Genomic DNA, 57,671 nt, shown 5'->3' with positions numbered 1-57,671 from the left:
ATGAAAATCTAAATTATGATCTTTGACAGCCTGATAGGCATCGGCTAAGGATAATTTAATATCACCATCGGCCGAGGGGCTGCCGACTAAAACAATATCGCGCACTGAAAACTGGTGCCATGCATCGGACAACCAGCGAGAAAAATCAGCCCCGTCACGTTGAGAAACGCTTTTATAGGTGATCACCGGCTTAGCCGATTTATCATGTAAAATTTTTGAATATAAACGCGAATCATGGGTATATTTAAAGGGGAATGGACGTGGTTTCTCAATACGCGAGGTTTCATCCTGAATGTCATAAACAATTAAACCGTCATAAGCAATCGAATCAAGTCGGTCTAATAATTTATCTGCAATGCCCGACACTAATTCTATTGCGGTATCCTGCTTGGGTGGTGTTGTACCAATAAAATAAACCCCTTGTTTGGGATCGCTGGATTTATTTCTTAAAGACGTCAAACTCATAAGTTTTTCCTAAACATTCGAGATAGCATAATTATGTTAAATTGTCGCATATTGACCATAGCCAGACAACTAAGAAATACAATGATAAACGTAATGATCCCAGAGCCGCGGGCAGCTTACGTCCATTTTAAGAGGCACGTAAGCATACCGGAGCAAGGCCTTTCGAACGATTAACGGGGTTAATACTCTAGCGGCAGATGTAAATGCACCCCTTTACACCTTAAATGGTTGTTCCCTTTTTAAGTATTACAACGCAGTGCTCGCTTTGAGCGACACTCACTCAGAACACAGGACTGTCGTTGTTAGAAGGCTTTGATTTAGAATAACGAGATCATCGACCTTCTGCCTGAATTATCAGCATTTATCATCTTGCTGATGCCTGCATTTTAAGCTGCTTTGCCGCTTACTGAAACGCTACCTCACAGTCATAGTTATTTTTTATGCCTGAAAACAGGCTAGCGGTAATCGATACAATCAATTTTATTTACTGTCAATCTTCCCCCCTCTTCCTTAGGGTGTTTATGCAAAGGCTATGCATATTTTTATCGGATTTGATTTTGTTACATTGGGGCCTGTTTATCTTTCGTGGTTAATTTTTGTTCGTGATAAAAGCGTTTTAATCGCGGCGCGAGGTATACAGCTTAGTCATTCTAAGTAAATACCTTGCAACAAAGAGTAAAACGCTTTGAGCCGAACCCTTCGGGCAGCATTTGTAACTCCTTTCTACGGCGTTATCGCTTATTTATGGTGAATAACGACACTGCATAAGCTCTGCCTTGTAGAAAGAACCTACAAACTGCTGCAAAAAAAATCCCGAAAGATAAACACGCCCTAGATAAAACAATTTTTAGCATAGTTTTATCGCCTCTTTTCACGTTATACTTGGCACTATTTTCCGCTACTTAAACATAATAATTATGCGTATTCCTCGTTTTTATGATCCACAAACATTAACCGTTGCCACTGAAGTCAATCTTTCAAAAGATGCGATCCAACATATCCATGTTTTACGCTTAAGGCCTGGCGCACAAATAATTCTGTTTAATGGCCTTGGAGGCGAGGTTCAGGCAACCTTGACTAACGCGCTGAAACGCAGTTGCACGGCATTGATCAATTCATTTAATCAAACGGATAATGAAAGCCCATTAGATCTCCACTTAGGGCAAGTCATTTCACGTGGCGATCGCATGGAGTTTGTGATTCAAAAGGCCGTAGAATTAGGCGTTAATGAAATAACACCATTATTAAGCGAGCGTTGTGGTGTTAAACTCGATGATCAGCGCATGGCTAAAAAACAGCAGCAGTGGCAAAAAATAGCGGTGGCTGCCTGCGAGCAATCAGGTCGTAATATCATTCCGGTTATCCATGAAACCCAAGAATTAACTACCTGGTGCGAAAGTTCCGAGCAGGCCACCAAACTAACACTGCATCCACGTGCTAAATATTCGATTAATACTTTACCGCCGGAAATCAAACGTATTCGTTTACTGATCGGTCCTGAAGGTGGTTTAAGCGATCAAGAAATAACCTTGACTGAAACATTAAATTTCACAGAAACATTATTAGGCCCGCGTATTCTACGCACAGAAACCGCTGCACTCAGTGCAATTACTGCATTGCAATGTCGTTTTGGCGACCTTGCATAGAATGCTCAGCAAGACTGACAAATAGGAAATAAAATGACCATTAAAATCGGGATCGTAATGGATCCAATCAAAGATATTAAAATTCATAAAGACTCTAGTTTTGCGATGTTATTGGAAGCACAATCCCGTGGTTGGGAACTGTATTATTTAGAAATGCAGGATCTGTCTTTAGAAGACGGTCGCTGTTTTGCAAGCAGCAGAAAACTAACGGTGCAGCGCGATCCCAATAATTTTTATCAACTTGAAGATAGCGTAGATCATCCGCTTTCTGATCTTGATGCGGTATTAATGCGCAAAGATCCTCCCTTTGACACTGAATATATTTATGCAACTTACCTGTTGGAACGCGCGGAACAAGAAGGCTGCTTAATTGTTAATAAGCCGCAAAGTTTGCGTGATGCGAATGAAAAACTCTTTACCGCATGGTTCAGTGAGTTCACTCCCACCACCTTAGTCACTCGCAGCAGTCTAAAAATTCGGGAATTTCATAAAAAACATAAAGACGTCATTCTAAAACCGCTTGATGGTATGGGCGGCGCTTCAATATTTCGAATTAAAGAAGATGATGTCAATGTTGGCGTGATCATCGAAACATTAACCGAGCATCAAACACGTTACTGCATGGCGCAAGTCTTTATGCCGGAAATAACTGCGGGTGATAAACGTATATTAATCATTGATGGCGAGCCTATGCCCTATGCACTTGCACGTATTCCAGCGTTAGGTGAAACGCGTGGTAACTTAGCAGCCGGCGGTCGCGGTGTGGCACAGCCACTTTCTGAAAGCGACTGGCATATCGCCAATACTATTGGTCCTACACTAAAAGAAAAAGGCCTGATTTTTGTTGGACTGGATGTTATCGGTAACAAAGTAACTGAAATAAATGTGACCAGCCCGACCTGTATACAGGAAATAGATAATGCCTATGGCACCAATATCAGTGCTAAGTTAATGGATGCAATCGAAAAACGCATCACAAAAAAACAGTAATCTTTGTCATTTTTGCCATACTCAAAGTGTGGCAATCATCAGGAGCCGTCATATGGAAAGCGTAAAAATTGATAATTCGCCGGAAGTGCTCAACACACTTAAGGATCATTTCTTAATTGCGATGCCCTCTTTGAAGGATCCTTATTTCAAACATTCCGTTGTTTATATCTGTGAACATGACGAAAAAGGGGCAATGGGTTTTATTATTAATTTTCCCGTAAAATTAACCCTGCAGGAATTATTAAACAATGTAGATAGTATTGACCATTATCCCGAACCTCCCTTGCTGAATCCTGTTTTTTTAGGCGGACCACTGGAGCTTGAAAGAGGATTTGTATTACACTCTCCCGTTGCAGATAATTCACAAAGTACCAAACTTAATGACCAGCTGATGGTATCCAATTCTAATGCGATTTTATCAACACTGGGCACTAAAAATGAGCCCGAAAAATACATAGTGACGCTCGGTTATGCAAGCTGGAGCTCTGGACAATTAGAGCAAGAAATCAATGACAACCATTGGATTAGCATGGAAAGTCAAAATGACATAATATTCAGCACGCCCGTTGAACAACGTTGGATTGAGTCTTTGCAACGGCTGGGCATAAATCCCGAACAATTATCAACTGAGATAGGCCACGCATAACCCATCAAATCCCTTACAGCTGTTTTTATAAAACCGGGTAATAACCACCATACTATTTAAACCAGGACACACATGACTGAACCATTAAAATCACCATCAAGCCTATTAGGTTTTGATTTCGGTACAAAAAGTATCGGTGTCGCAACCGGTCAAATGATCACCGCGACCGCCCAGCCCTTAGCAGCCATTAAAGCCAATGACGGTATTCCGAACTGGAATATTGTAGAAAAAGTGATCAGCGACTGGATGCCCGACTTGATTGTTGTAGGCTTACCCCTGAACATGGACGGCAGTGAACAACCTATTACACAACGCGCCAAAAAATTTGCCAACCGTTTAAATGGCCGCTTTGGTGTTAAGGTTGCTTTACAGGATGAGCGTTTAACCACGGCCAGTGCAAAAGAATTTATCTTTACACATGGTGGCTATAAAGCCCTTGAAAAAGGAAAAATTGACAGCGTATCAGCCGCCCTTATTCTTGAGAGCTGGATGGAAAGTTTTTATCAATAAGCCTATCGGTAAAAGCGCCCCCCCTGAATCCAAAGTGTAAATTACTCTAACAGAAAGTCTTTTCAGCGCGTGAGGATATCCTCGCTCCTCATCGATTGAGAAATCAATAAACGGTATTGACCACGAAGTTATATCGGCTTTTTTACGTCAGCTATTGTGACTGCACCGATCCATAATAAAAGGGGAAAAATGGACAAGGTCGCTTATAAATAAGTATAACAGCACGGAATTAGATACTGCAGGATAATAGAAGAAGAAGATTGTCATACGCTCTATTGTATGACAATTTAAATCATTCAAAACTACCCTAATAGCGAGTAAGAATAGTTTTTATCGGTTTACGATGTTGTATTTTAAGGATTAACCTTGCTTAATACGCTCAGATAATTTCTTATACTCATCAGCAACTTTATCACCAAATAAGGGATCAATGTGCCCCTCATGCTGCCACTGCTGTCCAAGAATTTTCCAGTCTTCTTCTGTTAAACTTGCTTCAATTTTAGGCAATATTTCTTGTTCTTCGTAGGCCATATGCGCCATCTGTAATTTTATAAAGTTTTTTAACTTTTCAATGCACTGTTCTTTAGGCACAACGGCATCAAGTAAAATCATATCTAACAATTGATCTAGTTCGATAGTAATTTCTTTTACTAATTTATGCTCTAGAGCTAAACGATTGGCAACTTCATCGGAAACAATACGATATTTCAAATAATATTCATAGATCATATCTTCCATCGGGTGATGGTATTTATCAGAATAATTTCGTAAATATGTGATTATCGCTTTCATTAAGCGATAATCTACCCCTTGATCATTTTCTAAAAGTTTAACTTTTTCCCTTAACAATCTTAACAGGTTGCTAATATTAACATGATCTTTATGGATAGTAGACAGCATAATAAATACTCACAAATTTATAAAATAATACTCATGATTATATCAGATCAAAGAAAAAAACTGCAGAACTATGTCACATTACCAGATAATTAATTTTTTCTGCCGTTCAGCCAATATTTTATTTACTTGACTAAAATGCTTACAACCTAAAAATCCTCGATATGCAGACAAAGGCGAGGGGTGTGCTGATGTTAAAACGGTGTGCTTGTTTTTATCTATTAAACTTCCCTTTTTATGGGCGTAACTTCCCCATAATAAAAATATCACACCACTACAAGTCTTATTTATTTCGCCAATCGCATTGTCAGTGAAGGTTTCCCATCCTTTTTTTGCATGACAACCAGGCACAGCCTGTTCAACCGTCAACACCGAATTTAACAGTAAAACACCTTGCTTTGCCCAATGTTCCAAATTCCCTGATTCAGGTATTTTGTAGCCTTCGATAGAAGTGGATAATTCTTTATAAATATTACGCAGGGAAGGTGGTATTTTTATACCTTCCGGTACTGAAAAACTAAGACCATGGGCCTGCCCTTCTCGGTGATAAGGATCTTGTCCTAAAATAACCACTTTAACATTGTCTAATGCAGTTAAATTAAATGCATTAAAAACAAGATGCTCAGGCGGATAAATATTTTTCTCTAAATTTTTTTGAGATTTTAAAAATTCCTGAAGAACATTGTAATATTCCATCGATTCTTGCTGTGTAATAAATTTCTTCCAGCTCATCTTTCCCTCTTTATTTTATAAATATAAATATAAAAATTATTATGAATGAAAATTTGGTTATTTAACAACAAAAAAATCAACAAGAAAAATAAAACACGACCACAACGAAAATTAATCCAATACTATATTTTACTAACAGAACAGCAAACTGTGAACTCTGCAATGATTTGAGTCAAATATACCACAATTAAAATAGGGATATATTGATTTACAGCAATCAATGCAACCCATATAATTAACTCAGGTTTATTCAATAACACTTTAAATCTTCAACAAAAATTGTAATTTTATTACTCCACATTAAGGGGCTTCAGATACCTTTGGGAATCCAAATCACTCAATCTGAAAACACATCTTTACTTAACTCTTTGTGGTTATTAGACGAAGCGAACGCACAGGCAGGTTTTTTAGATATTAAAGACAATGCTTATACTGAAGTTCAGATTGTATCTCTTGCTGAGTGGGGTGAAATAGAAGACAAAGTATTCAGGATCCCCCCCACAAGAAGGCGGGTAATATTGGACAGCATGACTACCAAAAAGCATGATTTATGACACCAAAGCCCATACATTCATTTCAAGGCTTTCTTAGTCATAAAACCATAGAGTAAGCAGGTGTTTTTTGTTAGTCATCTTTTTCAAGATCTAAGTACTTAAGAAGCATTTTAAATCATCAAAAATAGGAGAAGTAAATCATGATCCAAGGTATTCAAATTACAAAATCAGCTAACCAGAATTTATTAAACTCTATCTGGCTGCTAGACAATGAAAAAAACGAAGCGCGCTGTTTAGTAGCACCAGCTCAATACACAGAAGATCAGGTTGTTCCTGCGTCTGAACTGGGTGAATATGAGTCTCGTGAAGTGGCTGTCGAAGCACCTAAAGCACAGGAAGGCGGTCAACATTTAAATGTAAACGTCCTTCGCAGAGAAACGTTAGAAGATGCTATCAAACACCCGGAAAACTACCCGCAACTAACAATTCGTGTTTCAGGTTACGCAGTGCGTTTTAACTCATTAACCCCAGAGCAGCAGCAAGACGTATTAACACGTACCTTTACAGAAAGCCTATAATAGGTTACTTAAGTTAATATCGATAAAAAAGCCTAACATTTGCTTAGGCTTTTTTAATGAGAAAATGACTTACTTCTAAAATCACTTATCAGTGAAACCTCCCCACCTCTAGCTTAAATCTTCCCACCACTAGCATGATTGTTTACAGCCTTGAACAGTTCGATTGGAACCTTATAGAATATCGCAGTTACTAATTGATGTTGAGCTGCGATCTCACCTGCCTACCTTGAGTCTTTTCGTGACTTCAGAGAAAAACTGAGGGAAGCATTTGCTGAGGTATAGTTGATAATGAATCAACCCTTGATGCCACTGCCCTGCTTTTGTGTTGAAAAAATATTGCTTTAAATTGCTTTCTGCTTATAATTAAACTGTATATTTAAACAGTGGTTTTATTATGAAATTTATCCCTATTTACGCAAGTGCAGGGATTACCGGCTTTGAAAGTCCTGCCAGTGATTATTTACAACTGCCCTTAAGTCTAGATGCCTTATTAATCGAGCATCCCAGTGCCACCTTTATCGGCAGAGCGGATGGTCACTCGATGCAGGGTATTGGCATTTTTAATGGTGATATCTTAATTGTTGATAGGCAAGTTCAAGTCAAGAATCATGATGTTATCGTGGCCAACCTTAATGGGGAATTTATCTGCAAGATATTGGACACACAGCGACGTTTATTGCTCTCTGCTAATAAAAATAATCAGGATGTGCAGATCACCCAAGATGATCAGTTTACGATCGAAGGAGTGGTGATCCGATCTATTCGCTGTCACCGTCAAAGTCATTTACTGGCGTCCACCCTTTAATGTTTGCGCTGATCGATGCCAATTCATTTTATTGCAGTGCTGAGCAGGTATTTCGTCCGCAATGGCGTGGCAGGCCTATTATCGTTTTATCCAATAACGATGGCTGTATTGTGGCGGCCAACAAACAAGCTATTGCACTGGGCATTAAAAAATTCCAGCCCTACTTTAAAGCAAAATTACTATGCGAAAAAATGGGCATCATTGTCTGCTCATCAAACTATGAGCTGTATGCCGATCTTTCCAGTAAAATGATGCAAGTAATTGGTCGCTTTGCACCATTGCAGCATGTCTACTCTATCGATGAGTCATTTCTTACCTTTGACCGTTGCAGCTCCATACATTGCCTTGTCCAGCATGCACAAAAAATACGTAAAGCCGTTTGGAAAGAAACTCGCTTACCCGTTTGTGTCGGCTTAGGCCCAACACTGACCTTAGCAAAGCTTGCTAATCATATTGCTAAAAAATGGCCTGATTATCAGGGTGTCTGCCTGTTGGATAACCCGCAAATAAGGGAGCAGCTCTTTAAGCAGTTAGCGCCTGCTGATGTCTGGGGAATAGGCCGTAGAACATCTAAAAAGCTATCCACGCTAGGAATTAATAACGTCTCTAAATTAATGCGCCTTAACACCCATGAAATTCGCCAGAATTTTAATGTTGAGCTAATGCGAACCATTAAGGAGCTTAATGGTGAAGTATGCAAAGGCTGGGATCAAACGCGTGCGGATAAACAGCAAATATTTTCAACAAGAAGTGTTGGTCAACGAATTATTGAAATCACGACTTTACAACAAGCACTCGCTAAACACACCGCGATTGCAGCTGTAAAAGCTCGTCAACAAGGCTCACTTTGCGGCACATTAATGGCCTTTGCTGCAAGTAGCCCTTTTGATAAACAGCCACGTAGTTTTAAAATAATCAAGCACTTTACCCAAGCGACGAATAACACCTTGGATTTACTTATGGCAATCAATAATAATATTGATTCACTTTTTCAACCGGGTATCCAATATTACAAAGTGGGTATCGGTTTATTTAATTTGAGCAGTGAAAAGCATCAACAATTTGAACTGTTTAGCGAGCCTAAAAGTGATGATAGAGTAATGAAAGTGCTGGATAATATTAATCAAAAATACGGTACTGATAGCGTGTTACTCGCCAGTCAAGGAATAGATGAAAAGTGGGCCATGCGCCGACAATTTCTAACTCCGCAATACACAACCAAGTGGCACGATATACCTAAGATACATTGTTGAACGGTAGAACTACTTCATAATAGATATAGAAAACTAAGTTGGCCTGATTACTCCTTACAAAACAAAAAAGATGACCAAATTCACCTTAGCCACTACTGTGTACGCAATCGGGTAAAGCGAGCCGGGTAATAAATTGCGGGAATAATAAGTTGCGGGCATCCATTAAATATAACAACTACAATTTAAACCCGATTAATATTTAGTCAATTAGATGGCTGTCCAGCTATTCTGATTCTGTCCCGCTATTACAGTGTGCAAAAACTAAATCACCGAATTTTGCCGTTTTGTATTGAAAAACCGACGACTAAATGGGGAAAGTATTTTTTGTTATTAAGCATATCCGAACGATGCATTACCACCAATATACCAACGCGCCTCTTTCGGAATATCAAGCGTAGCCACCTCGTGTTGCTCAATAAATTGGAGCATATACCGAGTTCTGGAACGTGCAGTAGATTTTCCGGAGTTGCGGCCACCCTCGTCTAAAAATTTAAAAGTTTCCCAGATGTAACCATGCTCATAAATATATTCTGTAAATGCTTCAACCAATGCCTCTTTAGAGCTGTATTTTGGTATTTCTGAATTGATACTATTATCTCCTTTTGTTGGTATTACGTTTACTCCATTTTAGATTAATAAAAAAAATGGCAAACCCGCAAAGGTTTACCATTTTTTAAAATTAAATTTGCTCTGTGACGGAGCTAAAATATCGCAGTAAATTAAAGCGCTACGATACTGTCTGCTTGCAGGCCTTTTTGACCTTGGCTTACAGTGAATTCTACTTTTTGGCCTTCAGCTAAGGTTTTAAAACCTTCGCTTGCAATAGCACTAAAGTGAACGAATACATCTGGACCAGATGCTTGTTCGATAAAACCAAAACCTTTCGCTTCGTTGAACCATTTAACGGTTCCTTGTTCTTTATTAGACATAATAATATCCTGTCGTTTTAATGTAAGGTTGCCTTCAAAAGGCTTGAATAGCGTAAAAATAGACTAGAACTTAAAAACTACAGAGCGAGGTATTATTAATAAAACAACGTAACGGAGAATGTAAAAAAGGCTTTCTTTCTTGCTGAGTGATATTTTATATACTCTCAAGTAAAAGTCAATGACTGACCGATAAATAGGCTGAATTGGCTTGAAAAACGCACAGAAAAAGCGAGCGTAAGTGGAATGATCTAGTGCAGAGATCATTGACATGCTTCGACTTTTACCAGAAAGCTAAGCACTGCAATAAAAAAAACAGAAATTAGTAAAGGTATTTCGGCATTCTTTTGCCACGGGCATGTTACAAAATGGCTCTGATATTCGTACGCTTCCGGAATGATTAGACCACTCTTATTTACGTACCACCGAAATTGAGACATCTATTATTGGAGCAGAGATATAAGTCCAATAAATTCTCTTATTTCTAATAGATAAAAACAAATGATCTGTCAGAGTATAAATCACTTTTATAATAATTTTCTAAGATGCTCTATTGGTCAAAGCCTCAGCTAATAAAAATGCTCATACACGCTTAATCCCATGAACTGATAAAGATGTAGACTGACCTTAAGTTAGACCCTTTGTTAAAAACTGATAAAAAGGCTTCCTTTTTTATTTAGTTAATGGTCTCACCTTTCTTTGACGAATCAAGCCTTCCTGAATCGTTGAAGCAACTAATTTCCCTGCCCTTGTGTAAAAGTGTCCCTTAACCAGAGCGCACCCATCGGATGCCGCGGGACTTTCAACAACATATAATAACCAGTCATCTAAACGAAAATCATGATGAAACCACATAGAATGATCAATAGTAACAACCTGCATACCAGGGGATAAAAACGACACACCATGGGGTTGTAGTGCGGTTGGCAGGAAGTTGAAATCAGAAGCGTATGCTAATAAATAACGATGTATACGTAAATCATTGGGCATCTTTCCATTGGCTCTGCACCAGATAAATCGTTTCGCAGACTCAACCTCCGGATTACTCGGATTGACAAAGGTGACAGGCCGCATCTCTATCGGCTTTTCAGAAATAAGTTTATCTCGTATCGATTCCGGTAATGTATCCGTGTGCAGCAATGACATCTCTTGCTCTGAAATTAAATCTTCAGGCGGCGGCACATCAGGCATCTCTAATTGATGTTCAAAGCCATGCTCTCTATTTTTAAAAGAGGCGGTCATAAAAAAAATAGCTTTGCCATTTTGAATGGCTTTAACGCGCCTTGTGGACAGGCTTTTACCATCACGAATGCGCTCAACATCATAGACAATTGGCTTATTAGTTTCTCCTTCAAGCAGAAAATAGGAGTGAAAAGAATGAACATTTCTATTTTCACTGACGGTTTCTTTGGCAGCTGAAATAGCTTGCCCCATAACTTGTCCGCCAAAAACACGGCCAGTACCAAGATCTTGGTTATTACCACGGAATAGGTTTTCTTCTAATTTTTCTAAATTCAACTGACTTAGAAGATCTTTTAATACTTTACTCATTTTAGCTTCCCAAAAAAAAGGGCGTCAATAAACGCCCTTTTTTATTTACAAATATGATTTTTATTTACAAATATTATTACAAAGACATCAATAGCGCTCTAACCATTGCAAAATCAGCAGGAAATTCTTTTGACAATAAATCTAAATTCGCACGAGAAGCGAGCTCTTCCGGAATAAAAATATCACGCCCTAAAATATCTTCTACGCTTTCTTTAAATTTAGCTGGATGCGCTGTACACAAGAATAAACCTGTTTCATCTTCTTTCAACTGCTTTGTAAGTTCACTGTAAGCAATTGCACCATGAGGTTCACATAAATAACCTAAATTATCCAATTCAAGCAAACCGTCACGCGTTTGTGCATCGTTTAATTTGCCGTAACCCAATTCAGATAGAGACCAACCTTGTATTTTAAATAATTCTTCAATACGTGGCCAATTATTGGGTTGACTCACATCCATCGCATTTGAAAGCGTGGCAATAGTCGCTTTAGGCGTCCAGGTTCCTTCCTCCAGATAACGGGGAACGGTATCGTTTTCATTGGTAGCCGCGATAAAACGTTTGATCGGCAAGCCTAAAGATTTAGCAAGCAAACCGGCAGTCAAATCGCCAAAATTACCACTGGGGACAGAAACAACTAAGTTATTGCGCTGCGCGGCAGACAGCTGCGCAAAGGCTTCAAAGTAGTAACAAATTTGCGCCAGCAGGCGGCTAATGTTGATTGAATTTGCGGAGTTCAGGCCAATGGCCTGCTTTAATTCCTGATCATCAAAAGCCTGCTTAACCATGGTCTGGCAATCATCAAAGGTGCCTTCAATGGCGACGGTGGTAATATTCCCACCTAATGTACAGAACAGTTTTTCTTGCAGCGGGCTAATTTTTCCTTTCGGATAAAGGATAACAACGTTAATGTTTTCCATATTGAAAAAGGCATGGGCAACAGCAGCACCAGTATCGCCAGAGGTTGCCGTTAAAATAGTAATTTTATCGTCGCCCTTAAATTCGGCTAAACACTGCGCCATAAAACGACCGCCAAAATCTTTAAACGCCAGGGTTGGCCCATGAAAAAGTTCCAGCGCGTTAATGTTATCTGTCACTTTTTTTACCGGCGCATCAAAAGTAAAAGCTTTCGAAACAATATTATGAACCGTTTCTTTACTTAACTCATCACCAATTAAGTGCGATAAAATGGCAGTTGAACGATCAACTAAATTCATTTTCAAAAGCGCATCAATATTATCAAGCGGCGTGATTTCTTTTGGAAAGAAAAGTCCCTGACCACGTCCTAAACCTTGTTTAACGGCTTGTTGAAAGTTAACTTGTTCGCTGTTGTCTTTGATATTGTATAATTTCATAGTTCTGTTCCTAGCACGCGTGCGCCTTGTTCATCGAGACGGCAAATATGACAAAATCCGTCATCATTTTGAAGAAAATTTTCGGTTAACCAATGTTGTAATGATTGCGCTTGGATAAGATCAGTCATTACCGCAAATACTGTCGGACCTGAACCCGAAATCCCCATTCCTAATGCCCCGCTTTGCTCTGCAACCAGACGCGCTTCTTTAAAACCCGGGATAAGTTGTGAGCGATAGGGCTCAGCAATAACATCCTTAAGCATTTTGGCGGCAAGCTCAGGCTGATTAGAGTGACAGGCATGGACAAAGGCACCTAAACGCCGGCCATAGGTTAAGGCTTCGCTGAGACGATATTGCGCAGGTAAAATGTTGCGGGCAGCCGACGTTGAAATACTTATTCCGGGGTAGGCTACAACCCAGTACCATTCTTTAAAGGAAGGCAGCGTTTGGCTGATAACCCCGCCTTCATTTATCATTAACTGCATTCCGCCAAGGTAACAGGGAGCAACATTATCATAATGTATACTGCCGCTGATTTGCCCTTCCATCTCGCCCATTAATAGCAGCATACTGTTTTCATCAAGCGCGTAGTCATGCCACGCATTTAATGCTTCTAATGCGGCAACAATTGAACTGGAGCTCGAGCCTAAGCCGCTGCCAACGGGTAAATTTTTCTCAAGCGTCATTTTAACCGGCAATGTTTCTTTATTCAGTTTTTTTAATGCCTTCTCAAAAACTAAATAACACTGATAGACAATATTTTCTTTAAAATCTGCGGGTAATTTATGAGCGTAACGGCCAATACAGTCCAGTGAAAAAGCAATATCACTGCTTGATATTTTTACTCGGTCACCAAACAAATCACCATTAATAGGGGTAAGTGCCCCTCCCAATACATCAAAACCTACGCTAACATTTGCAGTCGACGCCGGAGCATATGCAACAACACTCATTCTAAAACTCCTGTTTCCAATTTAAAGTACGTAATATATCTGCAAAAACACCCGCAGCAGTCACTTCTGATCCAGCACCATAACCACGTAAAACCAATGGAATAGGTTGATAATACTGACTGTAAAATGCCAATGCATTTTCACCGTCTTTTACCTTATTAAGCGGATCATCTGCATCAACCGCTTTAATACTGCATTTACACTTACCGTTCTCAATACCGCCAATATAGCGTAACACTTGACCGTTTTCGTCAGCTTTAGCCTGCAGTTCAGAAAAATAAGCATCCGCTTCCGGTAAGCGCGTCATGAATTCATCAACGCTCCCTGTCTCGTCAAAGCCAGGTGGTAATGCCGGTTCAATTTCAACATCATCAAGGGATAATTCCATGCCCGCCTCACGGGCTAAAATAAGCAGTTTTCGTGCGACATCGGTGCCACTTAAGTCTTCACGAGGATCAGGCTCAGTAAAACCAAGCTTACGCGCTTCTGCAGTTACCTCGGAAAATTTCTGACCATCGTCCAGTTTACCGAAAATAAACGACAATGAACCCGATAATATACCGTTAAACTTGACCAACTGATCACCCGCATTAAACAGGTTTTGCATATTTTCGATGACCGGTAAACCAGCACCAACATTGGTATCATACAAGAATTTACGACGTTTCATTAACGCGGTTAAACGCAATTGGTGGTAATAATCCATACTGAAGGTGTTAGCTTTTTTGTTGGCAGCAACAACGTGGAAACCCGCGCCCAAAAAGTCAACATAACGTGCGGCAATTGCATCGTTACTGGTACAGTCAACAATAACAGGGTTAATAATATGCGAGTCATCAACCATAGATTGCATACGGGACAAGGATAACTCTTCTGTTGCAGTGGATAATAACTCACGCCAGTTACTTAATTGAATGCCTTGATCGTCCATTAACATTTTACGACTGTCGGCAATGCCGCAGACGCGAATTTCAATATTTCTTTCTGATAAATAAGCCTGTTGACGATGTACTTGATCAACCAGTGCAGCCCCTACTCCGCCACAGCCGATCAGGAACATATCTATATATTGCACACTGCCAAAAAAGTTTTGATGACAAGCGATGACCGCTTCTTTTGCTTTTTCCTCTGATACAACCGCTGATATAGAACGCTCAGATGAACCCTGCGCAATCGCAGTAATATTAATAGAAGCTTCCGTTAAAGCGGTGAGAAAACGCGCTGCCACTCCGCGCGCTTTTTTCATGCCATCACCAACCAGTGATATGATCGCCTGCTTTTCAATCACGTCAATAGGCTCTAATAAATGATTTTTAAATTCTAAAGCAAACTCTTCATTTAATGCATGCAAGGCTTTTTGGGTCTCACTAGAATGAATACAAAAGCTTAAACTGTATTCAGACGATGATTGCGTAATCAAAATAATCGACACGCCTGAACGTGATACTGTTGTGAATATACGCCCCGCCATGCCAACGATACCTTTCATTCCGGGTCCTGAGATACTCAGCATGGAGAGTCCCTTAAGATCAGATATACCCTTCACTTGTAATGCCTCATCGCCATGTTCTACTCCAATTAAAGTACCATTTGCTTGCGGGTTATAGGTGTTTTTGATTAAACAGGGTATATGGTGCTGCGCTATCGGGGTGATCGTTTTAGGGTGTAAGACTTTAGCACCAAAATATGAGAGCTCCATTGCTTCAGCGTAACTTAACGAATCTAATAATTTGGCATCTTTTACCAACCGTGGATCGCAACTGTAGACCCCGTCTACATCGGTCCAGATTTCACAACATTCAGCTTTTAAACAAGCGGCTAAAACAGCCGCCGAGTAATCTGAGCCGTTACGACCTAATACTAATGTTTCACCCTGCTCATTGCCTGCGGTAAAACCAGGCATTAAGTAGATAGCATTTTTGACTATGGTCTCTTTTTCAAACAAGGCACGGGAGACATCAATATCGATTTGCGCTTCAAGATAGCCACCTTTGTAAGAGATAAGCTTTTCCTGTGGTTTAATAACTTCTACTTGATGACCCTTAGCGATTAACAATTGCTTCATGCAGGCCACGCTGAGTAATTCACCTTTACTTAATATTTGCGCTTCGATACTGGCAGGGCATTGTGCTAGCAAACGCACACCTTCAAGCAAATCACTTAAATGTGATAATTCACGCTCAAAAATAGTTTGCAGTAATTCATCTGCAAATTCTGCATAATTTCCCTTCAGTGTTTTGATAAGATCAGCAAAAATATGTTGAATATCAATTAAATGGTTTTCTGAAGATATACCCATACTGGTTTTTTCAACAACAGCGACTAGATTGTTGGTGACACCCGCTGGTGCAGATAAAACTAAAGCAATTTGAGATTGCTGATGATTATTAATAACAATATCAGCAACCTGATTAAAACGTTCGGCATTTGCTAATGATGAGCCGCCAAATTTAAGTACGCGCATTGATACTCCCTGTTATGATACGAAAAACCCGCAGAAATGCGGGTTTAGTAAAAACGATAATTTATTTAATAAATAGAACAAAAGCAGAGGCGTTATTTAAGCACTCTGCAAAAAAGAAGTTAAATTGATAAAATAAGGTACAAAACATAGTATTATTGCTGCTGCTTTAATAAATATTAAAGAATCCAATGGTACTATCATAACAAAGCTTTATCTTGACGGAAACAATTGACTGTTTGGTAATGCTGTTTTTATACAAAGCGAATAAACCCGGCCTGACTTTTGAATAGGCTCTTTTCCATTTTACTATGCCCTCCTGTTTAAAATTTGCTGAGAATTAAGCGTTGAGTCATTTTCTCTAAACCAGACTAGTGTCTTCGGACTTAGGTTTGCACTATATATTAATGACCTAATTTCATCATCCTCTTCAATAGAAAGGGATCGATAATTATATTGTGTGCCCGGACGTTATAGAAGAGTCATGACTCTGTGTCGCATGCAGCGCCTCTAGGCCCTCTGTGGTATTTCCTACAAAAAATCATCACGCACACTTAATCATAATCATAAAAATGAATGTTCATTTTTAAGTCCTAAAGCTCTAGTGGTGACCGAGATAAATTCGAAGACCCTCGATAATGCGCTAAATACTTTGTCGCAACGACTCATGTTTTCACATCAATACAAGCTTTACAGTGAACAATCGCTCCATTGACCGTTTGAACTATAATTAATTTTATCTATTAGTCTATTTATATCTATTAGCCTCTTTATATCTATTAGTCTATTTTTATCACTTATCAATCTATTAAATCTATATAGCAGGGATAAACAGTGAAAAGTAAATTAATAACGCGTGCTGGTTATAAAAAACGACAAGAAGAACATGATTATTTATGGAAAGATAAAAGCGTTTTAATCGCGGCGCGAGGTGGTCAGCTTAGTCATTCTAAGTAAATACCTTGCAACAAAAAGTAAAACGCTTTTAGCCGAACCCTTCGGGCAGCGTTTGTCGCTCCTTTCTACTGCGTTGTCACTTATTTATGTAGAATAACTACACGGCATAGGTTCTGCCTTGTATAAATAATCTACAAACTGCTGCAAAAACAATCCCGAAAGATAAACAGGCCCTAATAACAAACGTATATTAAGGCAAATCGATCGCCGGGTTCGTTACCTTAGAAAACGATGAGAAGAATTTAACGTGATTGATTATTCCTCCCAGCAACACGGAAAAGTTTTCTTTGCTGCAACGGTTGAAATTGAAAATGACAGTGGAGAACGGCTTAGTTTTAGAATAGTCGGCCCCGATAAAATTTTTGAGACCAAAAACTGTATTTCTATCGATTCCCCTATGGCACGTGCAATGCTAAAAAAAGAAGTTGATGATGAGTTTATCGTTCAAACGCCAAAGGGTGAAAAACAGTGGGTTATTAATAAAATTGATTATGAACTGCATTAGTTCAGATTAGATTCGATACAAAAGCGGGTAAGGAGGAAACATTTACTTTTGCAACGTGCCTTTCCAAATGAAGTAACACTCGATGGTGCTAGCTCCGGGAAATAAATTAAAAAGCGGTGCGCACAGAAATCATCTGTTCTTATAAAAGAGATGGGCGTAACTTCATTAAAATATCATTTACCCCCAACACTCGCACCGTATTAACAATCTGTTCTGTTATACATCGAAATCTGAAGGATTAATGCCAACTGCAAGACAGGCATCTTTAACGGCCTTTTTTTCATCCGCATCAAAATCGCCATCAGCACCACCAATCACGATACCAAGCTGGATACAGGCACGTGCTTGATCATCCTTACCTTTTAATTTACTTATCGCTTGTATTGCATCAATACGTCCGAAGTCAAAATCAGCGGTTAATTTGTCACAATAGAAGTCAAATTTAACTTTCAAATCGCTAGCATTAAATACTTGTAAACTTTCATTACTCATAATAAACGCAGCTGTTTTTTTGCGTTCTGAAGCATCTATATCGCCATCAGCTGCAGCAACTAAAGCGCACATTGCCATTGAAGCATCGGAGAATTTTTGGTTTTTAAACTTACCAATATTTTTTTGTAAGCCTTCATTCATTTCTTCTGCTTTGCCTTTAAAATTGTCCCATAATCCCATGTTAGTATCCTCTCTTTGCTAAGTAATATTATAAAATTTATCATTTTGTATTGTAGTCAAAGACAAATTGCAATGACTAACGTTTTGTTCTGCAACCTGTTATATTCAAAAAATAAAAGGCTGCCCTGCCAAAACAATACAGGGTAAGTTATCATAAATAGAATGATAACCGTATCAGTAACCTACTCCACATTAAATGGTTTCACAACCTCGTTCAACACGTAAAAGCTATTATTAGCCATTTTTAACATGGGAATATCGACCGGTAAATTGCCAAATGCTTGAACAATGTCATAACGCTCGTCATTGCCCCTGAAAACGCTGTTTAATCGTACAACTTTCTCTTGTTCCTGGCATTCACTTTCAATTTCACCCGTTAGCAACCCATTCTGCTCTATTATAGTAGTACCGATCACGCGTTTAACGGGCCAACCTAGCTGCTCCACAATACCGGCTATATAAGATTCTGGTGATGCAGTCACAATCCATATTTCAATGCCCGCATCATTTAATTTTTTCATCATATCAACCACTTCAATAATTGGAGTGACCTTATCAAATAACGCGACACCGGCCGCAAACAGCTCCTCGTGCATTTTCCCCTTTAACGATTTTTTGTATAAATAGGTTTTTATTGATACCTTAATCCCCTGCTGATAGGTCGAAGCTTTACACAACAAGGGTAATAATTGTATGGCTAATGGTCTGTTACCTAAAAAATGTTTAAACAAAAAATTTAAGGAATTTTCTTCAATTAAGGTTTCGTCAAAATCAAACAGTGCTATTTTCATTTCTATCTTCTTTTTGCGGGCATAAAACTTATTTAACGTCTTTAATTAATGCACATGCACCAAATGGCATATCATTCATTTCAACAACATCAATATTTTTTTCTATGGCCAGTTTTAATAAGTGGACTGTACTGGGATTAAGTTTATCCTGCACAATTAATAAATCAGGCACTCTGCGCAGCATGACTCTTGTCGCTTCTGCAATGCCGGGCTTAATCCTGTTTTTATTAGAAACATGATGCTGCTGCATCATTTCTTTCAAAAAAAATCGCGTCATCGACTGCCGTTTTTGTGCAGAAAGTGATTCATTTTGTAATGGGTTTTGAAAATCGCTTAACGTAAAACAATCCGTTATCTGATTAACAAACCAGTTTGAACGATCGTGGTTTTCTAAGTGAGAATATGAAATACAGCCATGAAAATCATCCGCTTGTATTTGATCATTCAATACTGAGCGGCTGATTAATCCGCTCACGGTCGAATTCATTAGCGCACTGGGTATAGCATAGTCATCATAAGTAGCTGAAAAGTCTGCTGTTCCGCCGATATCTGAAATAACAAATAATTGTTCGAATAGATTGAGCTTACGCCGCGTATTGTAATCCTGAACCGCTTTTTTTAATTCTTCAGTCATCACCCCTTTTGCAGTCCAACCGTCCACAAAAACAATGCTTTCAGGGTTGATTTTTTGATCAAAAATAAGGTAATCCAGCGCATTTTGATCAATGCCTTTATCGCGCACAATACTGATTGAATAATGCTGTGAATTGACCTCTGCATATTCATTGATCGCGCGATTTAATAACACCCCAATGGGGGTCCCTGCACGTACCAAAGAAATAATGCAGATATCACCATCACGATTTTCAACCATCTTTTTGGCTAATTGTAAGACTTCAACCGCCAGACGTTTTTTGTACTGCTCAGTCAGGCTTAAAAACAGCTCTAAATACTCTTCCGTTGGTGCACTTTCCTGATTCACCATTTCTGAATAATGCATCACACCGCTTTGAATCAGGCGCTCTTTGTCTTCAATAGTATAAAATTTAGGTTTGATGTTTTTTAACAGAAATAAACAATCTTCTGCGCAATAGCTACCCAACAAAGGGCTTTTCTTCGTGTGTAAATTATTAAACATGGGATATAGCTTTCATTATTTGGCTGGATTTAGGGAAGATAGCAAAATCTAAATTTCGAATAAAGGGGAGATCAGAGACACTATCACCGATTCCGAAAAGCACATCTTTATCAGAAATATTTAGTTTTTTTACCAAGTAGTTAACCGCTAACTCTTTACTTGCATAGGGTGGCAATACGGCGAAGTTACCTGCATTGCCATGAATGCTAAAGTCCAGTTGCTGCAGATATGCATTAATCTTAAGCAACAAAGTTTCCTGAAGCTCATGAGCAGGAATTTTTATGCAGATATAAGTACAAATATCATGATCGATAATCAAACGCACACGGGCTTCACAATTTATAGCGCTAAAATAATCGAGCAGCTGACAATGCGTTCGAGTCAGTTTCTCCTGCCAATATTTCATATCATAAGTGTTATTTAAATACTTAATCCAGCAGGGTAACAATGCAGATTGTTCATTCAATATCAGTGCGCCATGAGAAACAATGGCATAGTCACTGTTGGTCACTTGATCAATAATACAATGCTTATATGAACTGCTTCTGCGGCCTGTTACCGCAATAAACGAGGCGTTCAAAGCCGCTAACATCTGCACTAATTTTTGCTGCTGCAGTGTGGCATAGGATTCTATTTCCCCCCGTTTGTTAACGGAGGTTACCTGACTATCGGACGTTTTTGTATGTTTTCTCTTGCTGCTAAACAAACTATCATCTAAATCTGTAAATACAAATACGCGAGATGACTGTGTCATTTAAGACACCTCACATTTTGTTAAGGGGTATCGACTGGCAAACTCATGCGTCTCTCTGCTACTTTCATTTTCCAGCAATACATAAACGTCTCTATTACCCTGTTCAAAATTATAAAGATAATGTTCAACCTTACTGCTGTCAAAAGAAAAAGATAGCTTCTGTTCAATCGATTCCCCCAGCAGTAAAGGAGAGCGATTAATGGATTGATACAGTACATCACAGCCTGCTTGCTCATGTTTTTCAGCAATCAGGAAGGGAATATATTGATGCTCACCATTAGCGATAATAGTCATCTCTTTTGATGAAATAATATTTGGCAAATGACCTGAATAGGGCATTAACATAGCGCAGCGCCCCAATTCATCCGATGACAGTGCTTCACATAACCCTGTATCTGCATTTTTCGGTAATTCAGGCTTAAAACTTTCTTTTTTCACCATTGATATTTGCGCTTCCATTAATGACACATAACGAATGGGAATATTAAAATCTGTGATCGATAAATTCTGTTTTCTATCGACTAAATTAACTAATGAAATAATCACAATTTCATCGATATTCATCAAATATTTTAATAATCCGCTGATAAGCAATTTAATGGTGCGACCTGTGGTTATCTCGTCATCCACAATCACTAAACGTTTACTTTGAGTGATTCCTTCAAGCAGCTCTGTTTTAGGTGCATAAAACATATGATTCACCGCATGACTATGTGCTTCATCAACAGAAAACCACAAAGGTCGATTCAATTTATGACGCGTCGTATGTTGAAAATAGACATTTTCTTGTTGCGCTCGCGCTAAACTATCTGCAACCCCTGCCCCGAGTCCCGTTGCGGCTTCAGCGAGGCTCGCAACATACGTTAATTTATCATTGCCCAGAGATTCTGATAATGAATCATAAACCTCTCTCATCACCTTAGGCTTGGTGGGAACATAACGACCAAGTACTTTGCTGACAAGCATAAAACTGCGCTTCGGATTCTGCCTGCAGGCAAAGGTTAATAGTTCTTCAACGGGTTTTTGTGTCTTTAGTACATCAAGCGAAATAAGCCCCGCTTGAGTTTCAAAATTGTAATTCATAGTGTATTTACTTCATTTTATTTTTTTAAATAAGCCTTTTCCTGCTTAAAGTGTTTTGCGCTGAAATTTGAACTGGATTGACATTATTTCATGGAAGAAAATAATCCTGTCATTAAAATCCCATCAACTCATTACCCATAGGCTAAACGAGTCCGCATCTGATCGTAAATTGTATGAAGGAAATTAACTTTATAATCTAAATCATTTTAAGTCACTGCTAATAAGAATAAAGCTCCATCAATCATGCTTAAAAGTGATCATAACCACAAAAAAGCTGAATGTTGGAGCTTCAATATCAAGCGTTATTAATTAAATTAATTTAGCCAATCATTGCATACATAACGCCAGCCCAAACAACAAACATGGTTAACAAGAAGTAAGCAACATTTTTAGTTACTTTTTTATAGTTAAAAATCAAGCTTGCTGCGACACCGCCGGTAATACCGACAATAGACCAACGTAACAGGGTTAAACTATCATCTTGAACTAAAGGCAATGAATCAACACCATTAATCAGGAACCAGGCCAGCAAAGGTAATGCAAAAGCGATAGTCGTATCAAAAGTATTTGATGCGAGCGGATTAGCAACCGCATCTTCATATTCTCCTTTTTGAGCGTCTTTGAGTGACAACATTAAATCAGGAACAGAAGATGCCGCAGATCCAAAGATTAATCCGGCAAAAAACTCAGGTACACCGAGCACGGTTGCACTGCCTAATACACCTTCAACTAACAGATACGAAGAGCCGGAAATAATAGCAATCGCTAACACAATAACAACCAGAGACGATACCAGTGTAAAGGGTCTGTTTGAGAAGAATAACGTATTGAAGTTAAAGGTAATTAAGTTTAAAAATACGCCGCGATCATCAATCTCTTCATACTCATATTTTTCTTCTTCATCACCTTCCTGATCACGTTTTGAATCAATATATAAGTGCACGGCATAAAAGAAATAGATAACGTTTAATACAACTGCCATCCAGAGTGTAAAATTATTAAAACCGAGAAAGATGATCAATGCAATTTCTGCGGTTAACACCCAAAATACATCTCTGATTAACACTCGTTTGGTTAATTTAATTGATTTAACAGCTGTTCCATCTTCATCTTTTGCCATAATAATAGAAAGCGCCGGTATAACACAGCCGTTAAATATTGCCGATCCTGCTGTCACACCTAATGCAACCATCACTAATGACGGGTCGTCAAACCAGAACAAAGTAGCAATTACTACACACATTTCAGGCATACTTGATCCGACTGCATTAACAGTCGCACCCTTCACGCCGGGCGGAAATTTCCTTCCTAAATAAGAGGCGCTTTGCTCAAAAGTATCACATGCGTATTTTAATAAATAACATGAAAAAATAATTAATAAAAAGGGCCATAAATTTTGCATTGTGTTCATCTCAATCTCTAATTATATTCAGTACGTTTTACATAAAATCAAAAAATATTATGTAATATTAATTCCATAGTTGACTGCCATTGCGTGCAGTCCACCTGAGTAACCTTGACCAATTGCCTTAAATTTCCACTCTCCTTTATGACGGTATAATTCACCAAAAATTAATGCGGTTTCTGTGGAATAATCCTCAGATAAATCATAACGCACCACTTCTTGATTATTGCTTTCATCTATTAAACGCATAAATGCATTCGAAACTTGTCCAAAATTTTGACGGCGTTTCTCTGCTTCATGAATAGTGACGCCAACAGCGATTTTAGCAACCTCGGCAGGCACTGCACCTAAGTCCACTTTAATCGATTCGTCATCTCCGTCACCCTCACCGGTTAAATTATCACCGGTGTGTTCAATAGATCGGCAGGGAGATAACAATTGACCATAAAAAATAAAATGAGCATCAGAAATAATTTTATTTTCTGAATTAAGCATAAATGCAGATGCGTCTAGATCAAAATCATGACCATTCATTGAATTTGCATCCCAGCCTAAACCAAGCAAGCAATTCTGCATGGAGGGCGCTATTTTTTCTAAAGAGACGTTACCGCCTTTTTGCAAAGATATTGCCATTTTATGTCCTATAATAGTTTAGTGTCATTTAATGTAAAGAGAAAAGTGGATAACTTACTGCTCACAACAAAAGGTGTCAGGTTACAACGTGGATATTAAGACCGATTCATATTCAAAGAAAATTATAAATAATGTTTTTTAACCGTCTCGATCATACCAGGCAATTTACTGTCTTTAGTCGGCTCACCAAGCGCAGAGAATTTCCAATTTTTATTATGTAAGTAGAATTTACCTAAGACCATCGAAAGCGCGCCTGAAAATTGCGGGTCATTAGTCACATCATAAGTGGCATAGACACTGTTTACATGCGTTGGGGTGCCTTCATACAGACGGATAGAAGCAAAAGGAATGGTTTTAAAATCATGACCGCTGTAGGAGTTTAAAACAAAGACTATTTGATGCGCATTGCTGTCTAACTGATTTAAATTTAAAGTGATGATTTCATTATCTAGCCCATCATCGCCATCAAGATCACCTGTTCGGTCATCACCGGAGTGTTTGATGCCTTGGGTCGCTAATTTGCCAAAGTAGACAGTGTCTATTACTTCATTCTTAGCATCAAAAACAATACAACTTGCATCTAAATCAACAGCAACTTTTTTTTTGCCGCCAAATAACCCTTTCTTTTCGATAGCGCCCCAGTTCACACCAACACAAATTTGGTCCAAGTTCGAACCATTGCTTTTTTCAAGGCTAATTTTTTGCCCTTTTGCTAATGAAATTGCCATTACTATTTCCTTAATCTAAACATGTAAAAAAGGGGGAAACAGATGCTCCCCCCGAATAAATATTTTTCGACTAACTGTACTTAAATTTAAAGTTAAACATTAACATTAAATTGTTGTGCCATTGCTTTTAAGCCACCAGCAAAACCTTGACCCACAGCTTTAAATTTCCATGCACCATTGTGGCGATACATTTCACCGAAAAGCAGTGCAGTTTCAGTAGAGTAATCTTCAGACAAGTCGTAACGGGCAACTTCTTCATTGTTTTCTTCATTAACAACTCGAATGAAAGCATTAGAAACTTGGCCAAAATTTTGCTTACGTGATTCAGCTTCGTGAATCGTCACACCAACAACAATTTTCATCACATCAGCAGGGACTTTACTTAAATCAATTTTAATCGCTTCGTCATCACCTTCGCCTTCGCCGGTTAAGTTATCACCCGTATGTTCAACAGAACTACACTCAGAAACTAAGTTACCGTAAAAAATAAAACCTTTGTCTGAAAGTACTTTACCTTCTGCATTAACCATAAAGCCAGATGCATCTAAGTCAAAATCAGTTCCATCAGTACTTCTTGAATCCCAACCTAAACCGAGTAGGCATTTAGTCATACCTGGAGCAACTTTTTCTAGTGAAACATTTCCGCCTTTTTGTAGAGAAACAGCCATTCTGATACCACCTTTTTAGTTATTGAAAATAAAATATTAAATCGAGTCTAACATGAAGCCGAGTTAAAACTCCACGTGTAAAAGATCAACATATACTAGCCTATTATTCAGGATCATATCGACCAGAATAAAGAATAAAAATCCGACGATGAAAGTTAACTTACCTCCCGCAGAGTCGCTGGTTTATTTGATTATGCTCTCAAAGAGCCAAAATAAACGCACCGGGCGTAGCACATTGAAATGTTTAGACTATTGGTTTCTTAGATAGTTCAACAGCAATCGCAACTTGAGTAATAAAATGCAGATATAATCCTTTAACACAAGGCTCTATTACATTTATATGATGCTTATTCCTGTCACCCCATCCTGTACGCGGACATCCTGTTTATCATTCCAATAAATACTTTATAATCAACACGGTGTAAAGCTGAAATTATCTTAACAGCGACCGAACTTCCTTTATTGCAACATTAGCCCCCCTTTTAAAATTAAAAACCGCGGAATAGATCTAAATAAAAAAAATGAGCCTTGTTAGCAGAAAATAGAGCAGCCAGCTTGCTTAGTGATCAATGTCATTAAATCATCATAGTCATTTTTGATACTGAGGTGAAGATAATAAAAAGCACTAATACATTTAAAGAGGCAAAAAATGACGAGAAAAATCTGCTTGGCAAGTTTGGTTTCCGTGGACGTTATAACGGGCTGTGCGGGCAACGTACAGACGACAGAGACTAAGGGCTTTTTGGAGAGCTTTTCAAAACAAGGTAGTGAGTTGCCTTATTCTGTATTGCGTGATGATTTAGTCGATGCGAATCCCAATCAAGCGAATCAGTTTTACGCGCTAACCGACCGCGGTCCGAACGCTAACCATACAGGGGATTATGGCAAAGGGAAAAGCTTTCCCGTCGCCTCTTATACACCGCGTATTGGCTTGTTCGAAGTGGCGCCGGGTGGCAATATTACTATGCTGAAAGATATATTACTTAAACGTCCCAAAGGCAGCCTGATATCAGGTTAGATACAAAAAAGGCTACCATTTTAGCAGGTAGCCTTCAGATGTTACGTAAAACAGGTGTTATGATACAGGTTGTAACGAGTCATATATTGCGATACAAGTTAGCTCTTGTCAAAAGAACGATTATCTCCGAATACGCTCTTCTAATACGGTGTGAGTGATAATTCGAGTCAGTTTAGGTAATTGTTCAAGGTGGTTTCGCAGATTGTTCAATTCGGCTATTCCCTCTGCTTCAGCAAATATCATCATATCCACCTCACCAGAGGTACTATGACAGCTTCGAATCTCCCGATAAGGCCGTATAAGAGCTTCGATCTCATCGCAGCAACTCTGATCAAAGGACAATTGAAAATAAGCTGCAACCTTGCTTTCTGGTAATTTAAGCTCAGCGCGATACCCTAATATCATCTGCTGATCTTCCATCTTGTGAATACGCTCTGATACGGCACTCCGTGACAGCCCTACCTTTCGTGCTATCTCCGCATTGGATTGGCGAGCGTCATCACTGAGGCAAGCTAGAATTTTTTGATTAAAGTTATCCATAGAATCACTTAGCACTAAACATGTATTCCACTACGGGAAATAGATAGTATGACATATCTGTCGGGTTCTGTGTCGATTCGACAGCATAAACGACGAATCGCGGGTTAATGCTGGCGACTTGCCTATCTGTATTACCGGCTCAATACATTACACTTGTGCATTGCTTCTTTATCACAAGAAGTTTATCTAGCCTGATCAAAGCATCTAAATTTGGAGAGTAATAGGATGAAAATTACTTACATTGAATCACCTGAAGGATTGTTGCATGAAGGAACGAAATGGGAAGAATTGAAACAACAAATCATTTCAGAAAAACCAGAGGTTTTAGTTACCAACGAGATGCCTTTTGGAAGTTGGCTTGCTGTAGAAAACGAATTTAATACAGCAGATGCAGAAGCATCTATTTCAGCGCACAATTATGGTGTAGATGCATTGAAAAAGCTTAATATTCCTATTGTTCTTTCCTCTCGGCCGGTTCCAGTTGACGAGAAATTGGCTAATGAAGCATTTGCTCTAGTAAATGGCGAATATAGATTCGCACACCAAAAACATTACTTTCCCGAAGAATCGGGGTTTTATGAGACGGCTTGGTTCCGTACTGGACGAACAGGCTTTGATGTAATCAAAATCGATAAACTAAATGTTGGTTTTCTTTTGTGTACAGAGTTGATGTTCAATGAATGGGCAAGATCTTATCGATGCCAAGGTGCTCATCTTCTTGTTATCCCAAGGGCTTCAGAGCAAGGCTTTGAGCGTTGGAAAACAGCAGTTGCAATGGCCGCAATTGTTTCTGGCTGCTATGTTGTCAGCGCAAATCGCGTAGGAAAGTGCGGCGATGAATTAACCTTTGGTGGCAAAGGGTTTGCTTTTTCGCCAGATGGTTCACTTATATCTGAAACTTCATCTGATAATCCTGTAGTTTCATTTGATTTAGATTTTGGTTTTGTTGAGAATCAGCAAAAACAATATCCCTGTTATGTACATGAAATAGGGCTTAAATGCCAATAGTACCAATAGGGGCGAGTTTTGTTTTTTTGTTAACCACACCACGTATACCCACAACAAAAAAACTGGCATATAAGCTAATATCGGTTGTTCAAATTGATATTAAAGAATACCAAACTAAGCCGCTTTGTGTGCGCCTTTACGACTTAGAAAATTACAATTTTTTAATTTCTTAAGTGACTATCAAACTCATTTACAAAATACCTATTATGTTAAGTAGTTCTTTTTTCTTATGTAAATAACGGTTTCATTACAAAATCAATGGTCAATTTATCTATATCAACCTAAAAACAGCCGATTAAAAATAAACCCATCAATGATTTTTTGAGTATGAAAACATGTTTTTCACTTAGTGGTATTCTCGAACCCAAACAACTAAATTAGGAAATGTCGTTTTTGTACTATTTGGGGAGAAAACGAACGTAAATGGGATAATTTCGACAGAGAACATTATTCTGTCTGAAGATTTCTAAAGTCTTTTGAGGTGATTAAACTGGTTCTCAAAATCACGAATTATTTCAATAAACAGAAGCCCGTCGATAAAATATTACTGTCTTCGTTGTTAGCTCTTTATATTAAAAAATACTGTGAAAAATCGTAATTAAATTTCGCAACAATATATTTGCGAATGATATTGTTACTTATTTAACCAAAAGCGTTGTGATGACTCAAAAAGCACGTTTATTAGCTGAACATGGCGTTAAGTAAACTGTTTTACGCTCTTTCTGTGTTAATAATCTACAGCTACCCTATTATCATTTGGACAAAGCGGGTATCAGGATCACTGTTCAATATCGACTACCAACGGACGTTGAAAGTATGGAAAGCAGCACGGGTGGTCAATAAAATAAACAAGGGAACAACAATGAGCAATAAAATGAATACTGGTGTTATTAAGACCGCCATCGTCGGATATGGTTTATCCGCAAAAACATTTCACCTTCCTTTTATCGAGTCGCTCCCGGAGTTTGAAGTGTCGGCGATCAGCAGCAGCCAAACTGACGCGCTTAAACAAGATTGGCCGAATGCGGCGCATTATTTAAGCGCAGAAGAGATGCTGCAAAACAGTGATGCGCAGTTAGTTATTATTACGGCGCCTAACGATGTGCATTTTTCCTTAGCTAAATTAGCACTGGAAAATAATAAACATGTGATCTTAGAAAAACCCTTTGTGACTAATATTGCCGATGGTCAAACCCTGATCACTCTGGCAAAAGAAAAAGGGTTGGTATTAAGTGTCTACCACAACCGCCGCTGGGATGGTGATTTTATGACCATTAAAAAATTAATGGCAGAAAACACGCTGGGCAATATTAAACATTTTGAATCACACTTTGACCGTTTCAGACCAATCGCTGTTCAACGCTGGCGTGAAAATGCTCAAGACGGCGGCGGCATCTTATTTGATTTAGGCCCCCATTTAATTGATCAGGCGTTACAACTGTTCGGATTACCCGACGCTATCACGGCGCAATGTAAAATAATGCGGGAAGGCGCGACCAATATTGATTATTTTAACTTAACTCTGCATTACCCGGATAAACTGGCGCTGTTAAGTGCTTCATTATTTTGTGCCGCGCCAAACTTACGTTTTAATATTCAAGGCGATCGGGCTAATTATAGAAAATGGGGACTGGATCCGCAGGAAGATAGATTAAAAACAGGTGTGCTGCCTACGACCACCGACTGGGGTCAGGAAAACCAAGATCAATATGGTCATTTATATTTTGAAGACTCATCACAGGTCGCTAAAACGGAGCTTGGTGGTTATCAACATTTTTTTGTGCAAATGGCGAAGGCCATTAATAGCGGGGCTAAACCTCCCGTCTCGGCAGAAGATGCATTGTGGAATATTAAACTGATTAAATTAGCGATGGAAAGCAGCCGCTTGGGAAAAACAATCAAGGTTTTATTATGAGTGCACAATATTCACTGCCGGATTTATTAGGTCAGGAAAGCGAACTGCAGTTTGTATTTTTTAATAATCAGACGGCCTGGCAGTTAGGCTGTCAATTAAAAAAAACAGCTGAGGATAACAATGCGCTGGTCGCCATCGAAGTTTATGCCTTTAACCAGACTTTATTCAGTTATGCGATGTCCGGTACTCAGCTTGATAATCAGATTTGGATAAAACGGAAACGGCAGACTGTGTTACGTTTTGGTCACAGTTCCTATTATATTGGGCAGTACAATAAAGCTAAAAACAGAGAGTTTGAACAACAGGCACACATTAATGCTGACGATTATTGTGCGCACGGAGGGGCATTTCCGATCAGAATAAAAAAATGCGGCTTGGTGGGAGTAGTGACAGTCTCCGGTCTTCCGCAACTGCAAGATCATCAGATGGTCATTGATGCTATGACGAATTTAATTAAATAAATAATAGCAAACAACCCGGATTTTTCAGGAACGGCAAGCTGCTCAAAGCGATACGCGTTAGAGCAGCTAAGCTGGCGGTTTATTAATAATTAACCCTGATCAAGCTATTATTCAAGTGTTAACTTACGCCGTTAAGCGCAATCCTATTATTAAGCAACGACACTGAGTTGCTTACGCGCCTGCTCAAGATTAAGGACCGCTGTTTCAGGTCCCATCGCTAATGCTTCCGCATAAACCACTTCGATATCACTAATGCCAATAAAATTCAGTACGGTTTTTAAGTAAGGAATTTGCTGATCACTGTCTTGCTCTTTATGCATACCTCCACGGGTGGTGACAATGATTGCACGAGTGCCGGTAAGTAAACCTTTAGGCCCCTGTTCGCTATAGGAAAATGTTTTACCCGCGCGCGCAATCAGGTCAATCCAGTTCTTTAATTGTGTCGGGATCATAAAGTTATACATAGGAGCCGCAATCACTAACAGATCGGCTGATACCAGCTCAGAAATCAGTTTATCGGAAAGTGCCAGAGCATTCCGCTGTTTATCATTAAGCTGCTCAGGCATTCTCATTGCCGTGGCTATTTCACCATCTAAAATCGGTAGAGGCTGTAGTGCAAGATCGTGTTCAGTGATTGTCGCCTCTTGCCGTGTATATTTTGCTAATAGTTCATCAATTAATTTCGATGAACTGGAGTAATCACCTAAAATACTTGATTTTAACGCTAAAACATTAATCATAAATTCATCCTTTTTTTGGTTAAATGAGATCATACGCACAGAAAAATACAAATAAATCCTATTATACAGAGCAGTTTGTTCAGTTTTTTTGAATTGTTTTTGGGATTAATATTTGCAGGTGGAAAATCATTATTTGATTCTGCTTAATCCTGCCAAATGAGACTGATATCTGCTATTAAAGCTAGGCTTTTTTAAACTTTTATCTCTGGCAAAAAAAATGCTTTTTCCTATACTTTTATTGATAGTGATGACAGCCAACTAAGCCAGATAAAAATGTTTAGTTGGATTGCAGACTGTAGACAGTAGACATAGCGCCGGAACATAAATATTCACTAAAAGGAATTCGTCATGGATAAACCATCAATGTTAGCAAAATTAAAAAAAGAATTGGCAGAATTGCAAAGCAAAGCAGATGAAGCCAGAATACAGATGAATTTAGCCGGAAAAGAAATACAGGCCACATTAGAGCCGCATTTAAAAACACTTGATAACGAGCTCTTGCATGCGCGCAGAAAATTGGAAAAACTTAAATCTTCTGTAGAAAGTACTGAGCATGAACTGGAAAAAGGCGTACATTCTTCTATGGATAAAATAAAAGAATTGTATAAAAAGGCAAAACAACATTTACCTAAAAAATAACGGATTATTATTTCAGGGCTAATTATCCATAGGCGTTAGCCCCCTTTTTCTGATCTCCGGTGTGATAATCTGCAAAACTAATTGATCTGTTTTTCTACCAATTTTAAATGCCCAATACTGATGATCTCGCTTAACGTTATTATTACAGCCTGATACCTCGAATTTCAATCAATGACCGTCTGCATTTTCAAGTGCCAAAAATTTATGCTGGTAATGCTATTTATCAAAGAGGTTGCTGGCTGTTACATATTTCGCTGCTCACCTATAAATCATACAGTATGGTTAATGTCCAACTGAGCACCACCCACATGATGATGATCAATGGTATCCCTATTTTTAAGAAATCATTAAAGGTATATCCACCCGCGGTCATGACTAAAAGATTGGTTTTATAAGCCATGGGAGTGGCGTAACTCATGTTTGCCCCAAAAAGAACCGCTAAGACAAAAGGTTCCGCAGGTAGATTTAGCTGCTGCGCAATGCCGATCGCAATCGGCGTTCCTATTACCGCGGCTGCATTATTTGAGACTATATTGGTCATAATTGCCATCAGCAACATCAAACCACTTAGCATAAAAGTCGTTGAGCTACCTTCTGTTGCTGATATAAACAGATGTGCTAAATAAGAAGCTGCGCCGGTTTTTAGTAAAGCTTGACCTAAAGCCAAAGAAGCCACCACGATTAAAATAACTTGAGTATTGAGCGCATTAGAGGCATCTTTCCAATTAATGCAGCTGCTCACAAACATCAAAAACACGCCTAATGTGGCACTGATTGCTATCGGTAAAATACCCAATGCTGCAATGGCAATAATAGCAAACATAATAAAAAATGCCCAAGGAGCCTGTTTTGAGTGTGTTAAATCTGAGGTTGCATCTAACACCAATAATTCCCTATTTTTTTTCAATTCTACGATATGCTCACTTCTGCCTTGAATCAGTAAAACATCACCCACTTTTAAATAAATATCAGCCATCCCCTTAAAAAGGGTTTCTGTTTTTTTTCCGGGTCGATGCAGTGCCAGGGCGACAAGATTATGCCTTTCTAAAAATCGGGTTTGAGAAAGCGTTGTATTGTTTAATCGTGACCCCTGAGAAATAATAACCTCAGCAATTTGCTGCTCTTTTTCCATCAACGGATGAGCTTCATCCACAGCCCCTAAACTGGTATATAAAACAGCGCCCAAGATTGTTTCAAAACTCTTTAAGTTTTCAGGCGTATCCTCTACCACTAACATATCATCCGCTTTTATAATTGTTTTTGAATTTGGTAATAAATAGATATCGCTGCTATTTCGGTGAATTCTTAATACCCTCATCATGCCGTCTGTTTTTGCTATCAGCTGCTCCAGCGCTTGATTTTCGAAAATTGAATCGGCAGGAATCATGAGTTTTGCCGTAAATATTCTCGGGGACGTATCAGAAAAAGGCGGCTTGCGCTCTTTAATAAAATAGGGAACCACTAACCATAAATAGGCAATGGCAAAAGCGCCGGCAACAGCGACCGGTAAGAAAAAATCAAACATCGCAAAACTTTCCAGCCCCATATCAACGGCAACTGAAACAACCAATAGATTGGTAGATGTGCCAATAGTGGTACTCATTCCGCCTATTAGTGTGGCAAATCCCATCGGCATCAATACCTTTGAAGCCGGCGTATTTGTCCGTATCGACACAGTTGTCAAAATAGGTAAAAGCAAAATAACAATGGGCACATTATTAACAAAGGCGCTTAACGTTGCCCCTACGATCAGGGTAAGAAGAAGGGATAATTTTGGATGCACACTCCATAATCTTGACAATAATCTGCCAACGGGCTCTAAAGCCCCGGTTCTAACTAATCCTTGCCCGGCAACCATCAGCGCACAAACAGCGATTAAAGCCTCGTGCCCAAATCCAGAAAAAAAATCGATCGCATGAATGGGGGTATTTTGATATTGATAGGGAAAAATTGTAAAACCAACAGTCAAAGCCACAATAATAAAAAGACTGGAGGTTTCCAAAGGAATTTTTTCCCGGGTAAAGAGAAAAAGTGCTAAAAGGGTCAAAAGCATCACTGCAATCGAATGGCTGTTTACAGATGTGACTAAGGGCATAGAATACCTTATAACGTTATTATCCTACTGATATTTAAGATTAGGATTTATTGTTATAGTGTAGTCTTAAGCTGTATTTCTTCCCTTATTTTTGCTTTATCTAATGCCTTAGCAGCACTTAATATCCTCTCCTTTGCATTAATCCGCTCTTCAGGGCAGTTTAAAATCCAACCGGCAGAACAAACTCAGGCTGAATTATATTAACCATAGCATCCAATATTTTTCTGTTGATCACATTTTTTATCTATTCGATGTAATTTCCCGCACTGCGCCAGCACTTCTGTCCATGTTCGCGGTTTGGAAAAATAGAAACCCTGCACAATATCACAACCCAGCGTTTTAACATGCTCAAAATCAGCTTGCGTTTCAACGCCTTCTACAATCACATTAAGCTGATGCGCCTTTGCAAGCTCAAAGATAATATCCAAAGTGGGCTTTTTACCAACCGGGGTGATACGTAAATTTGTCACAAAAGAACGATCGATTTTCAATGTATCTAAAGGGTAATTAAGTATTTGCCCAAATGAGGTATATCCGGTGCCAAAGTCATCAATCGCAATGCGTACACCTAATGATTTAAGCTGGTCAAGGCTTTCAACCGCCAGATGATCATCCGGCATTAAGCAGGTTTCTGTTATTTCAAGCTCCAGCTGTTTAGGATTGATGTCACTCCTATCGATGATTTTTTTTAGCGTGGTATAAAATCTGTCATTTCTTAATGATTTAGAGGAGACGTTGAACGAAAAGAAACCTGTAAATCCATTTTTACGGGTGACCTCTTCAAGCCTTATGACGGTTTGTTCTGCAACCCATAAATCAATTGCTAAAATAAGATCTGTATTTTCTGCAATAGGAATAAAAACATCGGGTCCGATACCGGCATCTATCAGGATTGGGCAGCGTAATAACACTTCATACCCCTTTAACGCTAATGTTTTAGCATTGTAAGAGGGCATAAAAACCAAGTGTAATTGATTATCTCGGTGTGCTTTAATTAACTCATTTTCTATGTTTTTTTCAAAAAACATTTTCTCTTTAATTTCGTCAGAAAAAAGCTTAAAGTTATTTTTACCCGCTCTTTTTGCCAAATACATAGCGTCATCGGCTTGAGTTAATAATCCCTCACCATTTATTTGATGGTCATTTGAATAAGCAATACCGATACTGGCGTGTACATCAAATTGCTCGTTACCAATTCTAAAACCATTATGAAATAAATCACAAATACGTTTTCCGATACTCGCGATAGTCTCTATTGAAGGTAAGCCATTCATTAAAATAACAAACTCGTCTCCGCCAAGTCTGGCAATACTATCAACCATATCGTTTGAGATAAATCGATCTTCGGCTCGAAGCATCTGTTTTAATCTTTGGCTAAAAACGACCAGCAGGCGATCTCCTGTGTCGTGACCAAAAGTATCATTTACATATTTAAAATTATCTAAATCGATAAAAAAAAGTGCCACATAGGTTTTATCTTTTCTCCTGACATCCGTTATGGCAGATAATTTTTCGTTAAAGCTCCCCCTGTTAGCAAGACCCGTCAGTGCGTCATTATTTGCCAGGTTATTTATTTTATTAATAAGTGAAATATAGCTTTCATTTAAATCAGCAACTTCATCCTTAGTGGTCAGAGGCTTAAGCTCAACAACAAGTGAAGCTTCAACTTCCTTTATACTTTTGGCCAGTCTGGTGATAGGCAGTATAATTTGTTGGTCAATCAGCCAAATAAGCAGAAAATAACTTAAGATAATGACAATGAAATTGAGTAATACAAATTTAACAAGAAGATTATTTAACTGCTCTGAGAAATAGCTTTTATCCAGTGTTAATATAATATCAAATAATGAGCTTCCAAATCTGCCCTCATAAGCACCGTTATCATTCAGTTGAAATGGGGAACTGCTGAAGGACAATTTATCAACGCTGGTATTTTTATCTATAAACCGATAGTTAAAATATCCATTATTTTCGTCAACAAGCGCCCTAATTTCTTCTGCAAAGAAATTGAGATCGAGTTGTGCTTGCGCTACATAGATATCATCGTTACTTTCATAGAATAATTTAGAGGGCAGCTGATAGCGCGAAAAAGCCTGAAGAATGTATAACGATGGCATTTTATTAAGATAGGGGCCATCAAGAAAATAGTTATATTGAGAAATTTTGTTGTTCGGTTCACCTTGATTGAAGGTCTGATCCAAAATCTTTTTGGTTGTTTTTTGTAAAATTGGCTTCGCGAAAGGATCGCGCGTATTAATATGAACAATCAATTTTTTATAAGAATCAAAAATAACAAAGTCATTAATCACATGATTACTTTTATTGGCGCTATTTTTTCGATCAACAAATAGATTAAGAAACTCGGTGATATCCGGGGCGGACAGATTATTGTTACCTTTTTTAGCGTTAAAAATAAAAGAGGCCTCTTTACTCTCCATTTTTTGCCTTAAATAGCTTTTAACATAACCAAGCTGGTATTCTGTGTGCGATAGTTGATTTTCAATACGACCGTTAAGCAGGGTGATTTTATTCTCTATAATTTGCTTTTTATAAAGATCATAATAAACACAAGAAACTATAGCAGAAAGAGCCATGATTACCGGTAATATAATATACCTTATCTTTTTTCTAAGCGTCATAATTCAGCTACTCTTTAGTCTGTAATAATGTGACCATTTTGTTACGGATAATAACATCGCTTTCAGGAAGACGTTTATAGTTATAACTGCGCTTTACTGTCTGTGCACTGGGTGCAATTTCCCGGTCATTTTTATAGTCATCACTTGAGATTAACAGAGCGGCTTCATTCGTGGTATAAAACCCGATATCCTGTGCGTTTTTAGCGGCCATAACAGGATCATTAATAAACGCTAGAAATGCTTTAGTCCCCTCTTTGACCACAGAACTCGAAGGGGCGGTAAAACAATCGACAAAAAATAGCGTCCCCTCTTTTGGAACAACATATTTCCAATCAGTTTGACCGGAAGCCCTTTTTATAGTCTTTAAATCATCTGAATAGCCTGACGCAAGGGTGAGTTGTGATGATTTTCCTTGTCGTAAAACATAACTAACGGAATAACCATAACGCAGCAGATCTTTTGTTTGTGCACTCAGTAATAAATAAGCAGATTTCAATTCGTCTTGATCGACAGAGAAGGGATCTAATCCCTGAGCAAGCAGAGCAATGGCAATGGTATCAATGTCATCCTTAAACATCATTGCGGTCCCGACATGTTCCTTCGAAGGGGATAATAGATTTTTCCAGGAATCAATAACTGTTGTAGATATTGAACTGCGATAAATAATACCCATTGTGCCTTGTGCATAGGGGATACCGTATTGACCGCAAGCTTGTTGCGATTGCAGACTATTATATTGTACGTTATCGATGGGAATAGACGTTATAGATTGAAATACCCCCTTTTTTCCGTAGTGGCCAGTGACGGCATTATCCGCCAGCAGCAGATCAAATTGACTGCCCTGACCATTCGTTAACATCGCATTAAGCTCAGGCCCGCTATCATAATAATAAAGCTTAATAGTATGCCCCGTTTTTTTTGTAAATGCCTTAATGACCGATTCCGAGAGGTAGTCTTCCCAGGTTAATATTTTTATCTCCTTGGCATCGAGGGGGATAACAGAAAAACCGAAGAAGAGAACCACCAGTAGGGTTTTAACAGATAAGAAACGCTTAAATAAAGAAAAATTATAATTCCTGAAAATCCACAGCGGCTTAATATGAAATGTTTCCATTAATCTTATTACCATTATAATATTGAAATTAGATGCGCTAATACACACTTAATAATGCCAGGAATCTAACCACCCAGCTTAATTGAAAATAAACTCGAGCAGCCATCCTCTCCTTTCTCACTTAGTGGGATTAGTCGTCATCGCGCCAATGATTTAAAAAGGGTTTTAGCAAGGCTGTATGCTATCGGTTGCGATACTCTTTTTTGCCGTCAGAGTATGGACATCTCTCGAACTTTCTTTTATCTCACTGTAGTTTTCTAAAAATAATTTAACTACATCCGGATCAAAATGACTTCCAGACTGCTCTTTAATATGCTGCAGCACTTTTTCTTCCGACCAGGCTGATTTATACACACGAGAATGGATAAGGGCATCCCATACATCAATAACCGCGAAAATTCTGGCTGTTATGGGTATTACATCTCCTTTTAGACCTTGAGGGTAACCACTACCATCCCACTTTTCATGATGGGAATAGGGGATGTCTCTGCAGGGCATGAGATAATCAATGTTAGATAAAATATCATGGGCTATTTGCGGGTGCATTTTCATTTCCGCCCACTCTGCCGAATTGAGTTTTCCCGGCTTGGTTAAAATATCATCACGCAAGCCAATTTTACCGAGATCATGCAGCATGGCTCCCCACTTGATGTGATTAAGTTCAACCAGGTCTGTAATGCCAAACAGTTTTGTCATCTTAAGGGTCATTTTTGTCACCCGATCAGTATGATTTTTTGTTTCCCGATGACGAAGATCGATAAGATGAACCCAGCCACTCATCGTTTGCTCATAACTTTCAACTAATTTGGTGTTTATTTCAGTGACCGCATTAATCTTTTTTCTGATAAGAAAAAACAAAAGTAACGCAGTGATGACAATAAATCCACATCCTTTAATCTTCTGCGCAACAATAATATGGTCACTATTTTGAAATAATAACGCGACGGCCAAGTCAGACCATGATATCCATAATATTCCAACTGTCAGATATACCAATGCGATTTGATAGTGTGGTTTTAAGTTCATTTAACTCCCGGCTAACAATTTATGACGTTGTATACTTAACAAACAAAATAGGTATCCATATGGATAAAGAAAGATATTTTATAGCAAAGTAATATTATCAAACCATGCGTTGACGCATGTTCGAAAGAGATAGGCAGTTTTTTGGGAGGTTATCAGGCATCACACAGCTGTTGAGCGGTTCATTAAATCACGCCTAAAAATTATCTTTTAGATTGAACCATTTTAATAACTTCATAACAGCGTATTAAGCTGTCTGCTTGATTCAAACCTGTTATCAAGGGTCACTATAACACCTTAGTAACTGTATTATAAAGTAAAAAAGAGGTCAAACAATAGTCACCACAATGGTTTTTTTGGCCACAAGTCACCTCCTGTTTGTATCACTATCGGCAGAATCAAATAGTGATACAACGCGACTTCCCCTATATAAGGATCGACACTGTGAATTTGCTATTATTAACCGGGCTGGACTGCTAGCTTAGCCCTTTTACTTAGCCACTGATTAAGCACTAAGGCAGATAAGATAGTTGCTCCGCCAATACTTAATCTTAAAATATCCGCATCACGATTCCAAATCACCACATTGACCAAAATACCCGTTCGAATAAGCAGATTATTCATCACCGCCAGAACGCCGACGTTGACTAAGGTTGCTCCTTTATTCCATGCAAAATATCCCAAACCCGAAGCAATAGTGCCGAGATAGATAAGCACTCCCCATTGTAGATGGGTGGTTGGTAATTTTTCACTGTTACAAAAATAAAATAACAGATACTTGCCACCAGCAATGCACCGATAAAAAACTACCCAAAAATAGTTTTCTGCTCAAGTTCGTGCCTGGCCAATAAACGTTTATAGCCCACCTGCCCCGCAGCAAAACAAAGGTTTGCACACTACACCATCAAAAATCCCAGTAAAAAATCACGATCGATTCCGTTATAGCGAATAGCAACCGCGCCGGCTGTCGCGATAACGGCAGGTAACATAAAATTTCGGTTAAAGTGACGATCAAAGGCATCATTGATCAAGGTGACATAAATCGGTGTCATCACAGTGAATAACAACACTTCTGCCACCGTCAAAAAGAGAAACAATTGATAATAGAAAACATACATTAAGCCGAGTTGAACGGCGCCAATGACCAATATACCAAAAGAACTAAAAAGGTGATCACCCTTGCTGGTTAAAATCATCCCTAACCGCGTTCTGATTTTTGAAGTGAGAACAACTATCTCCTGCAACTCAGGCCTTGTTAGTGTTCATTTTTCCTGCGCAATACTTGATCACTTCATTAATTCTTTTGGTATTAGTTTAAGTGCGATTGGCAACGTAATTTCACGGGGGCGTAAAAAAGGTAAAAACACTAAGGTTGAAGCAGTATACGCAGTAATACGGAAAACCATGGATCTACTTCTCCCGCCAATTAAACTAAACGAAAAAGCCCATAAGAGGTCACTGCGAGCAGATAGGGCATGATAACATCCTGATAAACATAAAATTAAAGCGCTGATTATAAATGATCATGTTTATCAGTAAAGATGATTCTTTATATTCCTAATTCCTTACTGCCACTGGATATTCAGGTTTTCCCGACAGTGACATAAAAGAATCGGCTTATGAATATTTTTCCTGCCCGGAAAAATATAACAAATAACGGCTGCTCACATAAATAACCATCAGGGTTGCAATGGTTAACTCTCCATAAGCCAATGTTTCACTAATATTGACAAATTGTCGATTAACGTCATGCGCTGATAAAAAATGTGTAACTTTAAATAATGCAACAGCCCCGACGACCAATGGAAAGGTAAATGCCGAATAAGCAGGTGTAAAAGGCAAGCGTAACAACCTAATCAAAGCCATATACACAATGATAGTCATCAGCATTGCAACCCCACCAAGCAAGCAGATCAGCACATAATTTGGTTGATCTGTGATCGATAAATATCCCAGTAACAATAAACTAGCCGGCGTCGCCAGAATCACCACAATGGGTTTTTCGTTATTACTCGGCAGCACAAAAAAGATCAAACGGTAGAGCACAACAGGTAATAGTAATAGATACGAAACTAATCCAAAATAAACTAGCCCTTCTGCTAAAAATGGATATAAACCGCCCGGAAACATCAAAACAGTAAGCACAAGGCCAATCGGAGGAATAAACCAACTTGGCAATATCTGTGAGAAATGGAAGTTTTTACTACGATAGTAAATGAAAGAAACCAACAGGAAAAAATGCCAAGCAAGCGCTATGGCGCAGATCCACTGGCCTAATTGAAAATAATAAACAGAGATATTATTCGCTATCACCATAGTCGCCATCGCAATAATGGGTGAAAGACTGCCACTAAGAGGATGCTGTAAATCTTGTTTTAAAAGCTCAGGGTTAAATAAAAATTTGCAAAAAAGAGGTAATAATAGACAACTCGCAAGCAGCGCCGTCACCGATTGTGCAATACCCTGTAACAAGGTTATATTTTCCAAGCATAAACCTAAACTGGCAATACCAAGTGCTAAACCGGCAAGCGCACTCGGCGTGCGATAAAAAATACGATTGACAGCTTTAAGTTGGTAAATCAAAATTATTTCTGCTTATAAAAAAGCTTAAACTAAACTTATCAGCGCGTCATTACAAGCTTCGACCATAAAAATCGCTCACCTCAAGCAGACACAATTTTTCTATCATCCAACCCCAAAAATTCCTCGCATCGATGGCAATAAGAACAAAAAAGGTGATTTTCGCAATACAGACTCTTTCTATGATTGATTTAGAATATAATCATCACTGACAAAGCGTAATGCCATACAATCACTGTCTTTACTGATGATCATCGAGGAGTCAACACGCAGACAACTGCCCGCATATTTACCGGCAGCCGTAAAGGCGCACACCTGTACATAATAACCATCCACCAGCGGCAGTGGAAATAATGCCTGATAGATTTGATCCTGTGCCGCAAATTCCCCTCCGGCCTCCTCAATAATATCTTTGCTGTGATTTACCACCTGAATATTGGCTCCGCAGCGCCCGACAATCGGCTTGCTGACATAACCGCTCGCCTGTAAGTCGGCATTTACAACAAAATCAGTATGCAATAATAAAGGATGGTTTGGGAAGAGTGACCAAAGCACCGGAAGAATCGCTTTATTACTGGGAATAAGCGTCCATAACGGCTCAAAAATCATCATGTTTTTGTGCCGTAATACGTCCGCCAGACGCGGAGCTTGACCCTGCAAAGGATTATTTTTTTCTGCAACTGCCTGATCCAATTCACATTGCACACGGATTTGATCCAGGGCAGTTTCCCAGAACCAGGTTTTCCACACCCAGTGAATTAATTGCCCTTCCTCATCTAAAATATTACCCAAACTATCCCATCGCAGGCTGCTTATAGCGCAGATAAGCTTACTCTCGAACCCTGCTGATTTTAATGTTTGCTGGATAAGCAACCCATGATATTTTTCTTCCGGGTCGTTATCGTACAGAATATGCACCAGTCCTTTCGCCTTACTTTTACGCCATGCATTAACCAGATGATTAAAAAGATCTTTACCGCTATCCAGCCCTTCATGAACGCCATAATGACGAGCCCATTTACCCTGAATTTTGGCACTTTCCATGTAACAGGAGGCTGAATCACAATTGTATTCATAGACCTTTAACCCCTTCGGGGTCATGGCAAAATCAAAGCGGCTGGTGATCAGTTCATTTAAGCGGTTATCCCATGACTGGCGTATTTTTGGTAAAATCGCGGCGGGTAAATTAAATTTATTTAATAACGCTTGGTTTTCCAACACATAATCCGTGGCGTGCATAAACAAAGCATGGAGCTCATTGGCAGCTCGCTGTAATGCATGCTGTGCGCTTTCCGACAAAATATAATAACGATATTGATCTGCGGTCACCGCGCTAAGTTTATGCCCATGCATCGCCTGCACATAAGCGGCCTCATCCTCATTGGCAACATTAAGCCTGGATTTTTGGGGATTGAGCTGCTCTTTTGCCCGGCGGCTGATTAAGTTAAATAACTGCTTATTGGTTTCCGGGCTCGGCTCAGCATCGCTGATCATCCTCGGTTTGTGTCATCCAGCCTAAAATAGTGGCATCATTAAAGGAGCATTTTAACCAACACTCACCTTCCTCGGTGGTCGTCGCGGGAAGTTCTCGGCTAAAAGACTGCCCCTCAGGCCAAATTTGGTGATCTAAATTTTGCTCGGCAACGCGTAATTTATCGGGGAAAACCTCAGTAATAATGGCAACATGGCCGGTTTCTGCGAACTCTCCACCCTGCTCCCAAATTAATAAACTGCCCGGCTGTGGCAAGCTTTTACTGCCATTAGAAAATGCCTGTAAGGGCAGCAGGCTATTATTTGCGATGTTTCTCACCGTACGTAAGTTAAATATCTCATAGGCCATAGCCACATCATCAAAAATATAACCCTTATTGATATACATCCAACGCCGGGAAAATTCGACACACTGCCACTTATAACCCATATAAATACCATCAAAATAACTGCGAAAGGCGCTGCGTTTGGGGTGTTTTATAGCGCTGGCAGTATCATAATCAGAGGAGTAAGCAGCAACACCACCGGGTGCATAACCGAGTAATGTACCAAACACAGAAGGGGATTTATGGTTCAAAATTTCAACCTATACAGGAAAGTCACAACAATTACAGGGAAGTCACCACAAGAACATACAAAAACTCAGCAGGCGTTTAAAAATAGAGAGCACTCACTGTCATTTTTTGAAAAACCTCAGAGCGCCATCAATCAGTGGCGAATATCCATGGGCCACTGTAACTAAACTTAAAGATGAATAAGCAATAAATCAACGACTGTTATATTGACCAATTTACGCGCAGAAGACCACCAGCGGTCCCAAAAGCCGTGGTGATGCCCACAAACTAATAAATCGGCATTAATCTTGGTAATTTCCCGCATCAATGTTTCCTCTACGTCCCCCCCTACCACCTTAGTAGTCGTAATCGGGTAATCGGTCAGCTCGGCGAGTTCCTTTAACTTAGCAATTAATTCTTGGTGTTTTTTCTCAATTAATTTGACCTCAACCGGATCGTAAATCCTGTCTATATCGGGATGTGAAATATCTATAGAGATAAAAGAAAGTTTTGCATCTAAATTTTTAGCTAATGATACCGCTTTGCTTATCACTATATCGCTAGTTTCAGCCAAATCAATGGCAACCAATACATGTTTATAACTCATTTCACTTCTCCAAACACATTTTATTAACAATAAAATCAGTGATTTTGAAAGGTAATATTTATCCAAAGTATAGCACTCAACCGAACAAGCATATTTTTTGGTTAATATAAAAAGGGAAAAAATACGGCACTATTTTCAGTAACATAATTTTTAAATAAGGGTTAAGTAAAAAAAATTATAAACATAAGTACCTGATGACAAATTTAAGTTTGAAAATATTATCGTCACAGGAAAATCTGTGTAGGGGGAATAAAATAGGGAAGATTGTAAAAGTAGCAATGAAGCGGGTCTTTTTTTATATCTGAATACAAAAAAAGACCCAAGTTGATTATTAATATCTGTCTATTATCAATCCGAGTAAAGCTTGACGATTATCAGATTATCAATTTCAATCCGACGGGTAAACCCTCACCAAATACGCGTTTAGTTTCTGCTTCATTTAGCTCTTTAACGCAGGCCACCATCTCAATCCAACTATCGGCCGCTTTAACCGTAGTTAACTGCTTGATAATTTTAGCACGCCAATCGGGGTCAAGATCACGACTGCGATCGCCACTCATACGTGACATTAATACCACCGCAAAAGCGGCCTGCGGATTTTTTTTCCAGTCGATCGACTGTAATTGGGGCAGCCAGCTTTGTATCTCTTTTTTATCAATAACATTATGTGCACTGCCATGAAAAGGGATCCGTGATGCGAGCCGGCCAAGGGCCCACCAGCTGCTACTGGTTTCCGATGATTTCTGTAAACGTTTTAATAACCATTCGCTGATTCTGGTTTTATGTTCAACGGGCAAAAGCTCTAAGGCTGCAACCAGTTTGACCATATCTTGATAGGATTTTTGTTTCGCTTCCTCCTTTAATTTGCGATTGGTTAATGCGGCCGGATCGATAAATTTTTCGATATCCTCAAACACACGCGCCTGCTGCTGCGCACTGAGTCCGCCTGACGCGCGTCGCCAGAATGTCCACCAGTCGATCCACACTTGAGTTTCCTGATGATGCTGTAACCCCTGCTCATATAAACCCCAAATTTGCTCAACACGCCAATCATCGATCGGATAACCGAAACCGGGACGTAAACAATAACCGGCCAGATTAAACCAAATCCTCTCATGAGCCGCTGAGCGACGGCGATGATTTTTACCTTCCAATAACTGATCGAACAGGGCACGCAGCAGGGGAAGTTCCCAGTCATCACGCTTGCCCAATATTTTTTCAATATCAGTACGTAAACTTTTAACCGCCTTGGGGGTTATTTGTTTTTTACTTTCACCGAAGACCAGGTCGATTTTCTCCCGGGCCTTATCAAAACCGTCGGGCAGTGCGGCTGTTTTATCCGTTGCACTCTGCTGAGACAGCTGCTTACGGATTTGAAATTCAAGATGCCAACGTTGCTCATTTTCCGCCACACAATCTATTTTCAGCGTGCCAACTTCGGTAAACTTGGTTGCCAAGGACACAATCACAGAGTCCAAGGTGGTTTTTTCTAATACCACAACCAGCGGCGGCAGTGAAATAAAATGCCCGCTGGCCAGAGTCTGCTCGTCAAGGGTAATGATTTCACCGACTTTATAACCCTGGTCGGCAGTAGTCGAAAAGAGATGAAACTGAACGGGCACACCTAACTGTAATGAAAATTTTCGTTCGCTAAGCGTAAGCTCCTGCTCTTCTTCCGTGCCTTTAGGCATTAAACAAATTGCCTGTTTACCCGCGTCCTGCTGCTCAAGCACAAGAAATACTGTGCGCGCCGAACCGCCGCCAATTTTAAGTTGGGCACCGCGGCGCGCTCTCGCATAGGCGACAGCGCCCTGCGCAACAGCTAGATTAGGATGATGGTTTTCCAGTCTGTTTACCGCGCTGCCGCGCCATTCACTTAACAGCTCAATAGTACGTTCACTGAGTACTGCGCTATTAAACACCCCGCCATTAAATAATACAGCATCGGGAATAGCATGCTCTGATTGAGAGGGCTCAATCGCTAATGCATCTTGGCAGGCGATGTGGTGATCGGCGATAAATTCTGCAATATGCTTACTGACTGCAGGGTCGGCTGCATAGGGAAGCCCAAATTCTACAACAGCACTGCGCCTTTTAAGCGGCCGCTGATCAAAGCTTATCTTGGGGAAAAAACCATCCAGCGCAATGTTCCTCACCGCCTGCTTGGTCAGTTCACAGCTTTTAGCGCCACCTATTAGTTTTGCGCCACTGCCTAGGACAGTTACTCTGGCACTGCCCGGTGCATCCTCCCCCATCAGTAACTCTTTTGCTTTACGTGTTTGTTGTATTAATTGAGATAAGCTCGCTGCACTGAGTTTTTTATGTGCTGCTGTTCCGCCATTAATAAGCCCCTCGGCAATGTGTGCCAGTGCCAAATCAACATTATCTCCGCCCAGCATAAGATGATTACCTACGCCGATCCGGGTTAATGCCAAGGCATTATCTTTACCTTGAGCCACTTTAATCAGGCTGAGATCCGTCGTACCGCCGCCCACATCACAAACCATTAATAGTTTTATTTTGGCCAACTGTTTTTGTACTGTCTCCCCCTGCCTTGCATACCAGTCATAACAAACGGCCTGAGGCTCCTCAAGCAATAAAATATTAACCAGACCGGCGCGACTTGCAGCCTCTACGGTCAGTGCCCTTGCTCCCTCATCAAATGAAGCGGGGATAGTAATGACCACTTCCTGATCTTCCATCAATGCATCGGGATGGGCAAAATTCCAGGCACGACGTACATGCAATAAATAACTGGCAGACGCAAGCACCGGAGATACTTTTGCAACCCCCTCGGCACCCGCCCAGGGAAGAATGTCCGCATTACGGTCAACTTGAGGATGAGAAAGCCAACTTTTAGCACTAACAACCTGGCGACCATCAACCTTTGCCCCCAACTCTCTCGCCCACTCCCCAATAACGACCAGAGGCAATTCTCCCTCTAACCCGTCAACAGCAACATGGGACCAGGGCAATTGTAAATCAACCGGGTTGATTTCGCCGCCAGCCGGATGATAACGAAAGGAAGGTAATAAAGGCCGTTTAGCCACTTCGCCCGGGGCAACTAACTGTTCAATTTCAAAAATACGACAGTTATTCGAGGTTAATGGCTTGCACATATCGGCATAGGCAACCACGGTATTGGTGGTGCCTAAATCGATCCCAATAAGATATTTAACGGGTCGGTTATTCATTAATCTCGTACATCCAGTTCAATGTGCCAGCGCTCGCCAGAGCCGTTAGTATCAACACTGTTAACCGCGATAGCTTCAAGTTGAAGTGTGCCGACTTCGGTGACTTTCGCCAGCAAACGCACCGCGACAACATCCCCTGCTCGGCGTCCTTCTACCGATAGGGTTGCCTGTAATTCAGGCAGCTCTTGTAATTCATCATCGATCCAGTGCTCGAGCTGAAGACCTGCTTGATCATGACGGCGGGTGTTCGATCCGAAGAAACGAAAACGCACCGGTTCGCCGACAACCAAACCAAATTCAGCTTCACTCGGCGCTGTTTCAGAGCCCTCCTCCATTCCAAAAGGCGCGATACATAAGGCTTCTAAGGGAGGCTCCATGCCTGGAATAGCGGGCATCGAGCTTTCAATACCGACATAATAAGTGTTGGCGAGACCGCCGCGAATTCGTACACCCTGCCCGCGTTTGACATAACCGTAATAACTTGCACCACTGGCAACCGCAAGATCCAGATCTGAATCGGCTAATAATCGCGCTTTTTCAGCGCCCGCATCGATCAGCCACTGATTGATAATCGCCAGCGTCCGCTCTGCTAATAAAGGCGATTTCAGTACACCACCGTTAAATAAAATTGCCGAGGGTTTAATAAAGTCGACAATATCGGTCTGATCAAAATTACCTGCCAGTGGATCGGCAAAATCTTCACTGTTAATTTGTGAGGCTGACTTACCCAGAACATCGTCAGCGGCACTCACCTGTCTGCTTAAAAAAGCGGCCAAATGACGCGAAACAGCCGGGTCTTGCGCATAGGGCAGACCCTTTTGGGTTAATCCGCTGCGACGCACCGCTTTGGGATGATCATCGATATTAACAACGGGGAAGAAACCTTCGAGCAATGTCTCTCGAACTTCATTTCGGGTTAACTCAGTGCGCAGGGTTTTTCCCAGTAGTTTTGATCCGCGGCTAGGCACCGTAATAGCCACAGTCTCAATTTCGTTATCCAGTAAAAGCTGCTCTTTTGCATCCCGACAAGCCTGACTTATCGCCTGAATTTGCCATGCCTGTAACTCTTTTCCCTCTGCGCTTAATTTTGCTTTAACCCGGTAAGCCAGGGCTAAATCCATATTATCTCCACCGAGTAATATATGTTCCCCGACGGCGATACGGTTCAGGGTTAAGTTGCCCTCTTCTTCGGTGACCGCAATTAATGACAAGTCTGTTGTACCACCGCCAACGTCAACCACTAAAATAATATCACCCACCTGAACCTGATCACGCCAAGCTTCTCCGCAGGCGTGGATCCAGTTGTAGACAGCCGCTTGAGGCTCCTCTAACAAAGTCAGGTTATCAAAACCAACACGCTTGGCAGCTTCTGCGGTCAGCTCTCTTGCCGCAGGATCAAAGGAAGCCGGAATAGTGATAGTCACATCTTGTGTCGCTAATGGAAAATCTGGAAACTTATCTTCCCAGGCGCTACGCATATGATCTAAATATTCAAAGGTTGCGTCTAATGGTGATATTTTACTGACCTCTTCGGGGCTGGCTGCAGGTAAAAATGCCGCATGGCGATCAACACCGCTGTGGCACAACCAGCTTTTTGCGCTAGAGACTAAGCGAATAGCTGTTTTACTGCCCAGTTCCCGCGCAATACTGCCAACAATCGCCTTCGGCTGAGCATTCCAGGGTAGCCTAAGATCAGCATCATTCAGCTCGGATTCATGCGCCATATAGATGAAAGAGGGTAATTGTTTTTTTTCTTCAATAACACCGGCCCGGGTTAATTGCGGAATAGGCATAATAGTCAATTCAGGCACTGCAGCAGGATCATCAGCGATGTTCGAGAGATCCATATAAGATAATACGCAGTGTGTGGTGCCTAAGTCTATCCCGATGGAATAGCGGGATAGTGTTTCGTCTGCTGTAGTTTCGCTCATAACTCAACCTCCGCAGGGGCTACGATTGAAGCATCGTGTCCCGCAGCTAATTTAGGTAACTTAACCTCACTCACTTTCCAGCCTTTATGGATCAAAATGCCGTTAAAGGGCGCATTACCGACTACATTGCCCGTAAGACGCACTTCCGATGCATTAAAACCTTCGAGTATACTAACAGCGGTTTCTTCCTCTTCACGGCGAATAGCTTCGAGGGTAAAATAATCATTCAATATTTTTTTGCTTCCCTCATGAACAACACGCGCGGCTGCCCCGATATCAGCATCGGAATAAGCGCTTAAATCTTCCTGGATAAAATCAATAAAACGCGCTTCCTGCTGCAATAAAGTCAGTAGTTGTAACGCAGCCTCCGGCGTTGATTCTTTTAATAATAGACTGTCAGCTTCTGCCTCAGTCACTTCTGGAACTGTTTTTTCAACTGGTTGCTCAATGTTAGCAGCACTCGCTTCAATATTATTTTCCTGAGCATTCTGATCCGTTGATGATTTCTTTTTAGTTAAAAACAAAACTAAAAACAATATCGCTGAGATGCCGAGTACTAAGTGAAGCGTATCGATAGTAGCGGGGAATGCAGATAAATCTATGTTCATTTTTACTTTCCTAATAATGTCAAATGAGCCATTGCTCAAATAATATAAATACATGGTTATAAAACAGAGTCAACCACAGTGCTTAGTGTTGCTCGTGATCAAAATTGATTATGTGAATCTAAGAACAAAAAAACAACACTAAATCAAGCAATTGAATTTTGCCTGCATTTTAGCACGACATCTCTTAAAAATTGAATATTGAAGATAGCAGTGCAAAAATAATTGCTTAGATACGTGGCGCGGTTATTTTATTTTTTAAAAGGTAATATTAATAACTGCTATAAACTCAATGCGGGGTCGAGCCCGTATGATGGACTCGATGTAACCGCCAAAAAAAAGGGATTTTATGCATCATCACATGCTGCCCATAAATAAGTACGTCAAGCAGTAATAAAGAAGTTAACAGCGTCACCGGAATGGCATTTTAATAAGATTGAACAGGCCAATAGTATGCTCAGTGACATCAGAAGAGGAAAAATCAGTTTTAAAGTGAAATCATCAATCAATACAAAGCTTAAATTAATCATCCATTGATGCCACTGATGCTTAAATTAATCATCCATTGATGCCACTGATGCATTTTCTATTCACCTTTTCTGTCCATCTTGGCCGATCACTTTTAACGGTAAAAGATGAACAGTCCCTACATTGCCAGATTTCAATCCCTTAATAAGGTTGATCCTCGACGTTGCGCAGGACAAATTAAAAATAGATTTGACTCACTCGCTTCAATCTTTAACCAGCTGAACCTTTTTGGTAAAACTTTCTGGTGAATCTTTGTGGTGAAACTAACGCCAGAAGCATGCCGAAAAGAGAACAGATACCGCCTGCGATATGAAACCAATATATTGATTCGCCTAAAAATGTAATAGCCAATATTGCACCAAACAGCGGCATTAAGGTGATTGATAATGAAGCCGCTTCAGCACCGAGATGATGCACTCCATAGGTCCAAAAAATATAAGCACAAATCGAAGGAAAAAACCACAAATAAGCGAACAATCCCAGGTGGGATAAAGAGGGTAAGTAGAATCTGAAAAACAGCGCTTCAATCCCGTAGGCAAAAAGCAAAAAGGGTAAACCCAGAATGATTAAAACGTAAAGAACGATAATGGGAGACAGGTTAATAGACAGTTTTTTCAACAAGACAGTAAACAACGACCAACAGCTTACCGCTGCTAACATCAATAAGTCACCCTGACTGAGACTAAGGGTCAGTAATCGCAACAGTTGTCCCTGGGTTAGAATCAACAGGACACCTATTATCGACACTGAGACGCCTAGCAGCTGCATCAATCGGGGGCGGTTGCCTAATACTCGCCAGGCAATTAATAATGTCACTACAGGTATTAAGGTATTGATCAGGGTTATATTAACAGCAGTGGTAAAATTAGCCGAAAGATAGAGCAGGCTATTATAAAAAGTCACGCTTAATATCGCAAGTCCCGTCAAAGGCAGCAGCTTAGGGCGAATTATAGGCCAATTTTTTATGGTGCCGCGCAGCGCAAAGGGAGTAAGCAGTACAAAAGCCCCTAGCCAGCGAAATAGATTCAGCGCAATAGGCGCAACCTGATCAATATACCCCCGGGCTAAGGTTGCATTGAGAGCCCAAAACAGATTGGTAAGCACTAATCCGAAAAAGGCAAGCCAGAAAGTACGTTGATTAGACAAGTTTATCTCCATAAAAATTTTCCCAAACAACAATAAATTGTTTTTAGAGGCTCAAAGTGACAGCAAATAAAAGATCTGTTGTGCTTTTTTGTAAACATCTTCAGAAACTACTTTCTAAGACAAGCATTTTTTATTTTCGCAACTCATAGTAAAACAAAAACGATTAAGTAACGTTTGATCATAGGGTAACAAACTTATTGAAGCCCCGTGTAACTTGGCAGCCTCGGCCGCTATCGCCATTCCAAGCCCTGCACCATCGCCCTTTTCGCTGTGTGCCCGAAAGAATTTTTCAAATATTTTGTCTCTTACGGCCGCCGGTATTGGCGGTCCATTATCCTGAACAAGTACTTTGACTGTATTGTGCTGGGATTCAGATTGATCAACGCTTAAGATTATTTTTATCTCACTATTTTCACCAGAATAACGAATCGCATTATCGATTAAATTGCTAAATAAAATAGAGAGAAACATAGTCTCTCCCTGAATAATATATTCGTCAGGTCCGCTATATGAAATATCTTGATGATTCTTTAACGCTAAAGGCGCCAATAAAGCAATAACCTCCCGAATTAATGACGCGATATTGATATTTTTGAAAACGTGGCGTTGTTTAGCTTCAATGCGGGAGTGCATCAACAATTGTTGAATTAATCGGTCGGTTCTATCAACGCCTCGCACTATGTTGTTAAGCGCATAAGCCTGTGATGCTTGATCCTCACTTGCCAATGCATTTTCAATATTTAATCTTAACACGGCCAACGGTGTTTTTAATTCATGAGCCGCAGTACGGGTAAATCGACGTTCTCTCTCTTGAGCATTATTTAATTCACTTAACAGGTAGTTAAGTTGATCGATCAGAGGTTCAAGTTCAACGGCCGGGTGATCTATTTTTATGGATTCTAATTTATTAACATCACACTGCGATACAGCTAAGCGTAATTCATTAACGGGGCGTAAAAACTTTTTAATTAAAAAGAATAATATAAGTGCCAGAATAGGAATTAATAAAAGTTGCGGTAGACTGGTTGATAAAGCAATTTCGTTGACAACCTCATCTCTGACTGACTGTTTTTCAGCAACCACCACATAGGCGTTAGGATTTACCCGTGAAGGAATTTTTAATTGAAAATAGTGCCACCGTTGATTATTCAGGTTAACGGTACCGGAATACCGATCGCCGATATTGAGCGGTTCAGGCGCCCCGGGGGATTTAAATACCATATGACCATCGGTATAAAATTGAAAAAATAAATTTTGGTCATCCGGGTTTTCCACACTGGGAAATGAATCCATTTTATCGTTATCAACATCACTAATAACGCCCGACCAATCCGCATAGATTTTATACCGGGCAGAAGGTGCCAAATCCATCACACTCGGCATACTGAGCGCCAGAATTTTAGCCAATTGTCCCAAGCGTGCATCATAAACCTCATCGACTTCATTTTTAGTTTCATGAAAGACAAGAATCCATGAGGTAAAAATTAACAGGGTTGCAATGCTGACCGTTGATGCAATCAATCGTTTTTGAATGGAGATTGCTGTCGGAATATTATTTTTCAATGATGTACCCAACCTCTCTGATATTTTTAATTAATTGATTATTAATCTTCTTACGCAAATTATGTATATAAACTTCTGATACTATCAATCGTTTTTGAATGGAGATTGCTGTCGGAATATTATTTTTCAATGATCTACCCAACCCCTCTGATATTTTTAATTAATTGATTATTAATCTTCTTACGCAAATTATGTATATAAACTTCAGATACTATTAATCGTTTTTGAATGGAGATTGCTGTCGGAATATTATTTTTCAATGATGTACCCAACCCCTCTGATATTTTTAATTAATTGATTATCAATCTTTTTACGCAAATTATATATATAGACTTCAATCGCGTTATCACTCGCCATCTCGTCCCAGCCGTACAAAGTCTGCTGTAAATACTCTTTACTTAATACTCGACCTGATTTTATTATTAAAGTAGTCAGCAATTTAAATTCAGTATTGGTTAATTTTATGGCAGCACCATGATACTCAACCGTGTTTTTTGCCAAAGAGATAACCAGACCATGCAATTCAATATTTGATTCAGCATAACCCGATACCCTTCTGACAATAACCCGCAAACGGGCAAGCAGTTCTTGTAAAGCAAAGGGTTTCAGCAAATAATCATCTGCCCCGCCATCAAGACCTTTAACGCGATCATCGATATCATCTCGCGCAGTTAAAATTAAGATTGGCAGTTTATGTCCCGCCTTCCTGACTTGACTAAGGATATCTAAACCGTCGACATCCGGCAGTGTTAAATCTAATATTATCGCCGTGAAATTTTCAGTTCTTAAGGTCATCTCGACCGCCGCACCCAATTGCAGCCAATCGACTGTGTATCCATGACGGCTTAATGAAACCACCATGGATTCACCTAACATAACATCATCTTCAACTAATAAAATGCGCATTATTCATCTATTCCTTTCATTCCATTTTGCTGCAAGCGGTTAAGCAAACGACTCCGTTTTTAGAATGCTCAAGTATATTACAATTTTCTTCTTGAGCGGGAAATCATTCAATGCCCTCATTTATTATTCGGTTCCTTCTTTGAGCCGAAAATCATTCAATGCCCTCATTTATTACTCGGTTCCTTCTTTGAGCTGAAAATCATTCAATGCCCTCATTTATTACTCGGTTCCTTCTTTGAGCTGAAAATCATTCAATGTCCTCATTTATTACTCGGTTCCTTCTTTGAGCTGAAAATCATTCAATGCCCTCATTTATTACTCGGTTCCTTCTTTGAGCCAAAAATCATTCAATGCCCTCATTTATTACTCGGTTCCTCCCTTTAATTTATTTCCTCTTAAGTCATTCGTAAGATTTATCTTATAAAGTAAAAAGCGTAACAAAGTGAAGTCATTAGTAATAATTTATTTTATAAAGTAAAAATCGTCGTAAAGCACGATTCTATTAAATATAAATACTGGAGAAAAAAATGAGAAAGTTTCTACTTGCAACGGTAATGATAGCTGCTTCAACGGGCGCAATGGCAGGTCCAACATGTACAGAAGGAGATGATAAGTCTAACTGGATTCCAAAAGATCAATTCGAACAAAATCTGCTTGATCAGGGTTATGAAATAAAAAAATTCAAAGAGTCATCTCACGGATGTTATGAACTATACGGTTATAACCAAAAACAACAAAGAGTAGAAATATATTTCCACCCAGAAACCGCTGAAATTTTTAAACAAGAAATCGACGACTAATAAAAAGGGGCTGCTATGAAAGTACAATCAATGATTTGGGATCCCCTCATTCGTTTTTTTCATTGGACAGTAGCAGCCATGTTTCTGCTCAACTTCCTGGTTTTTGAAGAAGGTGATACAAACCATCGCTGGGCTGGATATTATATTTTAGCGGCCTTAGCAATCCGTATACTATGGGGGTTTGTTGGCTCTAAAAATGCGCGTTTTAAAAACTTTTTACCAACGCCTAGCGGCATTAAGCATCATTTACATTTGCTAAAATCAAAACAGTTTGAAGTCTCGAAGGGTCATAATCCTATCGGAGGGTTAATGGTCTTCGCATTATTGTTTTGCCTGTTAAGCTCCGGTATCTCGGGTTGGATGATGGGGTTAGATGCATTCTGGGGGGAAGATTGGCTTGAGGAGATACATGAATTAATAGCAAACACTACGATGATGCTGGTTGTTTTTCATGTGTCGGCGGTCGTCTTGTTCAGCAAATTTGGTCCGGTTAATTTAATTAAACAAATGATCACCGGACAACGGGACAAGCAGTCTAAATAACCTTTTCATCTAACAGATTTTGGCAGCACATAATTTATTGTTAATCGGGTCTTTATATCCTGCGCAAAAGAGTCAATAAGCAATCAATCCTATTTAGCTAAAGCAGCTGGAAAAACTGCATTAGATATATCTGCTAGGAAGATAATCGTGTTATCAATAAGTCTAGTCAGGCAAAAGAGCATGATAACAGCCATTATTTAAATTAAGTTATATTTGCCCCGAAGCTAATAACTGAAATCGGCTTCAGGGCGACTATGCCGAGCCTCTCAGTACAGGCATTAACTAACGAAGCGGATCTTTCTTAGGCGCGATAAGCCCCAACATTTCAGGAAGATCACGTGGAACGACCTTTGAATAGTCTTTGTTCAGAGATTTAAAAACTAACTGCGCAGTTTGATTATTAAGAGATTTATTCAGAAGCCCTAAAAAACTTGGGTCCGCGACCAACATTATCTGATTACAACTATTTTGCTTACGTTGATCGTCTAACCAGCTCGCCAGTTCATGCGCAAAACGTTCGGCTTCAATTTGCTTGGGGTTATTAGGCGGAACAAGTGCACCGTGTCCCCCCTTTGCATTGCCTTGCCCGGGACGGTCACTGACCAAATCTACTCCTTTCTGACGACTTTCTGGATGGCTAAACTCTTTAAGTAAACTAAACTCTTCGTGCGCTAGGTAGCTAAAAACCCGTGCAGCACTTGCATTTGTTACCATTACCAACGTCTTTGACATAATATCTCTCCTTTATGATTCAGCACGCCCATCTTCAGTATAGACACTATTGGCAGACATAGATGTGAGCTTTAGAGAAGAGGAATCCAAAATTTATACGGAAGACGGCGCAACAAATTTAGCCACCATCAGACGCTCATTATTGAACTTGATTAAAGAGCATTCGTTAAAGGACTGTGTTGCAGGAAAATTTAACGATCCTGTTAGGATACTGGATTTAGTCTCGAGATTTTATTCCTTTTATTGTTTTACTCCTCCAACGCCATACCGTTCAGCACAATATTATTATAACTGACTATGCCAACAATTTTGCCATTTTCAATGACCGGCGCACGACTGATACCAAATCGCTCAAATAAACGCGCGCAGTATTTAACATTCATATCAGGGGCAACAGATAGTGCGGGTTTGGTCATAATTTCATAAATATTACTGCGCTCAACAGAGCGGTTCTGTGCCAGAATTTTCTTAGCAATATCATTCATCAAAACGATACCGTATTCATCATCATCGTGGCGTTTATTCACCACTAACACTTTTACAACATTTTCCCGGGCCAGTCGAATGGCTTCTTTCACCGTAGCAATACCGTCAATCATCACATAGGCATTGACCATCACGTCTCGCACTCTAACAACCTTTTTCTGGTTCATAGCTCGTCCTCTACTGCCTTAGTTAATGTATCTATCTGATGGGCAACACCGACGGCATCTTCAATATCTATTTGAATCGCAATGCCCTGCCCCGACTGCAGATCAAACTCACCAACCCGGTTAATTGTTTCTAATATTTCCCGCGACAGGTGCTCTTCAACTACAAATAATAAAACGTCTTTTTGAACGTCTAACGTCAGGCCAAAAAAAGTGGTTTTTTGAATGACCCCTTCTCCTCTCGCATTATTAATGACCGTTGCGCCAGTCGCTCCTGCTTTGCGCGCCGCATCTAAGACAGCATCAGTCCTTGTATCTTCTACAAAGGCAATTATTAGTTTAAAGCGCATTATCATTCTCCTTAGAAGATGCTCTTGAATTTAGCCATTGAGTAATTTGAGCATATGCCATTACTGAAATGATGGGAAACAGACTGGCAAATGCGACCAATCCAAAGCCATCAATAACCGGATTTCTTCCCGGCACTTGGGAAGCGAGGCCCAAGCCTAATGCGGTGACCAATGGCACTGTCACCGTCGATGTTGTAACACCACCAGAATCATAGGCAAGTGCGATTATCTCTTTTGGCGCAAAATTCGTTTGTATAATAACCACCGTATAACCAGCCATAATGTAATAATGAATAGGGTCACCCACCACTATCCTGTAGCTCCCTAATGAAATTCCAATCGCGACACCTAACGCTACGGCAATGCGCAAACCATTAACCCTGATCGCGCCACCTGAAACCTGATTGGCTTTTATCGCAACGGCAATTAATGCAGGCTCTGCAATAGTAGTGCTAAATCCGATAGCAAATGCGAACAGATACACCCAATAATAATCAATCCAGCCTAAGGACTCTGTGATGTCATCTTTAAAAGAGTAAAGAAATTCTGGTGCGGTCAACTGCTTCGCCATGGTTTCACCCAAGGGAAAAAGTGCTAACTCTAAGCCCAACAAAAATAGAGTCAGTCCTAAAATGACGTAGAAAAAACCCAATATAACCCGCTGTAAATTTGCTATCGGCTTTCTTAACACCGCAATTTGAAAC

Annotated in this window: 52 protein-coding genes and 4 pseudogenes (1 of these 56 running past the window's edge); 17 read left to right on the top strand and 39 right to left on the bottom strand. The window is 39.7% G+C overall.

Annotated elements, in window-relative coordinates; all coding sequences use genetic code 11:
• A protein-coding gene (locus tag CXF72_RS13985) for a methylenetetrahydrofolate reductase (protein WP_101039750.1) crosses the window boundary here: on the bottom strand, window positions 1–465 show its start. 492 nt of this gene lie to the left of the window's left edge; the window shows 465 of its 957 coding nt (coding positions 1–465); it begins with the start codon at window positions 463–465; its stop codon lies beyond the left edge, outside the window.
• A gap of 917 nt (window positions 466–1,382) precedes the next feature.
• Between CXF72_RS13985 and rsmE the strand changes: the two genes are divergently transcribed.
• The 4 genes from rsmE to ruvX all read left to right on the top strand — a co-directional run bounded on the left by rsmE (window position 1,383) and on the right by ruvX (window position 4,257).
• Window positions 1,383–2,111, top strand: a complete 729-nt coding sequence (gene rsmE, locus CXF72_RS13980) for a 16S rRNA (uracil(1498)-N(3))-methyltransferase (RefSeq protein WP_101039748.1) — start codon at window positions 1,383–1,385, stop codon at window positions 2,109–2,111.
• Window positions 2,112–2,144: 33 nt separating this feature from the next.
• Complete coding sequence (gene gshB, locus CXF72_RS13975) at window positions 2,145–3,101, top strand: glutathione synthase (protein WP_101039746.1); 957 nt, start codon at window positions 2,145–2,147, stop codon at window positions 3,099–3,101.
• Window positions 3,102–3,153: 52 nt separating this feature from the next.
• Complete coding sequence (locus CXF72_RS13970) at window positions 3,154–3,747, top strand: YqgE/AlgH family protein (RefSeq protein ID WP_101039744.1); 594 nt, start codon at window positions 3,154–3,156, stop codon at window positions 3,745–3,747.
• 72 nt (window positions 3,748–3,819) lie between these two features.
• Window positions 3,820–4,257: a Holliday junction resolvase RuvX gene (gene ruvX / locus CXF72_RS13965; RefSeq protein WP_101039742.1), complete on the top strand. Its 438-nt coding sequence runs from the start codon at window positions 3,820–3,822 to the stop codon at window positions 4,255–4,257.
• Between the two features lie 360 nt (window positions 4,258–4,617).
• Here the strand turns inward: ruvX and CXF72_RS13960 are convergent, their stop codons facing one another.
• Together CXF72_RS13960 and ung are read right to left on the bottom strand one after the other, a co-directional pair.
• Entirely contained in the window at window positions 4,618–5,157 is a 540-nt protein-coding gene (locus tag CXF72_RS13960; protein ID WP_101039740.1) for a hemerythrin domain-containing protein, read from the bottom strand.
• Between the two features lie 78 nt (window positions 5,158–5,235).
• Complete coding sequence (gene ung / locus CXF72_RS13955) at window positions 5,236–5,886, bottom strand: uracil-DNA glycosylase (protein ID WP_101039738.1); 651 nt, start codon at window positions 5,884–5,886, stop codon at window positions 5,236–5,238.
• A 320-nt stretch (window positions 5,887–6,206) separates the two neighbouring features.
• On the opposite strand from ung, the gene CXF72_RS13950 reads away from it, so the two are divergent.
• The 4 genes from CXF72_RS13950 to CXF72_RS13935 all read left to right on the top strand — a co-directional run bounded on the left by CXF72_RS13950 (window position 6,207) and on the right by CXF72_RS13935 (window position 9,016).
• Window positions 6,207–6,440 carry a hypothetical protein gene (locus CXF72_RS13950; protein WP_101039736.1) on the top strand — a complete coding sequence of 78 codons (234 nt, stop codon included), beginning with the start codon at window positions 6,207–6,209 and terminating at the stop codon, window positions 6,438–6,440.
• A gap of 140 nt (window positions 6,441–6,580) precedes the next feature.
• Window positions 6,581–6,958, top strand: a complete 378-nt coding sequence (grcA, locus tag CXF72_RS13945; protein WP_101039733.1) for an autonomous glycyl radical cofactor GrcA — start codon at window positions 6,581–6,583, stop codon at window positions 6,956–6,958.
• A gap of 394 nt (window positions 6,959–7,352) precedes the next feature.
• The gene (locus CXF72_RS13940) at window positions 7,353–7,763 is read left to right on the top strand and encodes a LexA family protein (protein ID WP_101039731.1); all 411 of its coding nucleotides are present in this window, start codon (window positions 7,353–7,355) and stop codon (window positions 7,761–7,763) included.
• Window positions 7,763–9,016 carry a Y-family DNA polymerase gene (locus CXF72_RS13935; RefSeq protein ID WP_101039729.1) on the top strand — a complete coding sequence of 418 codons (1,254 nt, stop codon included), beginning with the start codon at window positions 7,763–7,765 and terminating at the stop codon, window positions 9,014–9,016. The genes CXF72_RS13940 and CXF72_RS13935 overlap by 1 nt, the downstream gene beginning before the upstream one ends.
• A gap of 330 nt (window positions 9,017–9,346) precedes the next feature.
• On the opposite strand, the gene CXF72_RS13930 is transcribed toward CXF72_RS13935, so the two are convergent.
• The 6 genes from CXF72_RS13930 to thrA form a co-directional block, all read right to left on the bottom strand.
• On the bottom strand, window positions 9,347–9,565 hold the full coding sequence (locus CXF72_RS13930) for a hypothetical protein (RefSeq protein WP_101039727.1): 219 nt from the start codon (window positions 9,563–9,565) through the stop codon (window positions 9,347–9,349).
• Window positions 9,566–9,735: 170 nt separating this feature from the next.
• Window positions 9,736–9,945, bottom strand: coding sequence for a cold-shock protein (locus CXF72_RS13925; protein WP_101039725.1), 210 nt, complete (start codon window positions 9,943–9,945; stop codon window positions 9,736–9,738).
• 669 nt (window positions 9,946–10,614) lie between these two features.
• Complete coding sequence (gene tesB, locus CXF72_RS13920; RefSeq protein WP_101039722.1) at window positions 10,615–11,493, bottom strand: acyl-CoA thioesterase II; 879 nt, start codon at window positions 11,491–11,493, stop codon at window positions 10,615–10,617.
• A gap of 76 nt (window positions 11,494–11,569) precedes the next feature.
• Window positions 11,570–12,847, bottom strand: a complete 1,278-nt coding sequence (gene thrC, locus CXF72_RS13915; protein WP_101039720.1) for a threonine synthase — start codon at window positions 12,845–12,847, stop codon at window positions 11,570–11,572.
• Window positions 12,844–13,800: a homoserine kinase gene (gene thrB / locus CXF72_RS13910; protein WP_101039718.1), complete on the bottom strand. Its 957-nt coding sequence runs from the start codon at window positions 13,798–13,800 to the stop codon at window positions 12,844–12,846. Before thrB ends, thrC begins: the two co-directional genes overlap by 4 nt.
• A 1-nt stretch (window position 13,801) precedes the next feature.
• On the bottom strand, window positions 13,802–16,264 hold the full coding sequence (gene thrA / locus CXF72_RS13905) for a bifunctional aspartate kinase/homoserine dehydrogenase I (protein WP_101039716.1): 2,463 nt from the start codon (window positions 16,262–16,264) through the stop codon (window positions 13,802–13,804).
• Window positions 16,265–17,095: 831 nt separating this feature from the next.
• Here thrA and CXF72_RS20070 point away from each other — a divergent pair.
• Entirely contained in the window at window positions 17,096–17,218 is a 123-nt protein-coding gene (locus CXF72_RS20070) for a hypothetical protein (RefSeq protein WP_269801194.1), read from the top strand.
• 178 nt (window positions 17,219–17,396) lie between these two features.
• Window positions 17,397–17,723 (top strand): annotated as a pseudogene (locus tag CXF72_RS13900) (GreA/GreB family elongation factor); the annotation flags it as partial.
• A gap of 216 nt (window positions 17,724–17,939) precedes the next feature.
• Here the strand turns inward: CXF72_RS13900 and CXF72_RS13895 are convergent.
• The 9 genes from CXF72_RS13895 to CXF72_RS13855 all read right to left on the bottom strand — a co-directional run bounded on the left by CXF72_RS13895 (window position 17,940) and on the right by CXF72_RS13855 (window position 25,595).
• Window positions 17,940–18,395 (bottom strand): tellurite resistance TerB family protein, encoded by a 456-nt coding sequence (locus CXF72_RS13895; RefSeq protein WP_101039714.1) that lies wholly within the window; start codon window positions 18,393–18,395, stop codon window positions 17,940–17,942.
• A gap of 182 nt (window positions 18,396–18,577) precedes the next feature.
• On the bottom strand, window positions 18,578–19,186 hold the full coding sequence (locus tag CXF72_RS13890; protein ID WP_101039712.1) for an HAD family hydrolase: 609 nt from the start codon (window positions 19,184–19,186) through the stop codon (window positions 18,578–18,580).
• A 28-nt stretch (window positions 19,187–19,214) separates the two neighbouring features.
• Window positions 19,215–20,324 (bottom strand): cysteine protease StiP family protein, encoded by a 1,110-nt coding sequence (locus CXF72_RS13885; RefSeq protein ID WP_101039710.1) that lies wholly within the window; start codon window positions 20,322–20,324, stop codon window positions 19,215–19,217.
• Window positions 20,317–21,078: an HAD family hydrolase gene (locus CXF72_RS13880; RefSeq protein WP_101039708.1), complete on the bottom strand. Its 762-nt coding sequence runs from the start codon at window positions 21,076–21,078 to the stop codon at window positions 20,317–20,319. The genes CXF72_RS13885 and CXF72_RS13880 overlap by 8 nt, the downstream gene beginning before the upstream one ends.
• Entirely contained in the window at window positions 21,079–22,161 is a 1,083-nt protein-coding gene (locus CXF72_RS13875) for a phosphoribosyltransferase domain-containing protein (RefSeq protein WP_101039706.1), read from the bottom strand.
• A 319-nt stretch (window positions 22,162–22,480) separates the two neighbouring features.
• Window positions 22,481–23,572 (bottom strand): sodium:calcium antiporter, encoded by a 1,092-nt coding sequence (locus CXF72_RS13870; RefSeq protein WP_101039704.1) that lies wholly within the window; start codon window positions 23,570–23,572, stop codon window positions 22,481–22,483.
• A 48-nt stretch (window positions 23,573–23,620) separates the two neighbouring features.
• On the bottom strand, window positions 23,621–24,199 hold the full coding sequence (locus CXF72_RS13865; protein ID WP_101039702.1) for a TerD family protein: 579 nt from the start codon (window positions 24,197–24,199) through the stop codon (window positions 23,621–23,623).
• 122 nt (window positions 24,200–24,321) lie between these two features.
• Complete coding sequence (locus CXF72_RS13860; protein ID WP_101039700.1) at window positions 24,322–24,927, bottom strand: TerD family protein; 606 nt, start codon at window positions 24,925–24,927, stop codon at window positions 24,322–24,324.
• A gap of 92 nt (window positions 24,928–25,019) precedes the next feature.
• Complete coding sequence (locus CXF72_RS13855) at window positions 25,020–25,595, bottom strand: TerD family protein (RefSeq protein ID WP_101039698.1); 576 nt, start codon at window positions 25,593–25,595, stop codon at window positions 25,020–25,022.
• 649 nt (window positions 25,596–26,244) lie between these two features.
• Between CXF72_RS13855 and CXF72_RS13850 the strand changes: the two genes are divergently transcribed.
• On the top strand, window positions 26,245–26,613 hold the full coding sequence (locus CXF72_RS13850; protein WP_198552611.1) for a hypothetical protein: 369 nt from the start codon (window positions 26,245–26,247) through the stop codon (window positions 26,611–26,613).
• 120 nt (window positions 26,614–26,733) lie between these two features.
• Here CXF72_RS13850 and CXF72_RS13845 read toward each other — a convergent pair whose 3' ends face one another.
• On the bottom strand, window positions 26,734–27,153 hold the full coding sequence (locus tag CXF72_RS13845) for an Lrp/AsnC family transcriptional regulator (RefSeq protein WP_101039697.1): 420 nt from the start codon (window positions 27,151–27,153) through the stop codon (window positions 26,734–26,736).
• A gap of 225 nt (window positions 27,154–27,378) precedes the next feature.
• On the opposite strand from CXF72_RS13845, the gene CXF72_RS13840 reads away from it, so the two are divergent.
• From CXF72_RS13840 to CXF72_RS13825, 3 genes are all read left to right on the top strand, one after another.
• Window positions 27,379–28,161 (top strand): carbon-nitrogen hydrolase family protein, encoded by a 783-nt coding sequence (locus tag CXF72_RS13840; RefSeq protein WP_101039695.1) that lies wholly within the window; start codon window positions 27,379–27,381, stop codon window positions 28,159–28,161.
• Window positions 28,162–29,023: 862 nt separating this feature from the next.
• Complete coding sequence (locus tag CXF72_RS13830; RefSeq protein ID WP_232784991.1) at window positions 29,024–30,076, top strand: oxidoreductase; 1,053 nt, start codon at window positions 29,024–29,026, stop codon at window positions 30,074–30,076.
• Window positions 30,073–30,537 carry a heme-degrading domain-containing protein gene (locus tag CXF72_RS13825; protein ID WP_101039691.1) on the top strand — a complete coding sequence of 155 codons (465 nt, stop codon included), beginning with the start codon at window positions 30,073–30,075 and terminating at the stop codon, window positions 30,535–30,537. Before CXF72_RS13830 ends, CXF72_RS13825 begins: the two co-directional genes overlap by 4 nt.
• Before the next feature lie 149 nt (window positions 30,538–30,686).
• On the opposite strand, the gene CXF72_RS13820 is transcribed toward CXF72_RS13825, so the two are convergent.
• On the bottom strand, window positions 30,687–31,277 hold the full coding sequence (locus tag CXF72_RS13820) for an FMN-dependent NADH-azoreductase (protein ID WP_101039689.1): 591 nt from the start codon (window positions 31,275–31,277) through the stop codon (window positions 30,687–30,689).
• A gap of 348 nt (window positions 31,278–31,625) precedes the next feature.
• Between CXF72_RS13820 and CXF72_RS13815 the strand changes: the two genes are divergently transcribed.
• Window positions 31,626–31,916: a hypothetical protein gene (locus CXF72_RS13815; RefSeq protein WP_101039687.1), complete on the top strand. Its 291-nt coding sequence runs from the start codon at window positions 31,626–31,628 to the stop codon at window positions 31,914–31,916.
• A 262-nt stretch (window positions 31,917–32,178) separates the two neighbouring features.
• Here CXF72_RS13815 and CXF72_RS13810 read toward each other — a convergent pair whose 3' ends face one another.
• From CXF72_RS13810 to CXF72_RS13730, 15 genes and pseudogenes are all read right to left on the bottom strand, one after another.
• The gene (locus tag CXF72_RS13810) at window positions 32,179–34,011 is read right to left on the bottom strand and encodes an SLC13 family permease (protein ID WP_101039685.1); all 1,833 of its coding nucleotides are present in this window, start codon (window positions 34,009–34,011) and stop codon (window positions 32,179–32,181) included.
• Between the two features lie 200 nt (window positions 34,012–34,211).
• On the bottom strand, window positions 34,212–36,650 hold the full coding sequence (locus tag CXF72_RS13805; protein WP_101039683.1) for a putative bifunctional diguanylate cyclase/phosphodiesterase: 2,439 nt from the start codon (window positions 36,648–36,650) through the stop codon (window positions 34,212–34,214).
• 7 nt (window positions 36,651–36,657) lie between these two features.
• Window positions 36,658–37,764, bottom strand: coding sequence for a polyamine ABC transporter substrate-binding protein (locus tag CXF72_RS13800; protein WP_232784990.1), 1,107 nt, complete (start codon window positions 37,762–37,764; stop codon window positions 36,658–36,660).
• A 165-nt stretch (window positions 37,765–37,929) separates the two neighbouring features.
• The gene (locus CXF72_RS13795; RefSeq protein WP_101039679.1) at window positions 37,930–38,790 is read right to left on the bottom strand and encodes an HD-GYP domain-containing protein; all 861 of its coding nucleotides are present in this window, start codon (window positions 38,788–38,790) and stop codon (window positions 37,930–37,932) included.
• A gap of 456 nt (window positions 38,791–39,246) precedes the next feature.
• A pseudogene (locus CXF72_RS20315) lies at window positions 39,247–39,938 on the bottom strand (EamA family transporter); the annotation flags it as partial.
• A gap of 159 nt (window positions 39,939–40,097) precedes the next feature.
• Window positions 40,098–40,264: pseudogene (locus tag CXF72_RS20310) on the bottom strand (EamA family transporter); the annotation flags it as partial.
• A gap of 140 nt (window positions 40,265–40,404) precedes the next feature.
• The gene (locus CXF72_RS13780; RefSeq protein WP_232784989.1) at window positions 40,405–41,370 is read right to left on the bottom strand and encodes a TDT family transporter; all 966 of its coding nucleotides are present in this window, start codon (window positions 41,368–41,370) and stop codon (window positions 40,405–40,407) included.
• 177 nt (window positions 41,371–41,547) lie between these two features.
• A pseudogene (gene gss, locus CXF72_RS13775) lies at window positions 41,548–43,435 on the bottom strand (bifunctional glutathionylspermidine amidase/synthase).
• Between the two features lie 167 nt (window positions 43,436–43,602).
• Window positions 43,603–44,019, bottom strand: a complete 417-nt coding sequence (locus CXF72_RS13770; RefSeq protein ID WP_101039675.1) for a universal stress protein — start codon at window positions 44,017–44,019, stop codon at window positions 43,603–43,605.
• Window positions 44,020–44,393: 374 nt separating this feature from the next.
• Window positions 44,394–47,213 (bottom strand): Hsp70 family protein, encoded by a 2,820-nt coding sequence (locus tag CXF72_RS13765; RefSeq protein WP_101039673.1) that lies wholly within the window; start codon window positions 47,211–47,213, stop codon window positions 44,394–44,396.
• Entirely contained in the window at window positions 47,213–49,144 is a 1,932-nt protein-coding gene (locus CXF72_RS13760; protein ID WP_101039671.1) for an Hsp70 family protein, read from the bottom strand. Before CXF72_RS13760 ends, CXF72_RS13765 begins: the two co-directional genes overlap by 1 nt.
• Window positions 49,141–49,752 (bottom strand): DUF2760 domain-containing protein, encoded by a 612-nt coding sequence (locus CXF72_RS13755; protein WP_101039669.1) that lies wholly within the window; start codon window positions 49,750–49,752, stop codon window positions 49,141–49,143. Before CXF72_RS13755 ends, CXF72_RS13760 begins: the two co-directional genes overlap by 4 nt.
• Window positions 49,753–50,487: 735 nt before the next feature.
• Window positions 50,488–51,423 carry a DMT family transporter gene (locus CXF72_RS13750; protein WP_198552610.1) on the bottom strand — a complete coding sequence of 312 codons (936 nt, stop codon included), beginning with the start codon at window positions 51,421–51,423 and terminating at the stop codon, window positions 50,488–50,490.
• Window positions 51,424–51,537: 114 nt separating this feature from the next.
• On the bottom strand, window positions 51,538–52,986 hold the full coding sequence (locus CXF72_RS13745; protein WP_101039665.1) for a sensor histidine kinase: 1,449 nt from the start codon (window positions 52,984–52,986) through the stop codon (window positions 51,538–51,540).
• 249 nt (window positions 52,987–53,235) lie between these two features.
• A complete protein-coding gene (locus tag CXF72_RS13730) occupies window positions 53,236–53,892 on the bottom strand; it encodes a response regulator (protein WP_101039663.1) in 657 nt (218 codons plus the stop codon).
• A 527-nt stretch (window positions 53,893–54,419) separates the two neighbouring features.
• On the opposite strand from CXF72_RS13730, the gene CXF72_RS13725 reads away from it, so the two are divergent.
• Together CXF72_RS13725 and CXF72_RS13720 are read left to right on the top strand one after the other, a co-directional pair.
• Complete coding sequence (locus CXF72_RS13725) at window positions 54,420–54,692, top strand: PepSY domain-containing protein (RefSeq protein WP_101039661.1); 273 nt, start codon at window positions 54,420–54,422, stop codon at window positions 54,690–54,692.
• Window positions 54,693–54,707: 15 nt separating this feature from the next.
• The gene (locus tag CXF72_RS13720; protein WP_101039659.1) at window positions 54,708–55,235 is read left to right on the top strand and encodes a cytochrome b/b6 domain-containing protein; all 528 of its coding nucleotides are present in this window, start codon (window positions 54,708–54,710) and stop codon (window positions 55,233–55,235) included.
• 282 nt (window positions 55,236–55,517) lie between these two features.
• On the opposite strand, the gene CXF72_RS13715 is transcribed toward CXF72_RS13720, so the two are convergent.
• The 4 genes from CXF72_RS13715 to CXF72_RS13700 all read right to left on the bottom strand — a co-directional run.
• Window positions 55,518–55,967, bottom strand: coding sequence for a host attachment protein (locus CXF72_RS13715; protein ID WP_101039657.1), 450 nt, complete (start codon window positions 55,965–55,967; stop codon window positions 55,518–55,520).
• Between the two features lie 248 nt (window positions 55,968–56,215).
• Complete coding sequence (locus CXF72_RS13710; protein WP_101039655.1) at window positions 56,216–56,620, bottom strand: CBS domain-containing protein; 405 nt, start codon at window positions 56,618–56,620, stop codon at window positions 56,216–56,218.
• Window positions 56,617–56,967: a P-II family nitrogen regulator gene (locus CXF72_RS13705; RefSeq protein ID WP_011769616.1), complete on the bottom strand. Its 351-nt coding sequence runs from the start codon at window positions 56,965–56,967 to the stop codon at window positions 56,617–56,619. The genes CXF72_RS13710 and CXF72_RS13705 overlap by 4 nt, the downstream gene beginning before the upstream one ends.
• Window positions 56,957–57,671 (bottom strand): DUF1538 domain-containing protein (locus CXF72_RS13700; RefSeq protein ID WP_101039653.1); only part of this gene is annotated, 715 nt, incomplete at its 5' end. The genes CXF72_RS13700 and CXF72_RS13705, both read right to left, overlap by 11 nt.

Source organism: Psychromonas sp. MB-3u-54 (genome assembly GCF_002836415.1).
GTDB lineage: Bacteria > Pseudomonadota > Gammaproteobacteria > Enterobacterales > Psychromonadaceae > Psychromonas.
This window is presented reverse-complemented; position numbering and strand designations above follow the sequence as displayed.

What these genes read in the sequence shown, in the direction of transcription:
- ruvX (WP_101039742.1), top strand. Translation starts at nt 3,820, where the DNA reads ATGACTGAACCATTAAAATCACCATCAAGCCTATTAGGTTTTGATTTC.
- CXF72_RS13855 (WP_101039698.1), bottom strand. Translation starts at nt 25,595, where the DNA reads ATGGCTGTTTCTCTACAAAAAGGCGGAAATGTTTCACTAGAAAAAGTT.
- CXF72_RS13890 (WP_101039712.1), bottom strand. Translation starts at nt 19,186, where the DNA reads ATGAAAATAGCACTGTTTGATTTTGACGAAACCTTAATTGAAGAAAAT.
- CXF72_RS13860 (WP_101039700.1), bottom strand. Translation starts at nt 24,927, where the DNA reads ATGGCAATTTCATTAGCAAAAGGGCAAAAAATTAGCCTTGAAAAAAGC.
- CXF72_RS13895 (WP_101039714.1), bottom strand. Translation starts at nt 18,395, where the DNA reads ATGGGATTATGGGACAATTTTAAAGGCAAAGCAGAAGAAATGAATGAA.
- CXF72_RS13810 (WP_101039685.1), bottom strand. Translation starts at nt 34,011, where the DNA reads ATGCCCTTAGTCACATCTGTAAACAGCCATTCGATTGCAGTGATGCTT.
- CXF72_RS13805 (WP_101039683.1), bottom strand. Translation starts at nt 36,650, where the DNA reads ATGACGCTTAGAAAAAAGATAAGGTATATTATATTACCGGTAATCATG.
- CXF72_RS13725 (WP_101039661.1), top strand. Translation starts at nt 54,420, where the DNA reads ATGAGAAAGTTTCTACTTGCAACGGTAATGATAGCTGCTTCAACGGGC.
- thrA (WP_101039716.1), bottom strand. Translation starts at nt 16,264, where the DNA reads ATGCGCGTACTTAAATTTGGCGGCTCATCATTAGCAAATGCCGAACGT.
- CXF72_RS13885 (WP_101039710.1), bottom strand. Translation starts at nt 20,324, where the DNA reads ATGTTTAATAATTTACACACGAAGAAAAGCCCTTTGTTGGGTAGCTAT.
- CXF72_RS13960 (WP_101039740.1), bottom strand. Translation starts at nt 5,157, where the DNA reads ATGCTGTCTACTATCCATAAAGATCATGTTAATATTAGCAACCTGTTA.
- CXF72_RS13880 (WP_101039708.1), bottom strand. Translation starts at nt 21,078, where the DNA reads ATGACACAGTCATCTCGCGTATTTGTATTTACAGATTTAGATGATAGT.
- rsmE (WP_101039748.1), top strand. Translation starts at nt 1,383, where the DNA reads ATGCGTATTCCTCGTTTTTATGATCCACAAACATTAACCGTTGCCACT.
- CXF72_RS13875 (WP_101039706.1), bottom strand. Translation starts at nt 22,161, where the DNA reads ATGAATTACAATTTTGAAACTCAAGCGGGGCTTATTTCGCTTGATGTA.
- CXF72_RS13830 (WP_232784991.1), top strand. Translation starts at nt 29,024, where the DNA reads ATGAGCAATAAAATGAATACTGGTGTTATTAAGACCGCCATCGTCGGA.
- CXF72_RS13825 (WP_101039691.1), top strand. Translation starts at nt 30,073, where the DNA reads ATGAGTGCACAATATTCACTGCCGGATTTATTAGGTCAGGAAAGCGAA.
- grcA (WP_101039733.1), top strand. Translation starts at nt 6,581, where the DNA reads ATGATCCAAGGTATTCAAATTACAAAATCAGCTAACCAGAATTTATTA.
- CXF72_RS13755 (WP_101039669.1), bottom strand. Translation starts at nt 49,752, where the DNA reads ATGAACATAGATTTATCTGCATTCCCCGCTACTATCGATACGCTTCAC.
- CXF72_RS13840 (WP_101039695.1), top strand. Translation starts at nt 27,379, where the DNA reads ATGAAAATTACTTACATTGAATCACCTGAAGGATTGTTGCATGAAGGA.
- CXF72_RS13795 (WP_101039679.1), bottom strand. Translation starts at nt 38,790, where the DNA reads ATGAACTTAAAACCACACTATCAAATCGCATTGGTATATCTGACAGTT.
- tesB (WP_101039722.1), bottom strand. Translation starts at nt 11,493, where the DNA reads ATGAGTAAAGTATTAAAAGATCTTCTAAGTCAGTTGAATTTAGAAAAA.
- CXF72_RS13730 (WP_101039663.1), bottom strand. Translation starts at nt 53,892, where the DNA reads ATGCGCATTTTATTAGTTGAAGATGATGTTATGTTAGGTGAATCCATG.
- CXF72_RS13865 (WP_101039702.1), bottom strand. Translation starts at nt 24,199, where the DNA reads ATGGCAATATCTTTGCAAAAAGGCGGTAACGTCTCTTTAGAAAAAATA.
- CXF72_RS13850 (WP_198552611.1), top strand. Translation starts at nt 26,245, where the DNA reads ATGACGAGAAAAATCTGCTTGGCAAGTTTGGTTTCCGTGGACGTTATA.
- CXF72_RS13800 (WP_232784990.1), bottom strand. Translation starts at nt 37,764, where the DNA reads ATGGAAACATTTCATATTAAGCCGCTGTGGATTTTCAGGAATTATAAT.
- CXF72_RS13720 (WP_101039659.1), top strand. Translation starts at nt 54,708, where the DNA reads ATGAAAGTACAATCAATGATTTGGGATCCCCTCATTCGTTTTTTTCAT.
- CXF72_RS13940 (WP_101039731.1), top strand. Translation starts at nt 7,353, where the DNA reads ATGAAATTTATCCCTATTTACGCAAGTGCAGGGATTACCGGCTTTGAA.
- CXF72_RS13815 (WP_101039687.1), top strand. Translation starts at nt 31,626, where the DNA reads ATGGATAAACCATCAATGTTAGCAAAATTAAAAAAAGAATTGGCAGAA.
- CXF72_RS13765 (WP_101039673.1), bottom strand. Translation starts at nt 47,213, where the DNA reads ATGAATAACCGACCCGTTAAATATCTTATTGGGATCGATTTAGGCACC.
- CXF72_RS13925 (WP_101039725.1), bottom strand. Translation starts at nt 9,945, where the DNA reads ATGTCTAATAAAGAACAAGGAACCGTTAAATGGTTCAACGAAGCGAAA.
- gshB (WP_101039746.1), top strand. Translation starts at nt 2,145, where the DNA reads ATGACCATTAAAATCGGGATCGTAATGGATCCAATCAAAGATATTAAA.
- thrC (WP_101039720.1), bottom strand. Translation starts at nt 12,847, where the DNA reads ATGAAATTATACAATATCAAAGACAACAGCGAACAAGTTAACTTTCAA.
- CXF72_RS13820 (WP_101039689.1), bottom strand. Translation starts at nt 31,277, where the DNA reads ATGATTAATGTTTTAGCGTTAAAATCAAGTATTTTAGGTGATTACTCC.
- CXF72_RS13710 (WP_101039655.1), bottom strand. Translation starts at nt 56,620, where the DNA reads ATGAACCAGAAAAAGGTTGTTAGAGTGCGAGACGTGATGGTCAATGCC.
- CXF72_RS13970 (WP_101039744.1), top strand. Translation starts at nt 3,154, where the DNA reads ATGGAAAGCGTAAAAATTGATAATTCGCCGGAAGTGCTCAACACACTT.
- thrB (WP_101039718.1), bottom strand. Translation starts at nt 13,800, where the DNA reads ATGAGTGTTGTTGCATATGCTCCGGCGTCGACTGCAAATGTTAGCGTA.
- CXF72_RS13845 (WP_101039697.1), bottom strand. Translation starts at nt 27,153, where the DNA reads ATGGATAACTTTAATCAAAAAATTCTAGCTTGCCTCAGTGATGACGCT.
- CXF72_RS13935 (WP_101039729.1), top strand. Translation starts at nt 7,763, where the DNA reads ATGTTTGCGCTGATCGATGCCAATTCATTTTATTGCAGTGCTGAGCAG.
- CXF72_RS13870 (WP_101039704.1), bottom strand. Translation starts at nt 23,572, where the DNA reads ATGAACACAATGCAAAATTTATGGCCCTTTTTATTAATTATTTTTTCA.
- CXF72_RS13770 (WP_101039675.1), bottom strand. Translation starts at nt 44,019, where the DNA reads ATGAGTTATAAACATGTATTGGTTGCCATTGATTTGGCTGAAACTAGC.
- CXF72_RS13715 (WP_101039657.1), bottom strand. Translation starts at nt 55,967, where the DNA reads ATGTCAAAGACGTTGGTAATGGTAACAAATGCAAGTGCTGCACGGGTT.
- CXF72_RS13705 (WP_011769616.1), bottom strand. Translation starts at nt 56,967, where the DNA reads ATGCGCTTTAAACTAATAATTGCCTTTGTAGAAGATACAAGGACTGAT.
- ung (WP_101039738.1), bottom strand. Translation starts at nt 5,886, where the DNA reads ATGAGCTGGAAGAAATTTATTACACAGCAAGAATCGATGGAATATTAC.
- CXF72_RS13760 (WP_101039671.1), bottom strand. Translation starts at nt 49,144, where the DNA reads ATGAGCGAAACTACAGCAGACGAAACACTATCCCGCTATTCCATCGGG.